Source organism: Polaromonas sp., from assembly GCF_018780625.1.
GTDB lineage: Bacteria > Pseudomonadota > Gammaproteobacteria > Burkholderiales > Burkholderiaceae_C > Polaromonas.
Genome location: NZ_JADMJK010000048.1, coordinates 1 through 46,523, shown reverse-complemented (window position 1 = coordinate 46,523; position 46,523 = coordinate 1). Strand labels below are relative to the sequence as shown.

General features: G+C 61.7%; 54 protein-coding genes and 1 pseudogene. 15 read left to right on the top strand and 40 right to left on the bottom strand.

Translation table 11 applies throughout. The features are described from left to right. Positions 1–245: 245 nt before the first annotated feature. Genes IV091_RS04175 through IV091_RS04165 form a run of 3 tightly spaced genes read left to right on the top strand, consistent with a single transcriptional unit; the run spans position 246 to position 2,317 of the window. The gene (locus IV091_RS04175) at positions 246–845 is read left to right on the top strand and encodes a LemA family protein (RefSeq protein WP_293465524.1); all 600 of its coding nucleotides are present in this window, start codon (positions 246–248) and stop codon (positions 843–845) included. A 40-nt stretch (positions 846–885) separates the two neighbouring features. After that, the gene (locus IV091_RS04170; RefSeq protein WP_293465521.1) at positions 886–1,773 is read left to right on the top strand and encodes a TPM domain-containing protein; all 888 of its coding nucleotides are present in this window, start codon (positions 886–888) and stop codon (positions 1,771–1,773) included. Between the two features lie 4 nt (positions 1,774–1,777). After that, positions 1,778–2,317 (top strand): TPM domain-containing protein, encoded by a 540-nt coding sequence (locus IV091_RS04165; protein ID WP_293465517.1) that lies wholly within the window; start codon positions 1,778–1,780, stop codon positions 2,315–2,317. 215 nt (positions 2,318–2,532) lie between these two features. On the opposite strand, the gene IV091_RS04160 is transcribed toward IV091_RS04165, so the two are convergent. From IV091_RS04160 to IV091_RS04120, 9 genes are all read right to left on the bottom strand, one after another. Further along, positions 2,533–2,949 (bottom strand): F0F1 ATP synthase subunit epsilon, encoded by a 417-nt coding sequence (locus IV091_RS04160; protein WP_293465514.1) that lies wholly within the window; start codon positions 2,947–2,949, stop codon positions 2,533–2,535. 79 nt (positions 2,950–3,028) lie between these two features. Beyond that, positions 3,029–4,432, bottom strand: coding sequence for a F0F1 ATP synthase subunit beta (gene atpD / locus IV091_RS04155; protein WP_293465511.1), 1,404 nt, complete (start codon positions 4,430–4,432; stop codon positions 3,029–3,031). Positions 4,433–4,474: 42 nt separating this feature from the next. Beyond that, positions 4,475–5,341 (bottom strand): F0F1 ATP synthase subunit gamma, encoded by an 867-nt coding sequence (atpG, locus tag IV091_RS04150; protein WP_293465508.1) that lies wholly within the window; start codon positions 5,339–5,341, stop codon positions 4,475–4,477. Between the two features lie 56 nt (positions 5,342–5,397). After that, positions 5,398–6,951: a F0F1 ATP synthase subunit alpha gene (gene atpA / locus IV091_RS04145; protein WP_293465505.1), complete on the bottom strand. Its 1,554-nt coding sequence runs from the start codon at positions 6,949–6,951 to the stop codon at positions 5,398–5,400. A 61-nt stretch (positions 6,952–7,012) separates the two neighbouring features. Continuing rightward, entirely contained in the window at positions 7,013–7,543 is a 531-nt protein-coding gene (locus IV091_RS04140; protein ID WP_293465502.1) for a F0F1 ATP synthase subunit delta, read from the bottom strand. Between the two features lie 19 nt (positions 7,544–7,562). Further along, positions 7,563–8,033, bottom strand: a complete 471-nt coding sequence (locus IV091_RS04135) for a F0F1 ATP synthase subunit B (protein WP_293465499.1) — start codon at positions 8,031–8,033, stop codon at positions 7,563–7,565. A gap of 39 nt (positions 8,034–8,072) precedes the next feature. Beyond that, positions 8,073–8,318, bottom strand: a complete 246-nt coding sequence (gene atpE, locus IV091_RS04130) for a F0F1 ATP synthase subunit C (protein WP_059759036.1) — start codon at positions 8,316–8,318, stop codon at positions 8,073–8,075. Between the two features lie 45 nt (positions 8,319–8,363). Further along, on the bottom strand, positions 8,364–9,257 hold the full coding sequence (gene atpB, locus IV091_RS04125) for a F0F1 ATP synthase subunit A (RefSeq protein ID WP_293465493.1): 894 nt from the start codon (positions 9,255–9,257) through the stop codon (positions 8,364–8,366). 22 nt (positions 9,258–9,279) lie between these two features. After that, entirely contained in the window at positions 9,280–9,705 is a 426-nt protein-coding gene (locus IV091_RS04120) for an ATP synthase subunit I (RefSeq protein ID WP_293465491.1), read from the bottom strand. Positions 9,706–10,077: 372 nt separating this feature from the next. Between IV091_RS04120 and IV091_RS04115 the strand changes: the two genes are divergently transcribed. The 6 genes from IV091_RS04115 (at position 10,078) to IV091_RS04090 (ending at position 16,773) form a co-directional block, all read left to right on the top strand. Continuing rightward, positions 10,078–10,524, top strand: coding sequence for a DUF4149 domain-containing protein (locus IV091_RS04115; protein WP_293465490.1), 447 nt, complete (start codon positions 10,078–10,080; stop codon positions 10,522–10,524). 64 nt (positions 10,525–10,588) lie between these two features. Continuing rightward, positions 10,589–11,119, top strand: coding sequence for a DUF2062 domain-containing protein (locus IV091_RS04110; RefSeq protein ID WP_293465488.1), 531 nt, complete (start codon positions 10,589–10,591; stop codon positions 11,117–11,119). A gap of 52 nt (positions 11,120–11,171) precedes the next feature. After that, positions 11,172–11,480 carry a DUF493 family protein gene (locus IV091_RS04105; protein ID WP_293465486.1) on the top strand — a complete coding sequence of 103 codons (309 nt, stop codon included), beginning with the start codon at positions 11,172–11,174 and terminating at the stop codon, positions 11,478–11,480. A 22-nt stretch (positions 11,481–11,502) separates the two neighbouring features. Beyond that, on the top strand, positions 11,503–12,177 hold the full coding sequence (gene lipB / locus IV091_RS04100; RefSeq protein ID WP_293465484.1) for a lipoyl(octanoyl) transferase LipB: 675 nt from the start codon (positions 11,503–11,505) through the stop codon (positions 12,175–12,177). Positions 12,178–12,218: 41 nt separating this feature from the next. After that, entirely contained in the window at positions 12,219–13,235 is a 1,017-nt protein-coding gene (gene lipA, locus IV091_RS04095; protein WP_293465482.1) for a lipoyl synthase, read from the top strand. A 61-nt stretch (positions 13,236–13,296) separates the two neighbouring features. Further along, positions 13,297–16,773: a DEAD/DEAH box helicase gene (locus IV091_RS04090; RefSeq protein ID WP_293465480.1), complete on the top strand. Its 3,477-nt coding sequence runs from the start codon at positions 13,297–13,299 to the stop codon at positions 16,771–16,773. A gap of 16 nt (positions 16,774–16,789) precedes the next feature. On the opposite strand, the gene IV091_RS04085 is transcribed toward IV091_RS04090, so the two are convergent. The 11 genes from IV091_RS04085 to IV091_RS04035 form a co-directional block, all read right to left on the bottom strand. Next, positions 16,790–17,698, bottom strand: coding sequence for a LysR family transcriptional regulator (locus IV091_RS04085; protein WP_293465478.1), 909 nt, complete (start codon positions 17,696–17,698; stop codon positions 16,790–16,792). Between the two features lie 206 nt (positions 17,699–17,904). Next, positions 17,905–18,915, bottom strand: a complete 1,011-nt coding sequence (locus tag IV091_RS04080; RefSeq protein WP_293465476.1) for a TRAP transporter substrate-binding protein — start codon at positions 18,913–18,915, stop codon at positions 17,905–17,907. A gap of 44 nt (positions 18,916–18,959) precedes the next feature. Beyond that, positions 18,960–20,258 carry a TRAP transporter large permease subunit gene (locus IV091_RS04075; protein ID WP_293465473.1) on the bottom strand — a complete coding sequence of 433 codons (1,299 nt, stop codon included), beginning with the start codon at positions 20,256–20,258 and terminating at the stop codon, positions 18,960–18,962. Then, the gene (locus tag IV091_RS04070; protein WP_293465470.1) at positions 20,255–20,812 is read right to left on the bottom strand and encodes a TRAP transporter small permease; all 558 of its coding nucleotides are present in this window, start codon (positions 20,810–20,812) and stop codon (positions 20,255–20,257) included. Before IV091_RS04070 ends, IV091_RS04075 begins: the two co-directional genes overlap by 4 nt. A gap of 54 nt (positions 20,813–20,866) precedes the next feature. Further along, the gene (locus IV091_RS04065; protein ID WP_293465467.1) at positions 20,867–21,838 is read right to left on the bottom strand and encodes an ornithine cyclodeaminase family protein; all 972 of its coding nucleotides are present in this window, start codon (positions 21,836–21,838) and stop codon (positions 20,867–20,869) included. Between the two features lie 39 nt (positions 21,839–21,877). Then, on the bottom strand, positions 21,878–23,017 hold the full coding sequence (locus tag IV091_RS04060; RefSeq protein ID WP_293465464.1) for a DSD1 family PLP-dependent enzyme: 1,140 nt from the start codon (positions 23,015–23,017) through the stop codon (positions 21,878–21,880). A 1-nt stretch (position 23,018) separates the two neighbouring features. Continuing rightward, positions 23,019–24,485, bottom strand: coding sequence for a D-aminoacylase (locus tag IV091_RS04055; protein WP_293465461.1), 1,467 nt, complete (start codon positions 24,483–24,485; stop codon positions 23,019–23,021). A 26-nt stretch (positions 24,486–24,511) separates the two neighbouring features. Next, positions 24,512–25,417, bottom strand: coding sequence for an NAD(P)-dependent oxidoreductase (locus IV091_RS04050; protein ID WP_293465458.1), 906 nt, complete (start codon positions 25,415–25,417; stop codon positions 24,512–24,514). Positions 25,418–25,446: 29 nt separating this feature from the next. Beyond that, positions 25,447–26,178 (bottom strand): aldolase, encoded by a 732-nt coding sequence (locus IV091_RS04045; RefSeq protein WP_293465455.1) that lies wholly within the window; start codon positions 26,176–26,178, stop codon positions 25,447–25,449. Between the two features lie 54 nt (positions 26,179–26,232). Next, positions 26,233–27,348, bottom strand: coding sequence for a DSD1 family PLP-dependent enzyme (locus tag IV091_RS04040; protein WP_293465452.1), 1,116 nt, complete (start codon positions 27,346–27,348; stop codon positions 26,233–26,235). Between the two features lie 37 nt (positions 27,349–27,385). Next, entirely contained in the window at positions 27,386–28,354 is a 969-nt protein-coding gene (locus IV091_RS04035) for a tripartite tricarboxylate transporter substrate binding protein (RefSeq protein ID WP_293465450.1), read from the bottom strand. 273 nt (positions 28,355–28,627) lie between these two features. Here IV091_RS04035 and IV091_RS04030 point away from each other — a divergent pair, with 273 nt between their 5' ends. Beyond that, complete coding sequence (locus IV091_RS04030) at positions 28,628–29,476, top strand: DMT family transporter (protein ID WP_293465448.1); 849 nt, start codon at positions 28,628–28,630, stop codon at positions 29,474–29,476. A gap of 24 nt (positions 29,477–29,500) precedes the next feature. On the opposite strand, the gene ptsP is transcribed toward IV091_RS04030, so the two are convergent. The 5 genes from ptsP to IV091_RS04005 all read right to left on the bottom strand — a co-directional run bounded on the left by ptsP (position 29,501) and on the right by IV091_RS04005 (position 33,956). Then, a complete protein-coding gene (ptsP, locus tag IV091_RS04025; protein WP_293465445.1) occupies positions 29,501–31,261 on the bottom strand; it encodes a phosphoenolpyruvate--protein phosphotransferase in 1,761 nt (586 codons plus the stop codon). A gap of 200 nt (positions 31,262–31,461) precedes the next feature. After that, the gene (locus IV091_RS04020; protein ID WP_293465442.1) at positions 31,462–31,731 is read right to left on the bottom strand and encodes an HPr family phosphocarrier protein; all 270 of its coding nucleotides are present in this window, start codon (positions 31,729–31,731) and stop codon (positions 31,462–31,464) included. Then, positions 31,700–32,143 (bottom strand): PTS fructose transporter subunit IIA, encoded by a 444-nt coding sequence (locus tag IV091_RS04015; protein WP_293465439.1) that lies wholly within the window; start codon positions 32,141–32,143, stop codon positions 31,700–31,702. The genes IV091_RS04020 and IV091_RS04015 overlap by 32 nt, the downstream gene beginning before the upstream one ends. Beyond that, positions 32,140–33,396, bottom strand: a complete 1,257-nt coding sequence (locus IV091_RS04010; protein ID WP_293465630.1) for an MFS transporter — start codon at positions 33,394–33,396, stop codon at positions 32,140–32,142. The genes IV091_RS04015 and IV091_RS04010 overlap by 4 nt, the downstream gene beginning before the upstream one ends. A gap of 11 nt (positions 33,397–33,407) precedes the next feature. Continuing rightward, on the bottom strand, positions 33,408–33,956 hold the full coding sequence (locus tag IV091_RS04005) for a hypothetical protein (RefSeq protein WP_293465436.1): 549 nt from the start codon (positions 33,954–33,956) through the stop codon (positions 33,408–33,410). A 117-nt stretch (positions 33,957–34,073) separates the two neighbouring features. Between IV091_RS04005 and IV091_RS04000 the strand changes: the two genes are divergently transcribed. Both IV091_RS04000 and IV091_RS03995 read left to right on the top strand, forming a co-directional pair. Beyond that, positions 34,074–35,321, top strand: coding sequence for a CaiB/BaiF CoA-transferase family protein (locus IV091_RS04000; protein ID WP_293465433.1), 1,248 nt, complete (start codon positions 34,074–34,076; stop codon positions 35,319–35,321). Then, complete coding sequence (locus tag IV091_RS03995) at positions 35,321–36,052, top strand: alpha/beta hydrolase family protein (protein ID WP_293465430.1); 732 nt, start codon at positions 35,321–35,323, stop codon at positions 36,050–36,052. Before IV091_RS04000 ends, IV091_RS03995 begins: the two co-directional genes overlap by 1 nt. 57 nt (positions 36,053–36,109) lie before the next feature. On the opposite strand, the gene IV091_RS03990 is transcribed toward IV091_RS03995, so the two are convergent. Together IV091_RS03990 and IV091_RS03985 are read right to left on the bottom strand one after the other, a co-directional pair. Beyond that, positions 36,110–36,709, bottom strand: a complete 600-nt coding sequence (locus IV091_RS03990) for an OmpW family outer membrane protein (RefSeq protein ID WP_293465427.1) — start codon at positions 36,707–36,709, stop codon at positions 36,110–36,112. A 241-nt stretch (positions 36,710–36,950) separates the two neighbouring features. Continuing rightward, positions 36,951–37,471, bottom strand: a pseudogene (locus IV091_RS03985) (PLP-dependent transferase); the annotation flags it as partial. A 195-nt stretch (positions 37,472–37,666) separates the two neighbouring features. Here IV091_RS03985 and IV091_RS03980 point away from each other — a divergent pair. Beyond that, positions 37,667–38,182 (top strand): TlpA disulfide reductase family protein, encoded by a 516-nt coding sequence (locus IV091_RS03980; RefSeq protein ID WP_293465424.1) that lies wholly within the window; start codon positions 37,667–37,669, stop codon positions 38,180–38,182. Positions 38,183–38,451: 269 nt separating this feature from the next. Here IV091_RS03980 and IV091_RS03975 read toward each other — a convergent pair whose 3' ends face one another. Beyond that, on the bottom strand, positions 38,452–38,907 hold the full coding sequence (locus IV091_RS03975) for a cytochrome c (RefSeq protein WP_293465422.1): 456 nt from the start codon (positions 38,905–38,907) through the stop codon (positions 38,452–38,454). Positions 38,908–39,093: 186 nt separating this feature from the next. On the opposite strand from IV091_RS03975, the gene IV091_RS03970 reads away from it, so the two are divergent. Together IV091_RS03970 and IV091_RS03965 are read left to right on the top strand one after the other, a co-directional pair. Beyond that, positions 39,094–39,780: a cytochrome b/b6 domain-containing protein gene (locus IV091_RS03970; protein WP_293465420.1), complete on the top strand. Its 687-nt coding sequence runs from the start codon at positions 39,094–39,096 to the stop codon at positions 39,778–39,780. A 47-nt stretch (positions 39,781–39,827) separates the two neighbouring features. After that, positions 39,828–40,355, top strand: coding sequence for a GNAT family N-acetyltransferase (locus IV091_RS03965; protein ID WP_293465417.1), 528 nt, complete (start codon positions 39,828–39,830; stop codon positions 40,353–40,355). A gap of 145 nt (positions 40,356–40,500) precedes the next feature. Here IV091_RS03965 and IV091_RS03960 read toward each other — a convergent pair whose 3' ends face one another. The 12 genes from IV091_RS03960 to rpsJ all read right to left on the bottom strand — a co-directional run. Next, entirely contained in the window at positions 40,501–41,007 is a 507-nt protein-coding gene (locus IV091_RS03960) for a peroxiredoxin (protein WP_293465414.1), read from the bottom strand. Between the two features lie 176 nt (positions 41,008–41,183). Next, the gene (rpsQ, locus tag IV091_RS03955; RefSeq protein ID WP_293465411.1) at positions 41,184–41,453 is read right to left on the bottom strand and encodes a 30S ribosomal protein S17; all 270 of its coding nucleotides are present in this window, start codon (positions 41,451–41,453) and stop codon (positions 41,184–41,186) included. Continuing rightward, positions 41,453–41,656: a 50S ribosomal protein L29 gene (rpmC, locus tag IV091_RS03950; protein WP_011799644.1), complete on the bottom strand. Its 204-nt coding sequence runs from the start codon at positions 41,654–41,656 to the stop codon at positions 41,453–41,455. The genes rpsQ and rpmC overlap by 1 nt, the downstream gene beginning before the upstream one ends. 16 nt (positions 41,657–41,672) lie before the next feature. Then, positions 41,673–42,089: a 50S ribosomal protein L16 gene (gene rplP / locus IV091_RS03945; RefSeq protein ID WP_293465404.1), complete on the bottom strand. Its 417-nt coding sequence runs from the start codon at positions 42,087–42,089 to the stop codon at positions 41,673–41,675. A 24-nt stretch (positions 42,090–42,113) separates the two neighbouring features. Beyond that, complete coding sequence (gene rpsC / locus IV091_RS03940; RefSeq protein ID WP_293465401.1) at positions 42,114–43,019, bottom strand: 30S ribosomal protein S3; 906 nt, start codon at positions 43,017–43,019, stop codon at positions 42,114–42,116. 12 nt (positions 43,020–43,031) lie between these two features. Beyond that, the gene (rplV, locus tag IV091_RS03935) at positions 43,032–43,361 is read right to left on the bottom strand and encodes a 50S ribosomal protein L22 (protein ID WP_131422421.1); all 330 of its coding nucleotides are present in this window, start codon (positions 43,359–43,361) and stop codon (positions 43,032–43,034) included. A gap of 9 nt (positions 43,362–43,370) precedes the next feature. After that, complete coding sequence (gene rpsS, locus IV091_RS03930) at positions 43,371–43,649, bottom strand: 30S ribosomal protein S19 (protein WP_007866503.1); 279 nt, start codon at positions 43,647–43,649, stop codon at positions 43,371–43,373. Positions 43,650–43,658: 9 nt separating this feature from the next. After that, positions 43,659–44,483, bottom strand: a complete 825-nt coding sequence (gene rplB / locus IV091_RS03925; protein ID WP_293465394.1) for a 50S ribosomal protein L2 — start codon at positions 44,481–44,483, stop codon at positions 43,659–43,661. A gap of 2 nt (positions 44,484–44,485) precedes the next feature. After that, the gene (gene rplW / locus IV091_RS03920) at positions 44,486–44,812 is read right to left on the bottom strand and encodes a 50S ribosomal protein L23 (RefSeq protein WP_293465392.1); all 327 of its coding nucleotides are present in this window, start codon (positions 44,810–44,812) and stop codon (positions 44,486–44,488) included. Beyond that, entirely contained in the window at positions 44,809–45,432 is a 624-nt protein-coding gene (gene rplD / locus IV091_RS03915; protein WP_293465390.1) for a 50S ribosomal protein L4, read from the bottom strand. The genes rplW and rplD overlap by 4 nt, the downstream gene beginning before the upstream one ends. Then, positions 45,432–46,115 carry a 50S ribosomal protein L3 gene (rplC, locus tag IV091_RS03910; protein ID WP_293465388.1) on the bottom strand — a complete coding sequence of 228 codons (684 nt, stop codon included), beginning with the start codon at positions 46,113–46,115 and terminating at the stop codon, positions 45,432–45,434. The genes rplD and rplC overlap by 1 nt, the downstream gene beginning before the upstream one ends. 235 nt (positions 46,116–46,350) lie before the next feature. Next, positions 46,351–46,523: 30S ribosomal protein S10 (gene rpsJ / locus IV091_RS03905; protein ID WP_293465627.1), on the bottom strand; the 173-nt coding region annotated here is incomplete at its 5' end.

Sequence of the window (46,523 nt, the reverse complement as noted above, 5' to 3'; positions counted from 1 at the left end):
AGGCCATCAGCTTGTCGATGTCACCACTTTGCAGCGCGTCGTAAAAAGCCGCTTCGATGTCGTCAGCGCTGCCGTTGCCGGCCGGCGGGAGTTTGGGTTTGGCCATAGGTCTATCAGTTTGAGTCAAAAACAGGCGGATTGATCGTGGGGCCCGCTGAAACGCCGCTTCGTGGTCTGCATCAAAAGGGCTGGGCTGCCAGATTTAACTATGTTAGTGTTAAGGCTTGCATTTTGGAGGCATTGCCATGAATTCCCGTTTTTTTAGTTTGGTCTTGGCTGCAGTATTAAGTTTGACGCTGACAGGCTGCGGCTACAACGATTTCCAGCGACTGGACGAGCAAACCAAGTCCGCTTGGTCCGAAGTTCTGAACCAGTATCAACGCCGTGCGGACCTGGTGCCCAATATAGTGGCAACAGTCAAGGGCGAAGCGGCCTTTGAGCAAGATACCCTGACCAAGGTCATTGAAGCGCGCGCCAAGGCAACGTCAATTCAAGTGACGCCCGAAACGCTCAATGATCCTGCCGCTTTCAACAAGTTTCAGGCGGCCCAGGGCGAGCTGGGCAGTGCGCTGAGCCGGCTCATGGTGGTGAGCGAGCGATACCCTGACCTCAAGGCCAACAAGGGTTTCAGCGATTTGCGGGTTCAACTCGAAGGCACCGAAAACCGCATCACGGTCGCACGCAACCGATACATCCAGTCGGTCCAGGAATACAACGTGCTGACGCGCAGTTTTCCCAGCAACCTGACAGCCATGGTGTTCAGCTACCAGGTCAAGCCGAACTTCACAGTACAAAACGAGACGCAGATTTCCGCGCCGCCGGTGGTCGACTTCAACAAGAAATAGGCGGACCATCGCGTTGACCTCAGGCTACCGCTCCCGCCTCATGGCATTGGGCTGGGCCACACTGTTGCTTGCGCTCTGCTTGCCCTTGGCCGCTTTGGCGCAAAGTGTGCAGCCGGTCCCGCCTCTGACAGCCCATGTCATGGACCAGACGGGCACCCTGAATGCCGCCCAGCTGCAGGCGCTTGAGGCCAAGCTGACGGCTTTCGAGCAAGCACGCGGCGCGCAGGTCGTGATGCTGATGCTGCCCACCACGGCACCCGAAGACATTGCGGCCTATGCGCAGCGGGTGGGCGACAGCTGGAAGATCGGGCGCAAGGCCATCGGGGACGGCTTGCTGCTGGTCGTGGCCAAAAACGACCGACAGGTTCGCATTGAAACGACCAAGGCGCTGGAAGGCGCCATCCCCGACCTGGCGGCGCGCCAGATCATAGACAGCGCCCTCACGCCGCGCTTCAAGCAAGGCGACTTCGCCGGGGGGCTGGATGCCGCTGCCGACCAGATCATCGCGCTGATCAGCGGTGAAAACCTGCCTGCGCCAGCCCCGCGCTCAGCCGGTGCCCAAAACATCAAGGGCTTTAACTGGATGGACCTGGCCGTGTTCCTGTTTTTTGCAGTGCCGGTTGGAGCCCGCGTGATTTCAAGTGTGGCCGGGCGCAAGGCGGGCTCGGTGATTACCGGCGGCGCCGTCGGTTTGCTGGCCTGGATTTTCACAAGCAGCCTGCTGATTGCAGGCATTGCCGCTTTGGCGGGTGTGGTGTTTGCGCTGCTTTCAAGCTTGGGCGCGCTCGGCAGTGGCGGCAGGTCTTCAGGCTGGGGCGGCATTGGCGGTGGCCACGGTCGCGGCGGCCCCTGGGGTGGTGGTGGTGGCGGATTTAGCAGCGGTGGTGGCGGAAATTTCGGGGGCGGCGGCGCTTCCGGTCGCTGGTAAATCGATGATGAACAAGTTGAAGCTTTTTGCCAGGCATTTGTGGCTGGATGCCTCCGATACCCGGCGTGCCGTTCCACCCGATCTGCTGGAACGACTGGCCCAGCGCGTGGCAGCCAGCGAGCGGCGCCACAGCGGCGAGATACGCATTTGCGTGGAATCGTCGCTGCCCCTCAGCTATCTGTGGCGGCTCAGCGCGCAGACCACGATCGCCGACCTCACACGGCAGCGGGCTGTGGCGATGTTCAGCAAGCTCGGGGTCTGGGACACCGAGCAGAACAACGGCGTGCTGATTTATCTCCTGCTGGCCGAGCATGCGATCGAAATCGTGGCAGACCGTGGCCTGGCGCGGCATGCTGACCCGGCGCAATGGCGGGAGATCGTGGCCCATATGAGCCAGGCGTTTCGCGATAAACGCTATGAGGACGGGCTGACGCAGGCATTGGAGGAAACCTCTGCAGTACTGGTGGCGCATTTTCCGCTGGGTTCACAAACAACGCAGCCGCCGCCTCCCAACGAACTGCCGGATATGCCTTTGCTGCAGTAGCCAGCCGGCGATACAAGAAATTGCATTCACATCAGGGCCAACACAGCCACAAAAACACGCCGCGCCGGCCACTTTGTCCGCTCCGGCTGAGAGCGGCCAAACAGCCTGGTTTTCGGGCCCATGAAAAAAGCCCCTGCGTTCAGACAGAGGCTTTTTGATGTGAAGTCCGGGGTTTTACGGTCCGCAAGGACTGGTCAACACCGCAAACCTGAAGGCTATTTTTTCTGACGATACTTGCGCAGCGCGGCAATTTGGGCCGCCATTACCAGCAGTTCCGATTGCGCCAGGGCGATGTCAATATCGGTCTTGGCATTTTTCAGCGCTTCTTCAGCAGCCGCTTTGGCAGCCGTGGCTTTGGCTTCGTCCAGGTCCTTGCCGCGAATGGCGGTATCGCTCAATACTGTCACGCAATGGGGCTGCACTTCGAGCAGGCCACCGGCGACAAACACAAACTCTTCGGTGCCATCCGCCTTTTCAATGCGCACGGCACCCGGCCGAATGCGGGTGATCAGCGGCGTGTGGCGCGGGTAGATACCCAACTCGCCCGCTTCACCTGGCAACGCCACAAACCGGGCTTCACCGGAGAAGATGGACTCTTCTGCGCTGACAACATCGACGTGGATGGTATTCATACGTACTCCAATTTAAAAGATGAGAAGAAAGTTGGTGCTTGAAAAACCATCAGGCGGCTTGTTCAAGCACCGGCTTTACTTACATCTTTTTGGCTTTTTCGAAGGCTTCGTCGATGGTACCAACCATGTAGAAGGCCTGCTCTGGCAGGTGGTCGCACTCGCCAGCCACAATCATCTTGAAGCCGCGAATGGTTTCGGCCAAGCTGACGTACTTGCCGGGCGAACCGGTGAACACTTCAGCCACATGGAAAGGCTGTGACAGGAAGCGCTGGATTTTACGCGCGCGGGCCACGGCCAGCTTGTCTTCAGGCGCCAGTTCGTCCATGCCCAGAATCGCGATAATGTCGCGCAATTCCTTGTAGCGCTGCAGCGTACCCTGCACTGCGCGGGCAGTCGCGTAGTGGTCTTCACCCACGACGTTGGGGTCCAGCTGGCGGCTGGTCGAATCCAGCGGATCGACAGCGGGATAGATACCCAGCGAAGCGATGTCACGCGACAGCACCACGGTGGAATCCAGGTGGGCGAAGGTCGTGGCAGGCGATGGGTCGGTCAAGTCATCGGCAGGCACGTAAACGGCCTGGATGGACGTGATCGAGCCGACTTTGGTCGACGTAATACGCTCTTGCAAGCGGCCCATTTCTTCGGCCAGCGTAGGCTGGTAGCCCACGGCGGAAGGCATACGACCCAGCAGCGCGGACACTTCGGTACCGGCCAGCGTGTAGCGGTAGATGTTGTCCACAAAGAACAGCACGTCGCGGCCTTCGTCACGGAAAGACTCGGCAATCGTCAGGCCGGTCAGCGCCACGCGCAAACGGTTGCCTGGAGGCTCGTTCATCTGACCGTAGACCATGGCTACTTTGGATTCACCGAGGTTCTCGAGGTTCACCACGCCGGAATCGGCCATCTCGTGGTAGAAGTCGTTGCCTTCCCGGGTACGCTCGCCCACACCGGCAAACACGGACAGACCCGAGTGCGCCTTGGCGATGTTGTTGATCAACTCCATCATGTTCACGGTCTTGCCCACACCGGCACCGCCGAACAGACCCACTTTGCCGCCCTTGGCGAACGGGCAAATCAGGTCAATCACCTTGATGCCGGTTTCCAGCAATTCCTGGGAAGGGCTCAGTTCGTCATAGGCTGGCGCCTTGCGGTGAATGGAAGCGGTGAGTTCCTGGCTGACCGGGCCGCGCTCGTCAATCGGCGCGCCGAGCACGTCCATGATGCGGCCCAGCGTGGCTTTTCCCACGGGAACCGTAATGGGCGCACCGGTGTTGTACACCATGTTGCCGCGGCGCATGCCGTCTGACGTGCCCAGTGCAATGGTACGGACAATGCCGTCACCGAGCTGCTGCTGGACTTCCAGCGTCAACGATGAGCCTTCCATCTTGAGCGCGTCATAAATCTTTGGCATCTGGTTGCGCGCAAACTCCACGTCAACCACCGCACCGATACACTGAACAATCTTGCCTTGAACCTGAGCCATGATTGGATCCTTTTCTGTTCTTTAAATCTTGGAAATCGCGGTTTAAACCGCTGCGGCACCGGCAACGATTTCCGAAAGTTCTTTCGTGATCGCCGCTTGACGCGTTTTGTTGTAAATCAATTTGAGTTCACCAATCACGCTGCCAGCGTTGTCGGTTGCAGACTTCATGGCCACCATACGGGCCGATTGCTCGGACGCCATGTTTTCAGCCACGGCCTGCAGCACCAGCGCTTCCACGTAGCGCACCAACAGATCGTCAATCACGGACTGCGGGTCCGGCTCATAAAGGTAGTCCCAGCCGTGCTGTTCCTTGTCGGCCTGCAGGCGGTCCGCCGTCAACGGCAGCAGCTGCTCGATCACCGATTCCTGCTTCATCGTGTTGATGAACTTGGTGTAGCAGAGGTAAACCGCCTTGACCTTGCCTTCGCTGTACGCGTCGAGCAGCACCTTGACGGGACCGATCAATTTTTCGAGATGCGGCTTGTCACCGAGTTGCGTGACGTGGGAGACCACCTTGACGCCAACGCGATTCATGAAGCTCAGGCCCTTGTTGCCAATGGCAACGGCCTGCGCGTCAAGCCCTGCCGCCTGCAGATCCTTGAGCCTGGCGGTCACGGCACGAAGAACGTTGGTGTTCAAACCGCCGCACAGACCCTTGTCAGTCGTCACCACGATAAACCCGGTCGTCTTGGCGTCGTTGGACTCCATGAACACATGGCTGTACTCGGGATTGGCCTGACTCAGGTTGGCCGTGATGTTGCGAATCTTGTCGCTGTAAGGACGGGCAGCGCGCATCCGTTCCTGCGCCTTGCGCATTTTGGAGGCCGCCACCATTTCCATGGCTTTGGTGATCTTGCGGGTGTTTTCCACCGATTTGATCTTGCCGCGTATTTCCTTGCCTGCTGCCATGTGGATTCCTAATGGTTTCTAGAAAGCTTGCCTTGACTTTGTGAAGTCAGGCGAGCTCAGGCAAACGACTTCTTGAACGCCGCCACTGCCGTGGTCAGTTCCGCTTCAGCGTCCTTGTCCATGGCTTTGTTGGCTTCAAGTTTGGCCATCAAGGGCGCATGCTTGTCCTTGAGCCAGGCGTGCAGCCCGTGCTCAAAAGCCAGCACTTTCTTGACTTCCACATCGTCCATGAAGCCTTTGTTCACTGCGAACAGCGTGGCGCCCATGGTCGAGATGGACAGGGGCGAGTACTGCGCCTGCTTGAGCAACTCGGTCACGCGGGCACCGCGGTCCAGCTGCTTGCGGGTGGCTTCGTCCAGGTCGGAAGCAAACTGCGCAAAAGCAGCCAGTTCACGGTACTGGGCCAAGTCGGTACGGATACCGCCAGACAGGTTCTTGATCAGCTTGGTCTGAGCCGCACCACCCACACGCGACACCGAAATACCGGCGTTGATCGCAGGACGGATGCCGGCATTGAACAGGCTGGTTTCCAGGAAAATCTGGCCATCGGTGATCGAAATCACGTTGGTTGGCACGAAAGCGGACACGTCGCCGGCTTGCGTTTCAATGATAGGCAGAGCGGTCAGTGAACCGGTCTTGCCTTTCACGGCACCTTTGGTGAAGTCTTCAACATACTTCTCGTTCACGCGCGCTGCACGCTCAAGCAAACGGCTGTGCAGATAGAACACGTCGCCAGGGTAGGCTTCGCGGCCTGGTGGACGGCGCAGCAACAGCGATACCTGACGGTAGGCCACGGCCTGCTTGGACAGATCGTCATACACGATCAGCGCGTCTTGGCCGCGATCGCGGAAGTACTCGCCCATGGTGCAACCGGAGTAGGCGCTCACGTATTGCATGGCTGCCGACTCGGAAGCGGAAGCGGCCACCACAATGGTGTATTCCATGGCGCCAGCTTGCTCCAGCGAGCGCACCACGTTCTTGATCGAAGACGCTTTTTGGCCAATCGCGACATAGACGCATGAAACGCCCGTGCCTTTTTGGTTGATGATGGCGTCGATGGCCACAGCGGTCTTGCCGGTCTGGCGGTCGCCAATGATCAGTTCGCGCTGGCCACGGCCAACAGGCACCATGGAGTCGATGGACTTCAGGCCGGTTTGCAGGGGCTGGTCGACCGATTTACGGGCGATCACGCCAGGCGCGACTTTTTCAATCACGTCGGTCAACTTGGCGTTGATGGGACCTTTGCCGTCAATCGGCTGGCCCAGGGCATTGACCACGCGACCCAGCAGCTCGGGGCCGACCGGGACTTCCAGAATGCGGCCCGTGCACTTGACGGTGTCGCCTTCAGCGATGTGTTCGTACTCGCCCAGAATCACGGAGCCGACGGAGTCGCGCTCAAGATTCAGCGCCAGGCCATAGGTTGGCGTGCCGTCAGCGGTTGCCGGGAATTCGAGCATTTCGCCCTGCATCACATCGGACAAGCCGTGGATGCGGACGATACCGTCGGCCACGGACACCACGGTGCCCTGGTTACGGATGTCGGCACTGACGGTCAAGCCTTCGATACGGCTCTTGATCAATTCAGAAATTTCTGCGGGATTGAGTTGCATGACTCTTTCCTTCTTTCTATGTTGTTGGCTAAAAACCTGGGGACTGCGCCGGAGCGCCAGCTCAAGAAATCAGCGCCACTTTCATTTGCTCTAAACGGGCTTTCACCGAGGTGTCCAGCACCTCGTCACCCACGACCGCGCGAATCCCGCCTATCAGCGAAGGATCAATCTCGACCTTGACGCTGAGCTTGCGCCCAAAACGCTTTTCCAGCGTAGCGGCGACATCGGCAAGCGCCTGCGCATCCAGCGCAAAAGCGCTGTAAACAACTGCATCGCTGGAGCCGCTTGCCGCGTTCTTGAGGGAACGAAACTGGTTGGCGATCTCGGGCAGTGCAGGCAGGCGCGCGTTTTCGATCAGGAGCCGCAAGAAATTCTTGGCGGCATCCGGCAAAGTGGCTTTCACCACGCCGGTCATCACGTCGAATACCTGCGCCGTCTCGACCTTTGGATTCTCGGCGAGTTGGAGCAGTTGCGGATCTTCTGCGACAGCTGCCAGCTCATCGAGCCAGACAGCGGTAGCAGCGAGATCGGAGCCCTGCGCCTTGAACAGCGCTTCCGCGTAAGGGCGGGCAATGGTTGCAAGTTCGGCCATAGTTTTCTCTAGCGTGCGCTTACAGCTCGGTTTTCAGACGGGCCAGCAGGTCTGCATGAACACCGGCATTGACTTCCTTGCGGAGAATCTGCTCGGCGCCCTTGACAGCCAGCAAAGCGACCTGCTCACGCAGTGCCTCGCGGGCCTTGACCGTTTGTTGACCTGCTTCGACCTGCGCTGCAGCAATGATCTTGCCTGCTTCTTCCGTGGCTTTGGCCTTGGCCTCTTCCACGATGGCCTGACCACGACGCTCGGCGTCGGCCAGGCGTACGGCGGTCTCGTTGCGCGACGAAGACAGTTCGGCCTCGACACGCTTGTTGGCAGTGGCGAGTTCGCTCTTGGCTTTGTCGGCAGCGGCAAGGCCGTCGGCGATTTTCTGTGCCCGTTCGTCCAGCGCTTTTGTGATCGGGGGCCACACGAACTTCATCGTGAACCACACCAGGATCGCAAAAACGACAGCCTGCAGGAACAGGGTTGCGTTAATGTTCACGGCTTATTCCTTATCCAACGTGACAGGGGTGCCGGGGAATTACAGAACGAAAGGGTTGGCAAAAGCGAACAGCAGGGCAATCGCCACACCGATCAGGAAAGCAGCGTCAATCAGACCGGCCAAAATGAACATTTTGGTTTGCAGTTCATTCATCAGCTCAGGCTGGCGAGCCGAAGCTTCGAGGAATTTGCCGCCCATCAGGGCGATACCGATAGAGGCACCAATAGCGCCGAGACCGACGATCAGACCACAAGCCAGCGCGACGAAGCCGAGAACGTTTTCCATGATTTATCCTTAAAAGTGAGAAGAGAAGCGAAGAAAAAAGAAAGATTAGTGTGAATCGTGGGCCTGCCCCACGTAGATCAACGTCAACATCATGAAGATGAAGGCTTGCAGCGTGATCACCAGGATGTGGAAAATACTCCACACGGTTCCGGCGACAACATGCCCGAATCCTAGCCAGAAACCACCCGTGAGGGGGTTGAACTGCCAGGCCCATACGCCGCCCATCAGGGCGATCAGCATGAAAACCAATTCACCGGCAAACATGTTGCCGAACAACCGCATGCCGTGCGAAACGGTCTTGGCGGTAAATTCAATCATCTGCATCAAAAAATTGATCGGATACAGAAACCATTTGTCGCCGAAGGGTGCTGCCACGAGTTCGTGCGCCCAGCCGCCAATGCCCTTGATCTTGATGTTGTACACCAGGCAAACAATCAGCACGCTGAAGGAAAGACCCAATGTGGTGGACAAGTCAGCCGTTGGCACAACGCGCATGTAATCCTTGTAGCCCAGCGCAGGACCGGCACCATGCCACAGCGCGGGAATCGCATCCACAGGAAGCATATCCATGGCGTTCATCAGAAAAATCCAGACAAACACGGACAGCGCCAGAGGCGACACCAGTTTACGGCTCTTGGCATTGTGCACAACGCCCTTGGCCTGGTTTTCAACCATCTCAGCCAAAATTTCGACAGCGGCCTGAAAGCGGCCCGGCACACCGGAAGTTGCCTTGCGCGCAGCACGCCACAAAAAGAAGGACCCAATCACACCCAACAAGATGGAATAAAACACCGAGTCCAGATTGAACAGACTGAAGTCAACAATGCCCACCTGCTCGACGTTCTGGAAAGAAAAGTCTTTTTGCAGATGATGCAAGTGATGACGGATGTACTCCCCGGCCGTCGGGGCGTTTGTTCCAGCGTTTTCAGCAGCAGCCATAGGTCAGCAGTCCATCAATTCATTAAATATTCTTGAGTGACTTTGCTGGCGCCAAGCGCAGCCACATGGCCACCCAGTACACCTTCATCGTCACCACAAACCCAGCCAGCAACGCCAGCCAACTCAAATCCGCAATCAGCCTTGGCGCGGCAAACAACATTGCCACCGTCAAGGCGATCTTGACCAACTCCCACACAAAAAATCCCAGCAACGCAGAATTGCCATGCGCCATCGACTTCTGTCGCGACAACCCCCGGGCAAACAGTGCGGCGGGAATCACCACCGCCAAAGCCCCATAAGCGGCCGACCAGCCCATCCGGGACTGCCCCGTCAGCAACCAGGCCAGCAAAGCCACCAACAAACCCACGACGGCCTGCCCCGCCAATACCATCCAGACAGAGACAGCAGGATTCAGCGCGCGAATCTTTTGCGCCTCTTCGTGCGTCAAGGGCTTGAACCCTTCCTCTACAGCCTCATCTACAACTTCTGTCCAGTGGACAGCAGCATCCTGAGCGTCAGGTGTGATGAGCGAATTTGTTATTTTGACAGTCACAAATTACACCAAGGTTACGAGGCGCTTATTAGCAAAGCCTTTGATTATACGTAGAAACCCCCGTGCTTGGATAGTCCCTGCGCGCGCCATTTTTATTTCTGGTGATTGAAGTCCCCGTGCGGGTGCGCCCGGCGAGTAAGCCACAATCGTGCCGTGCGAAGTATGCCGCACCGAAAAAATGCCTTTCCGCACGCCGCGACACCCGTCACACCGCCTCGTGCTGATGCGGCCACCTCGCCATAACCCCCTTCGACGAAAGACCCGCTCATGTACGCTCTGATGAATTTCCTGCACCTGCTCGCTGCAATTGTCTGGCTGGGCGGTGTCAGTTTTGTGTTGGTTGCCTTGCGCCCTGCCGTGGCAGCGCTATTGCCGCCGCCGCAGCGCCTGCCGCTGATGGCGCAAGTGCTGAGCCGGTTTTTCGCGCTGGTGTGGCTGAGCATCGGGCTGCTGCTGCTGACCGGCTTGCCCATGCTGCTGAGCGTTGGAATGAAGGGCGCGCCTATTGGCTGGCACCTGATGCTGGGCATTGGCCTGTTGATGTTTGCGCTGTTCGGCCATCTTTATTTTGGTCCATTCCGCCGCCTCAAGCAGGCGGTGAGCGCGTCAAACTGGCCGGAAGGCGGCCGCCGCGCCGGGCAAATCGTATTTTTGGCGCTTCTCAACCTGGTACTGGGCGCACTGGCTATTGGCGCGGTCATTTTTCTGGCCTGACGCGTGACCCGTTCACTGCGATGACCCATGGCACCGCCCATTTCCTATCAGCGAGACGCCGGTCATGAGCACCTCTAAAAAGGCAGCACGAAAGAGTTCGCATTGGGAAGATCGCCTGAGAGCGTCGCTGCCCACGCGCGAAGTGCTTGCGGCCCATCCCTGGCTCAAGCCGGTCGCCCACCGGCTGCTGGACCCGCAGTTGTGGCGCCTGCAGCATGAAGCGGTGGCGCGCGGCGTGGCGATCGGCATTTTCTGGGCTTTCGCGCTGCCAGTGGCGCAGATTCTGGCAGCGGTCGTTTTTTGTGTCTGGTGGCGCGGCAACATCGCCGTGGCCGCAGGCCTGACATTGATCACCAACCCGTTCACGATCGGTTTCTGGCTTTGGCTGGCCTACCGGGTCGGCAGTCTGGTGATGGTGGCGCCGCCGCCAGCACCCCTGGCCGAAGGCGCTGGCGTTCTCGCCTGGCTGGGGTCGGTGGGGGCCCCTACTATTTTGGGCATGGGCATTTTCGCGGTGGGCGGCGCGGCCGCCGGCTACGTCATCGCCAAACTCGCCTGGCGCGTGCGCATCTGGCTCAAACGCCGCAACCGCTAGGCCCCACACGCCCGCCAACGCCCTCCCCGCATCTCAACCAGGAACTCTCACCATGACGTCCTCCTCTGAAAACACCCCCAAAACGAAGCCCGCCCCAGCACAGCCAGAGTCGCTGATTGAGTACCCGTCGCAGTTCCCCATCAAGGTCATGGGCCTCAAGGCCGAAGGCTATGTCCACGCGATCACCGTCATCGCCCATCAGTTTGACCCGGCCTTTGACGCCGCCACCATCGAACTGCGCGAAAGCAAGGGCGGCAAGTACCTGGGCGTGACCATCACCGTCACCGCCACCAGTCGCGAGCAGCTCGACGAACTCTACCGCACGCTGTCCACGCACCCGATGGTCAAAGTGGTGCTGTGAGACGCTGAGCCAGATGCTGTTCATGCAGACCCATGTGCACCAACTCGGCCAGGTCGACTACCTGCCGACCTACCAGGCGATGCAGGACTTCACCGCTGCGCGCGACGAAACCACGCCCGATTCGCTATGGATTTGCGAGCACCATGCGGTCTACACCCAAGGGCTGGCCGGGAAAATCGACCACATCCTGAACCCGGACGACATTCCGGTGGTGCAAACCAACCGGGGCGGCCAGGTGACGTTTCATGGCCCCGGCCAGGTGGTGGCCTACCCGCTGATCGACCTCAAGCGGGCTGGCTATTTCATCAAGGAATATGTCTACCGTATCGAGGAATCCGTGATCCGCACGCTGGCGCATTTTGGCGTGACGGGCCACCGCGTGGCGGGCGCGCCCGGCATTTACGTGCGGCTGGACGATCCGTTTTCACACGCTGCGTTGACCGGCCCCGTGGCGCCGTCCGACCCGTTTCGCGGCCTGGGCAAAATCGCCGCGCTGGGCATCAAGGTCAGCCGCCACTGCACCTACCATGGCGTCGCGCTCAACGTGGCGATGGACCTGGAACCCTTCTCGCGCATCAACCCCTGCGGCTATGCCGGACTGCAAACCACAGACCTTTCTACAATCGGGGTTTCGGCCAGCTGGCAGGAGGCGGCGGGCGTACTGAGCCAAAAGCTCGTGACCCACCTGGCCCCCTGAACGCCTACCCCCGACAAGACACCAAGCACACCCCACACACCATGACCACTCCAGAAGCCACCCCTACCGCCAATCCTGTTGTCCGTGAAGTTCAAAGTGTGGAGGACTACAACCCGCTGGCCAAGCAGAAGGCCGCCGCCAAGCTGTCGCGCATTCCGGTCAAGGTCGAACGCGGCGAAGTGCTCAAAAAGCCGGACTGGATTCGCGTCAAGGCGGGCAGCCCGAGCACGCGCTTTTACGAGATCAAGGACATCCTGCGCCAGAACAAGCTGGTCACGGTCTGCGAGGAAGCCAGCTGCCCCAACATTGGCGAATGCTTCGGCAAAGGAACGGCGACCTTCATGATCATGGGCGACAAATGCACGCGGCGCTGCCCGTTTTGCGACGTGGGCCATGGCCGCCCTGACCCGCTGGACGTACACGAGCCCGAGAACCTGGCCAGGACCATTGCCGCGCTCAGGCTCAAGTACGTGGTGATCACCAGCGTCGACCGCGACGACCTGCGTGACGGTGGTGCCCAGCATTTTGTCGACTGCATCGCCCGCATCCGCGAACTCTCGCCCACCACGCAAATCGAGGTGCTGGTGCCCGACTTCCGCGGCCGCGACGACCGCGCGCTGGAGATTTTGAAAGCCGCGCCGCCCGACGTGATGAACCACAACCTGGAAACCGCGCCGCGCCTGTACAAGGAAGCGCGCCCCGGCAGCGACTACCAGTTCTCGCTGAACCTGCTGAAAAAATTCAAGGCGCTGCACCCCAACGTGCCGACCAAGAGCGGCATCATGGTCGGCCTGGGCGAGACCGACGAGGAAATTTTGCAGGTCATGCAGGACATGCGCGACCACGGCATCAACATGCTGACGATTGGCCAGTACCTGGCGCCGTCCACCAGCCACCTGCCGGTGCGCCGCTATGTGCACCCGGACACCTTCAAGATGTTTGAAGCCAGGGCCTACGAGATGGGCTTCAGCCACGCTGCCGTGGGCGCCATGGTGCGCTCCAGCTACCATGCCGACCAGCAGGCCGGGCATGTGCTGGCAGCAGGCTCGGGCGCCTGAGCCTTCACTACACTTTCAATAGCTACTCAGGCCCATCAAGCATGGGCTTGAACCCTATTACATGCAAAACTCTCCGCTGAACCCCGGCCCGTGGTTCAACCCCCATTCGATCGAACCCCTGGCCGACGCAGGCGCCTGGGCGCGCGGCCTGATGCTTTACCGCGGCCAGAAAGTGCTGGATCTGCAGATAGACCCCCAAGGCGAAGGCTGGCTGCTGCAGGGCGAAGTGCAGGGCAGCCAGCGCCAGCCCTACCTGCTTACCATCGACATGGCGCTGATGCCCGACGGCGCGGTCGACTACTGGGACAGCCGTTGCAGCTGCCCGGTGGGACGCCAGTGCAAACACGGTGTGGCATTGATGATCAAGGCCGCCTACCACGGCCTGCTGGTGATGGGCCGCGATGGGCATTTCGCTGCAGCGCGCACACCGCCCACCCCCGAACAACGCGAGGCCGCCCGTCAAGCCACCCAGGCCCGCGCCGAGGACATTGCCCGGCTTGAAGCCGAAGCCCAGCTGATGCGCTGGTGCGAGGCGCTGGACCAGGCCAGCGCCTCGCCTGCGCCCGGCGGCACGCCCAGGACGGGTCGCGCCCCACAGTATGTGTACCTGCTTGGCGTGACCGGCAGCACTGGCCCGAAGCCGCAACTGAAGCTGGAAGCCGTGGTGTCTTCGGCCAAAGCCAGCGGCGGCTGGACCAAAGGCAAGGCCATTCGCACGCCACCACGCCCTGGCCTGGCGGTCTACGACCAGGCCAGTGACGCTGATCGCTACGTGCTGCAGCTGCTGCGTTCCATGCCCGACAGCGGTGGCCACTACTGGAACTATGGCTTCACCGCCAATGTCTTGCTCGACGGCCATGCGAGCCCCGTGGCGCTTGAACAAGCCGCCAGCACCGGCCGCCTGTTTCTGGAAGACGGAAAGTCAAGCGCCGGCGCCGCCCTGCAGTGGGGACCGCCGCAGGCGCTGGACTGGCACTGGCAGGAAGTGCCCAGTCCCTACGCGGCCGAGCCCGGCTGGGCATTGCGTGCCAGGCTGGCGCCGGCGGTGCCAGGCACGCGCCTCGGCCCCGGCGCCATCCTGTGCCTGAACAGCCCGCCGCTCTACCTGGACGCCGACAACGGCCTGTGCGGCCCGGTACAAACCCAGGGACTGACGGATGCCCAGCTGGCGGTGCTGCTCAGTGCCCCGCCGCTCAAACCATCGGCCCTGCAAAAGCACCAGGTCCCGCTGATGCAGCGACTCGGGCCTTTGCCGCTGCCGCCCATGCTGCAACGTATTGCCAAGCTGCAGGGCATCACGCCACTGGCCTGCGTGCACCTGTCACCCAACACTCCCCTGGATGCGCCCTACCGGGGACTGATTCAGGCGCAATTGCGCTTTGACTACCAGGGGCATCGCGGCTGGTGGGCCGGCCAGGGCCTGTCCGTGCTGGTTGACGGGCCGACAGGCCGCGTGCTGCTGCAACGCGACGGCGAAGCCGAACTGGACGCCATCACCCGCCTGATGGACCTGGGGTTGATGGCCACCGACGGCGGCATCTTCGGCATTCCGGGCGACACCTCGCAGCAGGACTGGCTGCACTGGGCCGACAACGACTTTTCAGTGCTGCGCAATGCCGGCTTCGAGCTCACGCTGGATGCGGCCTTGACCGACTGGATCACGCATGCCGACAAGCTCGACGTGCAGCTGCAGCCGCAGGGTGACGACGAGGCCAGTTCCCCGTGGTTCGACCTGTCGCTGGGCATGGAAATCAACGGCCAGCGCCACAACATCCTGCCCTGGCTGCCCGAGCTGATTGCCGCCGCGGCCGGCAGCGCGCCCGACCCGGCCACCGGCCAGCCCCAGCTGCCGCCCTTTGTGTATTTGCCCGCGCCGGGCGGCGGCTTTATCCGCCTGCCCACCGACGCGCTCAAGCCCTGGATGGCCGCGCTGCTGGAGCTGGTGGGCGACCGCGCCCATGATTTTTCGGGCGACAGCCTCACGCTGTCGCGGCTGGACGCGCTGCGCACCGGCGCCGCCCTGGGCGAAGGCGCGGTGTGGGACGGCGCCCAGCGCTTGAGGGATCTGGTGCAGCAGCTCACCGGCCACGCCGAGCTGCCCGAAGTACCCGTGCCGGCCGGCCTGGCCGCCAGCCTGCGACCCTACCAGCAGCAGGGCCTGAACTGGCTGCAGTTTTTGCGCCAGCACGGCCTGAGCGGCATCCTGGCCGACGACATGGGTCTGGGCAAAACGCTGCAAACGCTGGCCCATGTGCTGGTCGAAAAACAGGCCGGGCGCCTGACCCGACCGGCGCTGATCGTGGCCCCCGTGAGCCTGATGGGCAACTGGCGGCGCGAGGCCGAGCGTTTCACGCCCGGGCTGCGCACGCTGGTGCTGCACGGCAAGGAGCGCCACGAATCGGCCGACCAGATGGCCACGCACGACCTGGTGATCGTGCCCTATTCACTGCTGCAGCGCGACCGCGAGCGCTGGCTGAAGCAGCGCTGGCACCTGGTGGTGCTGGACGAAGCGCAGAACATCAAAAACGCGAGCACGCATGCCGCGCAGGTAGTGAGCGAACTGCAAACCCGGCATCGCCTGTGCCTGTCCGGCACGCCCATGGAAAACCACCTGGGCGAGTTGTGGAGCCTGTTCCACTTCCTGATGCCCGGCTTTCTGGGCAGCCAGGCCCGCTTCAAGGACTTGTTTCGCAACCCCATCGAAAAGCAGGGCGACACCGAACGGCTGGCCCAGTTGCGCCGCCGCATCACGCCCTTCATGCTGCGCCGCACCAAGCGCGAGGTGGCCACCGAGTTGCCCGACAAGATTGAAAGCGTCTCCAGCATCGAGCTGTCGGGCAAGCAGGCCGACCTCTACGAAACCATACGCCTGAGCACGGAAAAAGCGGTGCGCGACGCGCTCGCCAGCAAGGGCCTGGCCAAGTCGCAGATCCAGATTCTGGACGCGCTGCTCAAGCTGCGCCAGGTCTGCTGCGACCCGCGCCTGCTGCCGCTGGCGTCGGCCAAAAAAGTCAAGCAGTCGGCCAAGCTGGAGCACCTGATGGAGTTGCTGCCCGAGATGCTGGCCGAGGGCCGGCGGGTGCTGCTGTTTTCAAGCTTCACCAGCATGCTGTCGCTGATCGAGGACGAACTCAAGGCGCGCGGCCTACCGTGGGTCAAGCTCACCGGCCAGTCGCAAAAGCGCGACGAGATCATCGGGCGCTTTACCTCGGGCGCGGTGCCGCTGTTCCTGATCAGCCTGAAAGCCGGCGGCGTGGGCCTGAACCTGCCACAGGCCGACACCGTGATTCACTACGACCCCTGGTGGAACCCGGCCGCCGAAAACCAGGCCACCGACCGTGCCCACCGGATCGGACAAAAAAACCAGGTTTTCGTCTACAAGCTGGTGGCGCAAGGCACGATTGAAGAACGCATCCTGGCGCTGCAAGAGCGCAAGGCCGCGCTGGCCGAAAGCATGTACAGCGGCTCGGTGGCGCGCAAGCAGCCGATGTTTACCGAAAGTGATCTGGCCGCACTGTTCATGCCGCTGGGCGCCTGAACGGCGCCATTCGCCGTCAACGCCGCCACGGCGGCACGGGCTTGAAGCGCGCCTGCACAAAGGAAAGAAACAGCTTGACCCGCGCCGACATGCCGTGGCGCCCATCCACCAGCGCCACGATGCCGGCCTCTGGCAGGTGCCAGTCTTCCAGCACGCGCACCAGTCGACCCGCAGCCAGACTTTCGGCCACGTCCCATTCGGAACGCATGATCAGCCCCTTGCCCCTGAGGGCCCACTGCCGCACCACATCGCCGTCGTTGCTGCTCAGAATCGATGGCACCCGGACCGACACCTCCCCGCCATTCTTGCGAAAGCGCCAGAGGGTCACGTCTTCCTGATTTTCACGCAGCGCAATGCAGTCGTGCGTCACCAGCTCCTGCGGCTTGCGCGGCGCCGGGTGCCGGGCCAGATAGTCAGGCGCGCCGCACACGAAACGCGCATTGGGCGCGATGGGATAGGCGACCATGCTCGAATCGGCAAGATTGCCGATGTGCACGATCATGTCGAAGCGGCTCGCATCGGCTGCAGAAATCACGTCGCTGAGGGTCAGAGACACCATCAGCTTGGGATGCAGGGCATGAAAATCGGCAATGGCGGCCGCCAGGTGGTGCCGGCCAAAACCCAGGGGACCGCAAACATGCAGCGTCCCGGCCACCTCGCCCGATCGCGAGCGGACGCTGTCGATCAGGTCATCAAGTTGCGCGAGCAGGCCAACGGCTCCCGCATAGAACAATTCGCCCTCGTCGGTGAGGCTGAAGCGCCGGGTGCTGCGGTGGACCAGGTGCAGGCCCAGGCGGGTCTCCAGTTGCCGCAGGCGCTGCGACACCGCCGATGCCGTCACGTCCATGCGCCGGGCAGCCTCGGCCAGGGACCCCCCTTCGGCGACCGCCATGAAGAAACGAAGGTCAGTGATGTCGTTGGACATTGTTTAGTTTATTTAACGGTATAGGTGGCGTGCCACAAGTTTATTCTACGCAATCAATCACCACGCGAACGGGTCATGAAGCCCTTCAAAAAAGGGAAAGCGTCATGATCGCGCACTGCGATTGGCTGGTTCGCCAATTCAGACGCAAAAAAAGCCGCGCGGGTTGCCCCTTGCGGCCCTGCATCAAACCATGCAGCGATTCTGGATCAACCGCCGCGCGCTTTTTTGAGTCCGTCCAGCAACACATTGACCGCCTCCGCGCCGATATTGGGCACATGCTTGTCGTAGACGGGCTTGATCCTGGCGATCACGCGGGCCTTCTCTGCTTCGGAAAACTCGTTGACCAGCATGCCCTTGGCCTTGAGGATGGCGAGTGATTTTTCATCCTGCGCGCGGCTGGCATCACGCTGGACCGTCTGCCCTGCCAGTGCTGCTTCACGCAGCACCGCCTGCTCCTGCGGATTGAGCTGATCCCACAGCTTCTTGCTGTACAGCACAAAGAAGGGAGAGTAGGCATGACGCGTCACCGACAGATACTTCTGCACCTCGTTGAGCTTGGATGTCTCGATCGTGGCAAAGGGATTTTCCTGGCCGTCAATGGTCTTGGTTTCGAGCGCGGTGAACACTTCACCAAAGGCCATCGGCAGGGGGTTGGCGCCCAGCGTCTTGAAGGTGTCCAAGAAAATGTTGTTCTGCATCACGCGCACCTTGACGCCTTCAAAGTCTTCGACCCTGGCGACCGGGCGCTTGCTGTTGGTCAGGTTGCGAAAGCCGTTTTCCCAGTAGGCCAGGTTCACCAGTCCGGCGTCTTCGAGCTTTTTGTTGAAGTACTTGCCCGCCGGGCCATCCATCACGGCATAGGCTTCTTTTTCGCTGGCGAACAGGAAGGGCAGGTCAAACGCGCCCAATTCCTTGACAATGCCGACCAATGCCGAGCCGGATGTGCAAACGATCTCCTGCGTACCCGCCCGCGTGGCTTGGGCCGCTGCCAGGTCACCGCCGGCCGAGCCGCCCCAGAAGGCGTTGATCTTCATCTTGCCGCCGGTCTTGGCGGCCAGCACTTCCTGCATCTTCTTGACGCCAATGCCGACCGAGTGGTCTTCGTTCACGCCATTGGTGAACTTGATGGTGCGTTCGGCAAACTGGGCAAATGCTGCGGTACTGACCAGCAAGGCTGCACCTACGAGGGCTGATACGAGGGTTCTGCGTTTGAACATGGTTGTCTCCTGTAATTAAACGACTGGGGTTGGGGGAAAAGGGGTCACCGCATCCACCACTGCAGTGGCACGGTGACGATAGCGGGGAAAAGAACCAGCAAAAACAGCACGGCAAGCTGCGCCATCAGGAAGGGCAGCACGCCCTTGAAGGCGTCGTCCATGCTGATCTTGGCGACGCCGCACACGACGTTGAGCACAGTGCCCACCGGCGGCGTGATCAGGCCGATGGCGTTGTTCATGATGAACATGATGCCGAAGTAGACCGGATCAATGCCGGCCTTGAGCACCAGGGGCATCAGCACCGGCGTCAGAATCAGCACGGTGGGCGTGAAGTCCAGCGCGGTGCCAACGGCCACGATCAGCACCATCATCATGAACATCAACAGCAGCTTGTTGTCCATGAAGGGCGCCATCATGTTGGCGACTTCCGTCGGAATATTCGCCACCGTGATTAGCCAGGCGCTGACCATGGCGGCGGCCACCAGGAACATCACGACCGCGGTCGTCTTGCCGGCAGCCAGGATCACGCCGTACAGTTGCGACCATTTGAGTTCGCGGTAGATGAACATGCCCACAACAAAGCTATAAACCGCCGCCACGACGGCGGCTTCGGTCGGCGTAAATACGCCAAACTTCATGCCGCCAATGATGACAATGGGCAGTGCCAGCGCGAAGCCGCCCTCGGCCGTGATACGCAAGCGCTCGGGCAGCGTCGGTTGGGGCGCAGGAAGAACGTTTTCCCGCTTTGCCAACCACCACCAGGTCAGGCCGATCGCCAGACCCATCAGCAGGCCGGGCACAATGCCGGCAAGAAACAGTTTGGTGATGGACACATTGCCCGCGACACCAAAAATAATCATGCCGATCGACGGCGGGATCACCGGCGCAATGATGCCGCCCGAAGCGATCAGCCCCGAGGCCCGGCCCACGTTGTAGCCGGCGGCCCGCATCATCGGAATCAGCAGCGCGGCCAGCGCGGCCGTGTCGGCGACGGCCGAGCCCGACAGCGAGGCCATGATCACCGCGGCAATCACCGTGACGTAGCCCAGGCCTCCGCGAAAGTGCCCGACCCAGGCCATGGCCAAATTGATGATGCGCCGGCTCAGGCCGCCGGCATTCATGAACTCCCCCGCGAGCAAAAAGAAGGGCACCGCCAGCAGCGGGAAGTTGTCGGCGCCTTCCACAAAACGCTGGGCCAAAATCTGGCTGTCAAACGTCACCAGGCCACTGGTCGCACCCAGGAACGCCATCAGAGCGACGCCGCAGACCAGCAGCGCATAGGCGATCGGCATGCCGATGGCCATGGCGGCCAGCAGGCTGAGAACAAAGACGCTGACGGTCATACCCTGGCCTCGTGCATCGGCTTGTCAACCTGGGCCATGCCTTCGGTCTCGACCACCTGCACCAGCTCGTCTTCACTGATCTGCCCGCGCATCAGGCGGTACAGCATATTGAGATTGATGATGCCCATCACCACGCTGACGACGTAGCCTATGCCATAAATCCAGATCATGGAAATGCCGGCCACCGGCGACACATTGCTCACCTGCAGCTCATGCATCTTCCAGGTTCCCAGAAAAAACAGCCCGTTGCAAAGCAGCATCAGGCTTTCACTGAGGAACAGGCACACCTTCTTGCCCAGCACCGGCAGGTGCTTGATCAGCGTGTCCACGCCGAGATGGCCGCCTTCGTGCATGGCCACCATGGCGCCGATGTAGGTCAGCCAGATGAAGCAATAGCGCGACATTTCATCCGAGATCAGGAGGCTGGAGTTAAAACCATAGCGCAGCACCACGTTGCCGAACACCATGACCACCATGGCCACCATGCAAACCACCACCAGCAGCTCCAGCAGCTTGAAGAACCAGTGAACCGAATCATTGATTATTTTTTGCAAGGTCATCCTCCATTTGTTGTTGATGTTGTTGATGTTGTTTTGACAACCCGTCGCTCAATACGCGACCCGCGAACCCAGGCCGCGCTGGTCGGCCAGGCGCACGGCCAGGTCGGCCACCACCAGGTCCTGCAGGGCCACCCCCGTGCCATCGAAAAGGGTGATTTCCTCTGCGCTGCGGCGCCCGTCGCAAAGCCCCGCGATCACTGCGCCAAGGCTGCCGCGCAGGCTTTGCAGCGTGATCAGCCCGGCGCTATAGGCGTGCTGGCACTCGCCGATGGTGATGGCCTGCGCCGCCTCATCCACGAACAGGGCCGCATCGGCCACCAGGGCAGGATCGAGTTCCTGCTTGCCCACGGTGTCGGCCCCCATGGCACTGATATGGGTGCCGGGACGGACCCAGGATTTTTCAATCAGGGCCCGCTGCGACGGCGTCACGGTGATCAGAATGTCGGCGTTGGCCGCTACCGCCTGGCAGTCGGCTTGCGGCGCGTATTCAAGCCCCAATTCGGCCACCAGACGGCCGAAGGTCACAAGATTTTCGGCAGACGGGTCCCACGCGTAGACCTTTCGGACAGGCCGCACAGCCAGCGTCGCGCGCAACTGGTAGGCTGACTGGACGCCGGTGCCGATGATGCCGAGCACGGTACTGTCCTGGCGCGACAGGTACTTGGTGGCGATGGCACTGGCGGCGCCGGTGCGCACGCCGGTCAGGTAGTTGGCGCTGACCAGGGCCGAAGCGCGACCGGTTTGCGGATCGAACAACAAAGTCGAAGACTGGTGATTGGTCAGGCCCAGGGCCAGGTTGTGCGGCCAGTAACCGCCCGCCTTGAGGCCAAGAATGGGCACACTGGTGTCACAGCCGGTCTTGACGCCATAAACCGCATCCCGATAGCCCACCACCTCGCGCACGACCGGGTAATTGCGGGCCTGGCCGCGCGCCATGGCGACGAAGGATTTTTCGACGGCCGCGATGACGTCCTCAACGCCCACCAGGTCGCGCGCGTCCTGCTCAGAAATGATCAACATGTTGTTATCCTTTTGCCTGCCACACCAGTCACACCAGTCTTACCAGCCACTGAAACGTTGCCAGGCCGCAGTGATCTCGTGGTCCGTCCCCAGCACGCTGTAATGACCGTACTGCGCTGCGGTGGAGCACGCATGGTTGGGCAGAATCCGGACCTGGGTACCGACGGGCAGGTGCAGCGCGCCGTCCACCTTGCCGGACCGGTGCGCCATGATGCCGTGCTCCTGGTTGGCACCCACCAGCATGAGGTCGTCCAGCGGTTGGCCGTCCAGGTCGCAGACCAGGCCGTAGCCCTGGTCCACGGGCTGCTTGGCCGTGCCGCGGTCGCGCGACATGGCCATCCACCCGGCATCCAGAATGGTCCAGCCTTTTTCGCGCTGGTGCCCGATCACCGTGGCCAGGACCGACAGGGCAATGTCATCGGTTTGGCAGACGTTCAGGCCGGCCATCACCAGATCAAAGAAGACGAACACACCGGCGCGCACCTCGGTCACGCCATCCAGATGCTCGGCGAACAACGCGGTCGGCGTCGAGCCCACGCTGACGACCGGGCACGCGATGCCCGCCGCCCGCAGGCGCTCGGCCGCGTGAACAACGGCGGCGCGCTCCTGCTCGGCCATGGCGCGTATCGCGTCCACGGTAAAGGCGTCATAGGAACTGCCGGCATGGGTCAGCACCCCCTTCACCGGGAGGCCCGCACTTTCGAGGAACTGACCGATCTCGATGAGCTCGGCCGCGTCGGGCTTCACGCCCGAACGGTGACCGTCCGAATCGATCTCTATCAGGAGGTCGAACTGGCGCTGCGTCGCCCTGGCGCGATCGGCCAGCAAACGGGCGGTTTCCATGCTGTCCAGGATGAGCGACAGCCGCACGCCCTGGTCCTGCAGGGCCATCACATGGTCAATCTTGTTGGGCGCGATGCAGACGGCGTACAGGATGTCCGTGACCCCGTGCGCCGCGAAGTACTCGGCCTCGCGCAGGGTGGAGACTGTGATCGGGCCTTGCGGTGTCTCCATGAGGCGGCGCGCCACGTCGATGCACTTGTTGGTCTTGACGTGCGGTCGAAACACGACCCCGAGGCGCTGCACCTGGCTGCGCATGCGCGCGATGTTGCGGTCCATCCGGGCCTCATCAAGAATCAGCGCCGGTGTTTCCAGTTGTTCCATCACTTGGTTGGCCATCTCAGTTTCCTTCGCCTTGCGTTTCACGTGCCAGTACGCGTCCGGGTCGCGCGCCGGTCGATCGGCCTTCGCGCCAGACCATGGTGCCATTGACAATCACGGTGTCGATGCCGCGCGACGGCGCAATCGGTTTTTCATAGGTGGCGGCCTCGTCGACCGTGTCGGCATCGAACAGGGTCAGGTCGGCGTACGCGCCTTCCTTGAGCACGCCCCGGTCCTTCAGGCCAAAGTTCTTCGCCGTCAGGCCGGTCATCTTGTGCACGGCGGTCTCCAGCGGGAACAGCCCGAGCAGGCGGCCATAGTGGCCCAGCACGCGCGAAAAACTGCCCCACAGGCGCGGGTGCGGCGCCGCGTCGTGCGGCAGCCCATCGGAGCCGATCATGGTCTGGTCGAACTTCAGGATGCGCTGCACGTCGGCCTCGTCCATCCTGAAGTAGATCGCGCCGGCAGGCAGCAGGCGCTGCACCGCATCCTCCTGGGAGACACCCATTTTTTTCGCGATATCGGCCAGGTCCTGGCCGGCGTACTCCGGCAGCGTTTTCGACCAGCTGACAATGACGCGGGTGGAACTGGCCGCCCGGTCAGCCGACAGGATGGTGGAGCCGGCCGTGTAGGGATAGCAGTCCAGGCAGATCGGCTGCCTGGCCATGTTTTTCTCGATGAAGTCCAGCGTTTCCTCGGACCTGCCGTAGTTCGCCTGCCCCACCAGCTTGTGGTGCGAGATCACCACCGGCACCCCGACCTCGCGGCCGATGCGAAAGCTTTCCTCCAGCGAGTCGATCACCCGGTCCGCCTCGTTGCGCATGTGGGTGCAATACAGGCCGTTGAATTCCTTGAGCGGGCGGCAGATCTCGATCACCTCCTCGGTCGGCGCCGCAATCGACGGCTCGTAGAACAGGCCGGTGGACACGCCGATGGCGCCAGCGCGCATGGCCTCGTCGACCAGGGCGCGCATGGCCTCGATTTCAGCCGCAGTCGCGGGCTGCATCAGGTCATCCATGGTGGCCACGCGCAAGGTGGTGTGGCCCACCAGCATGGCGCAGTTGGTGGCCGCCGGCTGGGCCCGCAGCGCATCCAGGTAAGCGGCGAAACTGGGGAACCGGAACCACCCGCCCTCGTCGTCGAGCAGGTTCAGCGGCGGCGTGACAGGGTTGGGGATGGGGCGCGGCATGGGCGCCAGCGACACACCGCAATTGCCGCCGATCACCGTCGTCACGCCCTGGCTGACCTTGGGTGCCATATCGCCGCCGGACAGCATGATGCGGTCATCGTGGGTGTGGGCATCAATAAAACCTGGCGCCGCGATGCGACCCGCCAGGTCGATCTCCACGTCGCCATGCAGCGCCGCAAGGTCGCCGATGCGCGCAATGCGGTCGCCGCAAATGCCGATGTCGCCCGTGAAACGGGGCGCGCCAGTGCCATCGACGATGCTGGCGTTGCGAATCAATAGATCAAAGTTTTTTTGCATCAGAGGCCTTGGGGGTTGATGTTTTTTTATTGGCCGCACAAGGGCGCGCCATGCATCTGACAGAGGATGTTGAGCAGTTCGGGAATCATTTTTTCGCCCCCGCCCACGTTTGCAGCCGTGACAAAGGTCTGATGAACCGCCTCGCCCACAAAGGCGCCGACCTGCAGCTCTTCTGCCATGTGGGTGAAGTAGCGCAAATCCTTGCCCGCGTTGATCAGGGAGAACAGCATGCTGCCCGGCGCCCCACTTTCAAGAAACGGCATCAGGCGCTTGAGGACCACGCTGTCGCCGCCGCCGGTGGCCAGCACCTGGGTCAGCACGTTGCGGTCGACCCCGGCCTTGCCGGCGCAGGTGTAGGCCTCCGCGAGCAGGGCCAGGGTGCCCAGGGAAATGTAGTTGTGCAGCAACTTCATGCGATGGCCGGAACCGACCTCGCCGCCGATGTAGATGTTTTCGCTATAGGCTTCAACCAGCGGACGGATCTCCGCCAGCGTGGCGGCATCGCCACCGAGCATGGTGTTGACACAGCCGTCTTCGGCATGCTGCGAGGTCCGGGTCATGGGCGCATCGACATAACGCCCGCCGCGCGCCTGCACCGCCGCCGCCACCTTGACGGTCGACACCGGATCGGCGGTCGTGCCGTCGACCACAATGCTCCCGGCCCGCAAGCCTTCCAGCAACCCGTGCGGACCATAGACACAGGCTTCCACCTGGGGCGATCCGGTGACACACATGAACACCACATCGGCCGCGGCCGCCACCTCTTTGGCCGTCGCCACCGTTTGCGCGCCCATTTGGATCAGGTCATCAATCGGCTGGTTACCGGGATGGTCCAGCAGCGTCATGGCGTGCCCCTGCTTGAGCAGGTTTTTCGCCAGGCCATGGCCCATCAGGCCGACGCCGATAAAGCCGAGTTTTCTGTTCGCAGACATGTTTATTCCTTTCAGTGCCTCGTGTTCGATCAGCGCGCGTAGTCAGGTTGTTCGCCGTCGAGCTTGCGGCGCAGCGCATCAAGATGCAGCCGTGCCCAGTGCTCGCGCTCGCGCCCGAACTGCTGCACGGTTTTTTCCGCGATGTCGTGCGGAACCCGCCGCAGCGGCCGGTTGCAGCTCATGGCCTTGACCTGCAGTTCTGCCGCGCGCTCCAGGTAATACAGCCGGTCGAAGGCCTGGGCCACCGAAGCGCCGACCACGATCACGCCATGGTGCGCCAGGAACAGCACATGTTTGTCGCCCATCTGGCGGGCGATGCGCTCGCCTTCGCGCGGGTCATGCGCCAGGCCGTGGTAGCTGTCGTCGTACGCGACATCGTCATAGAACCGCAAGGCCTCCTGCGACGCGGGCTCCAGCCGGCCGTTGTCCAGCATAGTGATGGCGGTGGCGTACGGCATATGCGTGTGAAGTACGCAGCGCGCCGCGGGATGAATGGCGTGAATCTGCCCATGGATGTTGAAGGCGGCAAAACCGCCATCACGCGCCCCGAGCTGGTCCACGCCGTGCGCGTCGATCAGCATCAACTCGCTCGCCCGCGCTTCGGAAAAGTACATGCCCCACGGGTTGAGCAAAAACCGCAAGGGTTCGTCTCGCACCCTCAGGCTGAAATGGCTGCATACACCGGCCTGCCCGCTGAACATGGCAGCGCCGCGGAATGCGGCCGCGAGATCCTTGCGGTCCTCTATGAAATTACTTTCCACCTCATGGCCTCCAGGCAATCAAGTCAAGCGATAAAAAAACGAACGCCTTCAAACTCACAGCAGCGCGCCGCGCGCGGCAATGGGCCAGAGGGCCTCTACCCGCTCGCCGCGCACGCAGATCAGTTCGTCGTACAGATTGACGGTGGGGTCGCAGTGGCCGGGCACCAGCATCAGCTGGTCGCCCAGTGAAAGCGCGTCTGCATTGGCCGTGACCAGCACCCCATGTTCATCAGCGGCCTTCGTATAGCGCAGATCACCCCGCTGCCACACGGTGGGCATACCCGAGTCCACGCTGGACGCCTTCAAGCCGGCGTCGACCACGGCGTGCGTGGCGGTGGCCCGGCTCATGACGGTGGTGCGTACAAACAGGGCATGCTCGAACGCGACGTCACCTTCACCGCGCTGGTTGTCGCCGTAGTCGCGGTCCATGAAGACATAAGACCCGGCCTGGATTTCGTCGAAAACCCCCGAGTCGCGCTCATGCACGAAGCTGCCAGTGCCCCCGCCGGTCACCCGTTCCACGGCAATGCCGCAGGCCTCGATGGCTTGGCGGGTCATGCGCGCGGCCTGGGCGGCGCTGCCAATGGCCGCAGCGCGGTCCTGCGGCGCACGCAGATGCTGGGCCGGACCGTGGTAGCACTGCAGACCTGCAAAACGCAGCGGCGGACTGGCCGCAATCTGCAATGCCAAGCGCACCGCCTCATCTCCAGGTGCAACGCCACAGCGGTTCGCCCCGACATTGACCTCAACATAGACATCAAGCGTCACCGCATGCGCCTGCGCCGCCATGGCCAGCGCCTGCACCTGCTGCGGGTGGTCGACCAGCACACCCATGCGTGCGCGGCTCGCCAGTGCCACCAGATGACGCAGCTTGACGTCGCCCATCACCTCGTTGGTGATCAGTACATCCTGGATGCCGGCATCGACGAATACCGCCGCCTCGCTGACTTTCTGGCAGCAGATGCCCACGGCACCCAGTGCGACCTGGCGCAGCGCGATCTCCGGGCACTTGTGGCTCTTGGAGTGGGCACGCAGCCGCACGTTGTGCCCGCGCAGCGCGTCCGCCATGCGCTGCAAATTGCGCTCGAACGCGTCAAGGTCAAGAATGAGCGAGGGCGTATCGATGGCGCGGAGATGATCGCCAGGCTGGGCGGCGTGCCAGGGGCTCATGGGTGAACCACGCGCGATGCGGAAATACGGTTGGCTTTCAATCGACCCTCGCGCCCGAGGACTTGACGACCTTGGCCCACTTGACGGTTTCGCGGCGTGAGAGTTCGCGAAACTCCTCTGGCGTGCTGGGGTCGGTCTCGGCACCCAGCGCCTTGAAGCGCTCGCGCACCACAGGACTGGCCAGCGCGGTCCTAATTTCGGCGTTGAGGCGGGTCACGATGTCCTTGGGCATGTTGGCCGGCCCGATAATGCCGCCCCAGGCCACGACCTCATAGCCCGGCACACCCGATTCGGCAATGGTGGGAATATCCGGGTAGGTCGGCGAGCGCTGGCTGGACGAAATGCCCAGCGCCCGCACCCGGCCCGACTGGGCCAGCGGACCGGACACCGGGGTATTGATGATCATGAGCTGGATGCCCCCGCCGACCAGGTCGGTGATGGCCGCCGTCGCGCCCCGGTAGGGAACATGCAGCATGAAGGTGCCGGTCATGGACTTGAAGAGCTCCACCCCCAGATGGGCCGTGGTACCGTTGCCGTCCGAGGCGAAGGCCAGCTTGCCCGGATTCTTCTTCGCGTAGGCGATCAACTCGGGCACGTTTTTGACAGGCAGGCTGTTGTTCACGATCATCATGTTGGCCAGGCGCAGCGTGTTCGAGATCAGCGTCAGGTCCTTGTCCACGTCGTAGGGCACGCTGGCCAGGAGCGAGCGGTTGGTTGCCAAGGAAACGACGTTGCCGTAGGCCAGCGTGTAGCCGTCAGCCGGAGACCGGACCAGGTCCATGGTTCCGATGGTGTACGAACCACCGGGCTTGTTGTCGATCACGAAAGGCACGCCCATCTGCTGCGACAGCTGCTGGGCCAATGTGCGCATCAGCACGTCGGGTGCGCCACCCGGGGCCGACGGGACGATCAGGCGAATAGGTTTCTCGGGATAGGCCGCCAGGGCCGGCATCGACAAACCCGCCAGCGCGGCAAGGACAAGAGTAAGCAGAAAACGTGGACGCATCGCATGGACCTCCGGGAATGTTGGATTAACGGGCCAGGAAACACGGCTCGCAAAATTATTTTATGTCTGTATTAGAAAGAAAAAACTTATTAAAACTACATCTATAGTTCAGTTTTACTTACGACTGCAGGCCGACCTTCCCTGCAAGATCCACAGGGGGAATGTGCGCTGTGCGGCGCATCGGTCGGCCAGCCCAGGGAAGGCGATCGATGCATGGCAATAAAGCACGGCGGCAAGACAAAACGACGCTCAAAGGTCTTTATGCTTGCGGCCATGCAAGCCAATTTATACGCGCTGGGCGCGATTGCCCTCTGGGTCAGCCTGGCCTCGCTGGGCGTCCTGCTAAAACACATTCCGCCTTTTCTGCTGACCGGCGTGGCGCTGCTCATGGGCAGCCTGCTGGCGCTGCCGTTTGTCATCAAGGACAGGCTGCAGTGGCAGGTTCCGGCCAGCACCCTGGCGCTGGGCATTTACGGCCTGTTTGGCTACCACTTCCTGCTGTTCATCGCCCTGCGCCACGCGCCGCCGGTCGAGGCCAACCTGGTCAACTACCTGTGGCCGCTGTTCATGGTGGTGCTGGCGCCGCTGTTTCTGGCGGGCGTGCAGTTGCGCGCCGTGCATGTGGTGGCGGCGCTGCTGGGGTTTGGCGGCGCGGCAGTGGCCATCCTGGGCGCGGGCAACGGCGCGGCGGGCGGCTGGTCGTGGGGCTTTGTGCCGGCGCTGGCGTCAGCGTTTATCTGGGCCAGCTATTCGCTGCTGACCCAGCGCGTCAAGCCCTTTCCGACCGCCGCGATCGGCCTGTTTGGCGGGGTGTCGGGCCTGCTGTCGCTGCTGTGCCACTGGGCGCTGGAGCCCGCCGTGGCGATCTCGGGGCGCGACTGGCTGCTGCTGGCCGTGATGGGGCTGGGGCCCCTGGGTGGCGCGTTCTTTCTGTGGGACAAGGCACTCAAGTCGGGGGACGCCCGGCAGATCGGCATCCTGAGCTACCTCACGCCGCTGGGTTCAACGGCACTCCTGATGCTGGTCAGCGGCCGGCCCTTGAGCTGGAGCATTGGCCTCGCGGCCATGATGATCATGGGTGCGGCGGTGCTGGGCACGCGGTCCCGGTCCCGGTCCCGGTAGCAGCAGCGCCTGCAGCCAAAAACCCTACAGCATCGCGCCGGGATCTTCGCTTTCCAGCACCTGCTGCGCCCACAACGCAAGCTTGGCCGCGTCGGCGCGCAGCACCTGCTGCTTGACCGCCAGGATCTGCGACGGGTGCATGGAAAAGCTGCGCAGCCCCAGCCCCAGCAGCAGGCGCGTCATGCTCACATCGCCCGCCATCTCGCCACAAACACTCACCGCCTTGCCCTGGCGCTGGCATTCGGCAATCGTGTCGGCAATCAGGCGCAGCACGGCCGGGTGGCAGGGATCGTACAAATGCGCCACCAGTTCGTCGGCGCGGTCAATCGCCAGCGTGTACTGGATCAGGTCGTTGGTGCCTATCGACAAAAAGTCAAAGTACTTGAGAAAGAGCTTGACCGACAGGGCCGCCGCCGGAATCTCGATCATGGCGCCCAAGCGCACCGGGCCATAGGACAGGCCCTTGTGGTCCAGCTGCGCCCGCGCCTGGTCAATCAGCGCCAGCGTCTGGCGTATCTCGCTGCCGTGCGCCAGCATGGGCACCAGCAGGTTGACATGGCCGTGGGCAGCGGCCCGCAAGATGGCGCGCAGCTGCGTTAAAAACATCGGCGGGTCCGCCAGGCTCCAGCGTATGGCGCGAAGACCCAGCGCCGGGTTGAGGTGGCGGTCTTGCGCCTTGCCGGGGAGCTTGTCCAGCGGTTTGTCGGACCCGATGTCCACCGTGCGAATCGTGACAGGCAGGCCCTCCATGCCTTCCACAGCCTTGCGGTAGGCCAGGTACTGCTCGTTCTCGTCGGGCAGCTTTCCGCTGCGGCCCATGAACAGGAATTCGCTCCGAAACAGCCCCACACCCACGGCGCCAACCTTGACCGCACCCAGCGTGTCGTCGGGCATCTCGATGTTGGCCAGCAACTCGATGCGCTGGCCGTCAATCGTCAGCGCAGGCGTGTGCTTGAGCCGGTTCAGGCGCTCGCGCTCAAGCTCGCCCTGGCGCTGCTTGAAGCCATACTCCGCCAGGATGATGGGCGACGGATCGACGATCAGCACGCCCGCGTCACCGTCGATGATGACCCAGTCGTCCTGCTTGATCAGCTGGCTGGCACTGCGCGCACCGACCACCGCCGGAATGTCCATGCTGCGCGCCACGATGGCCGTGTGCGAGGTCTTGCCCCCCACATCGGTGGCAAAACCGGCAAACAGGCTTTGCTTGAACTGCAGCATGTCAGCCGGGGAAATGTCATGCGCCACCAGCACCAGCGGCACGTCCATGGTGTCGTCCAGCAGCAAGTCCTGCGACTGGTTGCGGCTGCTGCCCGCCCGCACGGCCGCCTGCACCGGCGAGGCCACGCCTTTCATGTGGCGCAGGATGCGTTCGACCACCTGCTCCAGGTCGGCTTTGCGCTCGCGCAGGTACTCGTCTTCCATTTCGTCAAACTGGCGCGCAATGGTGTCGTACTGGGTGGTCAGCGCCCACTCCGCGTTGTAGTGGCGCTCGGCGATCCAGTGCTTGACGCCGCTGATCAGTTGCTCGTCCTGCAGCAGCATCAGGTGCACGTCCAGCAGGGCCGCGATTTCGTGCGGCGCATCCTTGGGCAGGTCGTGCTGCAGTCGCGTGATTTCTTCCATCACGGCGTTGCGGGACACCCGGACCCGCGTGATCTCTTGCAGCACTTTCGAGGCGTCGATAAAGTAGTGCACCACATCGACCCGGCTGGAAGCCACCAGCACGGCGCGGCCAATCGCAATGCCGCGCGACACCGCCAAGCCGTGAACCGAGAAGGTCATGGAGCCCCCACGCTTGTCACTTCGTGTACTGCGCTGCCCCCCGAGGGGGCCGCCCCGCCTGCGGCCCGGCAAAGCCGGTTCCGCGGCTCGGACTGGACTGAAGACCCTTTTGGGCGCGAAGCGAAGGGCCAGCCCGGTCCGGCGACAGCTCTCCCAAGGGGCAGAGAGCTACATGCAACAAGCGACCGTGGGGACTGCATTTATTCCCCTTCCCCGAACTTGTCGGCGATCAGTGCCAGCAAAACCTCCATCGCCGCCTGCTCGTCCACGCCATTGGTTTCGAGTTCGACCGTGCTGCCCATTCCGGCCGCCAGCATCATCACGCCCATGATGCTTTTGGCATTGACGCGGCGCTCGCCCTTGCTCATCCAGACCTCGCAGGCAAAACTGCCCGCGAGTTTGGTTAGTTTGGCCGAAGCGCGGGCGTGCAGGCCCAGCTTATTGCTGATGGTCGTGCTGGTCTTGATCATGTTTCTTGCGTACCTGGTTTTGCGGTGCGGTGATGGCTACCGGCATCACGCCTTGCGCGCCCCCCGCCAGCGCGCGCGCCACCAGGGCGTCCAGCGACTCCTTGCGGTAAGACACGGTACGCAGCAGCATGGGCAAATTGACGCCGGCGATCAGCTTGGTGTTCACGCCGTCGACCAGCCTGGCGGCCACATTGCAGGGCGTGGCACCAAACAAATCCGCCAGCACCAGTGCGCGCGGCGTATCGAGCTGCTTGAGCATGACGCGCGCCTGGGCCAGCGTTTCTTCGGGCGGCATGTCGGGCTGAACGTCCAGCGCCACCACGCCCGCCGCATTGTCCGGAAACACATGCAGGACGCACTGGCGCAGCGCGGAGGCCAAGGGGGCGTGAGCGATGATGAAAATGCCGTTCATTGCGGTGAATTATCAGCGTTCACACTGAGGAAATAGCCGTATGAGGCGATACAGCAACATAAAAACACGCCCATGGCCGCCTGAAAACTCGCCACGGTGCCCAAGCCCAGGGCTTCAAACGCATCCACCAGCAGCCCTATCCCCCACTGCGCCACGAACACCCCGGAAAAAATCACCAGGTTGTAGGCTGACAAGGCACGCCCGGCCAACGTGGCCTGAAATGCCATGCCCACGGCCGGCTGGGCCAGGCCCATCACGCTCGAAGCCACACAAAACAGCGTCCAGCCGAGCCAGCCCGTTTGCGCGCCGGACAGCATATTGAAGGCCAGCGCCAGCAGGCTCAGGGGGACGCCCCAGGTGATCAGGCGGGCTGCATTCCAGCCACGCGGCGCCAGCCAGGGCGTGACCAGACCCCAGGCTAAAAAGGTCAGCAGCATGGCGGCATTGAGGTAGAAAAGACCGGTGGCCGACTCGATCGGGCTGTAGCCCGCCACCCTGACCATCCAGGGCCCCGCCCACAGGGTTTGTATCGCCACCATGCCGCCATAGTTGAAAAAAGCCAGCGGTGCCATTTTGCGGAAATAGCGGCTTTTCCACACCGGCGCGTAGCTGACTGGCGCGCGCGGCAGAGTTGAAACGCCAGGCGTTGGGGTCGCCTTCCAGGCGGGTGCAACATACGCAATCCCCGCCATGGACAGCAGCAGCAGCGCCGCCAGAATCCAGAACAACGGGCGCCAGCCGGTCAAGGGCATCAGCCACTGCACCGGCAGCGTAGAGGCCAGCATGCCGAGCGAGCCCACCATCAGCATCCACGAATTGGCCCGCAGCAGCGTTGCCGCGTCAAACCAGCGCCGGTAGCCGGTCAGCGGCGCCATCAGGCAGGCGCTGACGCCCATGCCCACCAGCACCCGCGACGCCAGCAGCCCGGCAAAACTGCTGGCCACCGAAAACGCCAGACAACCAAGCACCGCCAGACCCAGAAACCACAAAATCACGCGTTTGGGGCCATGGCGGTCCAGCCAGGCGCCCAGCGGCAACTGCGTGGCGGCAAAGCCGAAAAAATAGCCACCCGCCAGCAAGCCGAGGTCGCGGGCCTGCAGCGAAAACTCCTGGGTCAGCACGGGCGACAGCGTGGCGGTGATGGACCGCACCAGCGCCGAGCAGAAATAGGCGGCCGCAAAGGCCAGAAAAACAAGGGCGCCGGTTTTGCGGTCCAGCCGGTCGGGATGAGCCTTGTCCGCCAGTCCACGCATCAGCGGGTCGGTCACTGGAATTTAAAGCTGGAAAAAAAGGTCTCGGCGGCTTCCGGCGAGATCTCTTTCGCATAGATCACCGCCTGAAACACCTGCGCGCCCTGGGCAAAGTAGGCGGCCTGCCCCTGCACGGGCGAACCGTCCGCGCGCCGCCCCTGCGCCACCACGCGCACCGGCGCCGGCAGGCCCGCAGCGCCGGGCAGCTTGAGCGGCAGCCGCTGGCTTGTGCCGGCGCCGGCACCCACCGGCCCGGCTTTCATGTGGGCCAGCGTCAGGTTTTGCCATTGGGCCAGCACGGGGGCGGCCCGCGCCGGGTTGCCCAGATCGGCCACCGCCACGGCAAAGGTCGCGCCTGCGGCATCGCAGCCCCACATGCGCAGCGTCACAGGCTGGCCGCCCAGCGGCACGATTTTCTCGGCCTTGTCGGGCTTGCAGGGCAACAGCAGGCTGAGCTGGGTGTTGTCGGGGCGTACCTCGCGCCAGTTCAGGGCCGGGCTGCAGGCGGCCAGCACCAGCAAGGTCGCCAGCCCGGCGGGCAATAAAGTCAGGAGTCGGGACATGGGATGCGCAAAAGCCTTTTGAATCAGTCTGCCGCCAGCCGGCAAGCCTTGGACTTTACAGGCATCGGCTGACCGCTGTCAGTCCGGACCCGCCCCCTTCGATGCAAAATAGGACGCATGAACTCTCTTCAAGGCATACGCATTCTCGATTTGTCCCGCGTGCTCGCGGGCCCGTGGTGTACCCAGACGCTGGCCGACCTGGGGGCCGACGTGATCAAGATCGAGCGCCCCGGCACCGGCGACGACACCCGAACCTGGGGCCCGCCCTTCCTGAAGGACGACCAGGGCGCTGAAACCCACGAAGCCGCCTACTACCTGGGCGCCAACCGCAACAAGCGCTCGGTGACCTGCGACATCGCCCAGCCGGCCGGCCAGGCGCTGATCCGCGAACTGGCCCTGCACTGCGACGTGTTCGTCGAGAACTTCAAGGTCGGCGACATGGCGCGCTACGGCCTCGACTACGCGTCGCTTAAAAGCCTGAACCCGCGCCTGGTCTACTGCTCGGTCACCGGCTTTGGCCAGAACGGCCCGTATGCCGAGCGCGCCGGCTACGACTACGCGATCCAGGGCATGGGCGGCCTGATGAGCGTGACCGGCGAACGCGACGACCTGGGCGGCGGCCCGCAAAAAGTCGGCGTGGCCGTGGCCGATTTGATGACGGGCATGTATGCGACGGTGGGCATCCTGGCGGCGCTGCGCCATGCCGAGAGAACCGGCGAAGGCCAGCAGGTCGATATGGCGCTGCTCGACACCCAGGTGGCGATGCTGGCCAACCTGGGCAGCAACTACCTGGTCAGCGGCAAGGTGCCGCAGCGCGTGGGCAATGCGCACCAGAACATCGTGCCCTACCAGGTGTTCGAGGTCGCACCAGCGACCGACGGCAGCAAGGACCACCTGATCCTGGCGGTCGGTAACGATTCGCAGTATGTGAAGTTCTGCAGGGTCGCGAATATTCCCGAACTCGGCGTGAACCCGCTGTTTGCCAAAAACCGCGACCGCGTGCTCAACCGCGCGCAGCTGGTGCCGATTCTGGAGGCCGTCATGAAAACCCGCACCAAGGCCGACTGGCTGGCCGCGCTGGAAGCGGCCAAGGTGCCGTGCGGCGCCATCAACAACCTGGCCGAGGTGTTTGCCGACCCGCAGATCGAGGCGCGCCAGATGGTCACAGAATGGCAGCACCCGGTCAAAGCCGACTTGCGGCTGGTGGCCAGCCCCATTAAGCTCAGTGCCACGCCCGTGCGCGGCCCGGGCAGCGGTGGCTTGCCGCCGCCGCTGCTGGGCCAGCACACGGACGAGGTGTTGCGCAGCGTGCTGAACTACTCAGATGCGCAACTGGCTGAGCTAAAACAACAGGGAGCAATTTGATGGCAAATTTTGTACTGGTTCATGGGGCGTGGCACGGCGGCTGGTGCTGGCAACGGGTGACCACAGCGCTGCAAAAAGACGGCCACCGCGTGCATGCCGTGACGCTGACGGGGCTGGGCGAGCGCGCCCACTTGCTGTCGCCGGCGATCACGCTGGACACCCACATCGACGATGTGATCAGCGCCATTGAAGTGGAAGAGCTGCACGATGTGGTGCTGGCGGTGCATTCCTATGCCGGCATGGTTGGCACCGCCGTGGCCGACCGGCTGGGCAAGCACCTCAAGCATCTGGTCTATGTCGATGCCGTGCTGCCCGCGCCGGGCGAAAGCTGGAGCAGCACCCAGTCAGCAGCCACCCAGCAGCAGCGCCTGGCCGCCGCAGCCGCCACCACGCGCTTCAGCTTTCCGCCGCCTGACCCCGAGCTGTTTGGCCTGACCGGCGCCGACCACGCATGGGTCAAGCGCCGGCAGACGCCGCACCCGGGCAACACCTACCAGGCGCCGCTGGCCTTCGACGTGCAGCGCGTGGCTGCCGTGCCGCGTACTTACGTCAGCTGCACCGAGCCCGCGCTGGCCACCATCGCGCCCAGCCGCCTGCGCGCCCAGGACCCGGCCTTCTGGGGCGGCGCCTGGCTGCCCCGATCAAAATTTGTCGAGATCAGGACCGGCCACGACCCCATGGTCAGCGCGCCTGCGGCCCTGACGGAAATCTTGCGCGCCTGCACCGCATGAAAAAAGCCCTGCTGCACGGCTTGTGCAGCAGGGCTCTGAATTCAGGAAACCCTGAATTTAGAAGCGCCAGCCCAGACCGACACCGAACAGCACCGGATCAATCTTGAAAGTGCCCAGATTCGCGCCAGCCGCCGACACGTCGGTACGGATGTAGACCTTCTTCACGTCCAGGTTGAGGGACAGGTTGCCGGACAGCGGAATGTCCACGCCGGCTTGCAGCGCCGGGCCCCAGCTGCTGCGCTCGATGTCCACACCAGCCGGCAAATTCACCGAGCTGAAACGCGTGTAGTTCACGCCCGCGCCAACGTAGGGCTTGAAGCCGCTCATGGGGAAGTGGTACTGCACCATCAATGTCGGAGGAATTTGCTTGAGAGTGCCGATCTCGCCGCCCAGCACGGATGAGCGCACCGTGTGCTTTTGCGGCACGGTCAGCACCAGCTCAAGCGCCACGTTCTTGTCAAGGAAGTAGCTGATATCGACTTCGGGCATCCACTTGTTGTTGACCGACAGACCCAGGCCGGTGCCATCGCTGTTGACGCTGTCCAGATGCACAGCGCGGGCACGCACCATCCAGGGACCCTCGGCGGCCTGCTGGGCAATGGCGGCGCCCGACAAAAGGGTGGACAAGACGGCGACGGCGATGATTTGTTTTTTCATGATGGCAGCGAATAAAGAGCCGGGAACATTCCCAGTACTGATTGGACGCCGCCGTCCCTTAAAACGCGCTTGACATGGCGCAAATCCTCTCAAAACGACCTTGCGGCGCGCGCTACGCTTGAGGCAGATCAAACCCGGCTGACTTCATTTGCGCGGAATTGTGGCGTAGTGGCAACGCTTTCCAGGCGCGTCCTTACACCGTTGCCAGCGCCTGTTCCAGATCGGCCAGCAAATCGTCGATGTGCTCGATGCCGATGGACAGGCGCACCATGTCGGTACTGACGCCGGCCTTGGCCAGCGGGTTGCCGACCGATTCGCAAAAACTGCCTTGGTGCGGGCGTCCATGAGCGGCGCACACGAGGCCGGGTCGCGCGGGTCAGCAAAGCGCTCTTCAATGCCCATTTGCGGAAAGGTGTGGGCAAACAGGTTGTAGGTGCCGCCATACAGCGTCGAGCTGGAAACGATGTTGTCGCCGGTTTCGGCGATCGTCTGGATCGCGTAGGCAATGGCCGACATGCCCGAAGCGACAGCCAACGCGCCGATGCCGCCGTCCATGGCCGCCAGCCGGGCTTCCAGCACGGCATTGGTCGGGTTCATGATGCGGCTGTAGATGTTGCCCGCCACCTTCAAATCAAACAGGTCGGCGCCGTGCTGCGTGTCGTCAAACGCAAAGGCCACGGCTTGGTAAATGGGCACGGCCGCCGCCTTGGTGCTGGGGTCTGGCGTGTAACCGCCGTGAACGGCCAGGGTTTCAATTTTCATGAGGGGCACCGGTTAAAAGGAAATCAGCGTAACAAGCCCTCTGCCGGTCTGTTCACCGCTCAACGATCCGCAAGGAAATGCGAACTTTCGCACGGCCGGGGAATCCATCTGTTTTACTGCAGGTTCCCCAGTCCCCGCCGTGTCGGGATGCGGGTCTGGTTAAACTCTTGGCGCAACATGACGAGGTCTTTACCGATGAAAAACAATTTCGCCTTGGCTGCATGCCGTGTGGCGCTGGCTGGCGCCCTGGTGCTGGGCGGGCTGCTGAGCCTGTCGGGCTGCGGTGGCGCGCAGGCGGCGCCGGAGTCGAGCTTTGTGCTGCTTGATGGCAGCAAGAGAATCACCGCGGACCTGAAGGGCAAAGTCACGCTGGTCAACTTCTGGGCCACCAGCTGCGTCACCTGCGTGGCAGAGATGCCCAAGCTCATTGCCACGCACAACAAGTACAAAAGCCAGGGTTACGACACGCTGGCCGTCGCCATGAGCTATGACCCGCCAAATTACGTCGTCAACTTTGCGCAGACACGCCAGTTGCCGTTCAATGTCGCGATTGACAACACGGGCACCGTGGCCAAGGCCTGGGGCGACGTGCAGCTCACGCCCACCACCTTCCTGGTGAACAAGCGCGGCCAGATCGTCAAGCAGTTCGTCGGCGAGCCCGATTTTGACGCGCTGCACAAATTGATTGAAAAGCTGCTGGCCGAAACGTAGCCCCCACGCTTGTCGCTTCGCGTACTGCGCTGCCCCCCGAGGGGGCCGCCCGCCTGCAGTCCGGCAAAGCCGGTCCTGCGGCTCGAGCTTGAATGGGAAATAAAAAAGGCCGGTTGCTTTCAGCAACCGGCCTTTTTCGTAGCGCTCACTGGAATTCCCCGAATACTTCTTGCCAAGCAGGGGCCGCGGAAGCGGCTTAGCCGGGCCGCAGGCGCAGCCGCCCCCTCGGGGGGGCAGGGAGCTACACGCAGTGAGCGAACGCGGGGGCTCTATTTAGTCCGGAAAGCGTCGTGGCAAACCTTGCAGGTGTCTGCCGTGGCGGCGAAAGCGGTTTTCAGGCTGGCGAGGTTGCCGGTCTTGGTGGCAGCCGCAAGCTTGGTGGATTCCTCCACCAGTTTGTCGCTGTGCTGCTTGAACTTGGCCTGCTCGGTCCAGATGACAGGCTTGGCCTTGGTGTTGCCGTCCATGTCGGTGCCGGGACCAAAAGCGGCCCAGGGCAGTTTGGCCATCGTTGCCACCAGCTCAGCGTTGTCTGCCGCCACTTTGGCATCAAAAGGTACTTTTCCGTTGGCCATGGCACCCAGGCGGCCGAAATGCTGGCCCATGACAAACAGTGCATTCTGGCGGTATTTGACGGCATCTTCCGCCTTGGCGAACTGCGCGGAGGCCGGCGCGGCAATGGCGAACAAGGTGGCCGCCACAGCGATAAAGGCAAATGCTTTCATGAAATTCCTTTTGAAATGATTAGGATCAGGATGAATGGCAACGCTTCAGGGCCTGTCACCAGCCTGGTGGAGTTTAGCGGGGGCGCACAAGTTCCGCAGGAACTCTGTACGGTGCGCATGCACCAACCCTGCAGAAGCACGGTCTGAGGTCGCAATACTGGCAAACAACATCAACGAGGAATGCACATGTACGAGCATGAACGCCTGAACAGCGTCCGGATCTGGGACCTACCCACCCGAATTTTTCACTGGGTGCTACTGCTCTGCGTCACCGGCCTGGCGATCACCGGCAGCGTAGGTGGCAGTGCCATGGTGTGGCATTTCCGTTTTGGCTACGCCGTGCTGGCGCTGCTGCTTTTCCGGATCATCTGGGGCCTGCTGGGTGGGCGCTGGTCCCGTTTTGCGTCCTTCCTTTACGCGCCAAAAAGCCTGCTCCTCTACATCAAGGGACAAGGCAGGCCAGAGCATGGCGTCGGCCATAGCCCCCTTGGCGCGCTGTCGGTTTTTTCCTTGCTGGGCATCCTCGTCGCCCAGGTGGGGACTGGCCTGTTGAGCGACGACGAGATTTCCTTCGCGGGGCCGCTGACCGGCTTTGTCTCCAACGCCAGTGTGAGCCTGGCCACCAACTACCACACGGAGATTGGCAAGTGGCTGCTGCTGGGCCTGGTGCTGCTGCACATCGCGGCCATCCTTTTTTACCTGTACCGCAAGCACAATCTGGTGGCGCCCATGCTGCATGGCGACAAGAACCTGGCGGTGGCCGTGCCGCCGTCCCGCGATGATGCGTTGTCCCGGCTGGCTGCCCTGCTTGTCTTGCTGGCTTGCGCCGCAGTGGCTTTTTGGATTTCAAGCCTTGGAGCGCCTGCGTTCTGAAGCCATGCCGCGCCTGCAGAGCCGGGCGCCACGGACTGCGCCCGTCAATGCCAGTTAAACTGGCGCAAGATTTCTACGTCAACACCGTGCAAAGCCGCTCCTTCCAGTTCATCACCCCGGATACGCCCGAGCGGCTGGCCGCCACGCGCCAGATATTCCTGGAGTACGCGGAAGAGTTGGGCATCGACTTGTGCTTCCAGAACTTCGAGGCAGAACTGGCCGGACTACCGGGCGAATACCAGGCGCCTGCAGGCACGCTGCTGCTCGCCATGGTCGGCGGTGAAATCGCAGGGTGCTGCGCGCTTCGACGGCTCGACGCGGTGGACTACCCCAACGCCAGCGAGATGAAACGGCTGTTTGTGCGCAAGGCTTTTCGCCGGCTTGGCCTGGGCCGCCATCTGGCAGAAACCGTGCTGGATGCCGCGCGCATGGCGGGTTACCACAGCGTGCTGCTGGACACCCTGGACGACATGGAATCGGCGCGCGCCCTCTACGTGGAGCTTGGTTTTGAAAGCATTCCTCCCTACTACCACAACCCGATTCCGGGCGCCCATTACCTTAAGGTTGACTTGTAAACCAAATACGGCTCGAGCCTAATACTGCCGGTCATCAATAGCTATCAAATAAATAGCTATTTTCATGCAGTCGCCGGGCCTGTGCGCTGCAACAAAAAAGCCACTGTTCCTGCGAACGGTGGCCTTCTGGCAAAAGCGGCGAACGTCAGGCTTTAGCCTGCGCCAGCAGCGTCGCGGCATCGCTGACTTCAAACTTGCCGGGACCTTCAACGTTGAGGCTCACGACTTTGCCGTCCTTGACCAGCATGGAATAACGGTTGCTGCGCAGGCCCATGCCGCGCGCCGTCAAGTCGAGCGTCAAGCCGGTGGCCTTGGCGAAGTCGGCACTGCCATCTGCCAGCATGCGCACTTTGCCAGCGGTCTTTTGATCGCGCGCCCAGGCGCCCATTACAAAAGCATCGTTCACGCTGACGCACCAGACCTCATCAACGCCCGCGGCATTGAGTTCGGCCAGGTGATCGACGTAACCGGGCACATGCCTGGCCGAGCAGGTCGGGGTAAAGGCGCCTGGCAGCGCAAACAAGGCAATGGTTTTGCCCGCACATTCCTTGGCCACGTCGACCGGATTGGGGCCAATGCTGCAGCCATTGCCTTCAACTTCTGCATATTCCATCAGCGTGACGGCCGGAAGCGTGTCGCCTACTTTGATCATGAGTTTTCCTGGTTATAAATCAACGAAATCTGTCGATTTCATCCATTTTGGCGCACACAGAAAATCTCTGGGTCCTCTACGGTCTTTGGCAGCGGCCTGCTGCAGACGGAAGCGGCCACAAAAAAGGCCCACAAAGTGAGCCTTTTTTGATGACCTGAAGTCAAAGTCCTGAAGACTTAGACAATCAGTGCCTTCTCGACCAAACGGGTCACAACCCAGTTCTTGGTCTTGGAGATTGGACGGGTTTCGGTGATCTCGATCACGTCGCCCATCTTGTAGTCGCCCTTTTCGTCATGCGCGTGGTACTTGCTGGACAAGGTCACGATCTTGCCGTACAGCTCATGCTTGACGCGGCGTTCAACCAGCACGGTGACGGTCTTGGCGCGCTTGTCGCTGACCACCTTGCCAATCAAGGTGCGCTTGAGGGATTTTTTAGCTTCCGTCATTATTTGGCTCCTTGCTTGACGATGGTTTCGGCCAAAATAGTTTTGGCACGAGCGATGGCACGGCGCGTCGAACGCAACGTGGAAGTGTTGGTCAGTTGCTGCGTGGCTTTTTGCATGCGCAGGCCAAAGTGGGCTTTTTGCAGCTCTTTGACTTCGGCTTTCAGGCCGTCAACGTCTTTTTGGCGCAGTTCAGTAGTGTTCATTGCTTCATTCTCCTGATTACTGGCCGATCATGCGGCTGACGAACGTGGTGCGCAGCGGCAGCTTGGCAGAAGCCAGGCGGAACGCTTCGCGTGCAAGTTCTTCGGACACACCGACGATTTCAAAAACGATCTTGCCGGGCTGGATTTCAGCCACGTAGTACTCTGGATTACCTTTACCGTTACCCATACGCACTTCAGCAGGCTTTTGGGAAATCGGCTTGTCCGGAAAGACACGGATCCAGATACGGCCGCCACGTTTGACGTGACGGGAAATCGCACGACGTGCGGCTTCAAGTTGACGAGCAGTGAGGCGACCACGGTCGGTACACTTCAGACCGAAGTCACCGAACGCAACCGAGTTGCCTCGTGTGGCGATGCCGGTGTTGCGGCCTTTTTGCTCTTTGCGGTATTTTCTGCGAGCGGGTTGCAGCATTTGTATTCTCCGTTATTAGACCGATTACTCGGTCTTGGCACCGTCAGCTGCTGCAGCTGGCGCGGCTTTGCGGACGCGCTTAACGGTGTTGTTCGGGGCTTCGGCGCCAGACGCCTCAGCCGGCTTGTCGCTACCGTCAGCCGGTGCGGTGTTGCCACCGACAGCACTGCGGGGAGCGCGAGGCGCGCCGCGAGGCGCACCACGGTCAGGACGATCGCCAGGACGGGCATCACGACGTGGGCCGCGCGGCTTGCGCTCCTCGTCAGCGACTTCGATCATCTTGGCGCCGGTGCCGTCGTTGCGGCCCAGCGTGTCGCCTTTGTAGACCCAGACCTTGACACCGATGATGCCGTAGGTGGTTTGGGCTTCAGAGGTGCCGTAATCAATGTCGGCGCGCAGGGTGTGAAGGGGCACGCGACCTTCGCGGTACCACTCGCAACGAGCGATCTCAATGCCGTTCAGGCGGCCAGACGACATGATCTTGATGCCGAGGGCACCCAGACGCATGGCGTTTTGCATGGCGCGCTTCATCGCACGGCGGAACATGATGCGTTTTTCAAGCTGTTGTGTGATGCTGTCTGCGATCAGCTTGGCATCAATTTCAGGCTTGCGAACTTCTTCGATGTTCACGGCGACCGGCACGCCCAGCTGGCGGCTCAGTTCTTTCTTGAGGGCTTCGATATCCTCGCCTTTTTTACCGATCACGACGCCCGGACGTGCCGAGAAAATCGTGATGCGCGCATTTTTGGCAGGGCGCTCGATCAGAACGCGCGAAACCGCAGCGTTCTTCAGCTTTTTCTTCAGGTACTCGCGAACCTTGATGTCTTCGGCAAGCATGCCGGCGAAATCACGGTTGCTGGCGTACCAGCGGCTGGCCCAGTTACGGCTGATTGACAGGCGAAACCCGGTTGGGTTGATTTTTTGTCCCATATCCTGCCGCCCTTAATTGCCAACCACCACGTACACATGGCACGTGGGTTTGCTGATGCTGTTGCCGCGGCCTTTTGCGCGCGCAGAAAAACGCTTGAGCGTGGCGCCTTGTTCGACGTAGATGGTTTTCACCTTCAGATCGTCGATGTCGGCGCCATCGTTATGTTCAGCGTTGGCGATAGCGGACTCAACGACCTTCTTGATGATTCCAGCAGCTTTTTTCTGCGTGAAATTCAGGATGTTGAGCGCTTGATCCACTTTCTTGCCGCGGATCAAGTCAGCGACCAGACGGCCTTTGTCGACCGACAGACGAACGCCCCGGAGGGTTGCACGTGTTTCCATGGTCTTTCCTTACTTTCTCACAACTTTTTTGTCAGCCGGATGACCTTTGAAAGTACGGGTGAGTGCGAACTCGCCCAACTTGTGGCCAACCATTTGATCGGTGATGTAGACAGGGACGTGCTGCTTGCCGTTGTGCACGGCGATGGTCAGGCCGATGAACTCGGGCAGGATCATGGAGCGGCGCGACCAGGTCTTGATCGGCTTTTTGTCTTTATTGGTAACGGCCTTGTCAGCCTTTGCTACCAAATGATGGTCGACAAATGGACCTTTTTTGAGTGAACGGGTCATTTCCTGGCCTTACTTCTTGCGACGCGAAACAATCATCACTTGCGTGCGCTTGTTGTTGCGGGTGCGGTAGCCTTTGGTCAGGTTACCCCATGGATCGACTGGATGGCGACCTTCACCGGTCTTGCCTTCACCACCGCCGTGTGGGTGGTCAACCGGGTTCATCACCACACCGCGAACGGTTGGGCGAATACCCATCCAGCGCTTCACACCGGCCTTGCCGAGACGGCGCAGGCTGTGTTCTTCGTTGGCGACTTCACCGAGCGTGGCGCGGCATTCGATGTGGATCTTGCGAACTTCACCGGAGCGCATACGCACCTGGGCATAGGTACCTTCACGGGCCAGCAGCGTCGCGGATGTACCGGCGGAACGCGCAATTTGCGCACCCTTGCCGATTTGCATCTCGATGCAGTGGATCGTGGAGCCCACGGGAATGTTGCGGATAGGCAGCGCATTACCGACGCGAATCGGGGCTTCCGAGCCGCTCAGGATCGTGGCGCCGACTTCAAGGCCGCGGGGGGCAATGATGTAAGCGCGCTCGCCGTCTGCGTAGCAAATCAGGGCAATATGGGCCGTGCGGTTAGGGTCGTACTCGATACGTTCGACCTTGGCCGGAATGGCGTCCTTGTTGCGCTTGAAGTCCACCACGCGGTAATGGTGCTTGTGACCGCCACCTTTGTGACGCGTCGTGATGTGCCCGTTGTTGTTACGGCCAGCTTTCTGGAATTGTGGTTCCAGCAACGGCGCGTAAGGCTCACCCTTGTGCAGGTGATCCCGGGAAATTCTCACCATGCCACGCATGCCTGGTGAGGTTGGTTTCATTTTAATGACGGCCATGATTATGCAGTCTCCCCACCGAGGTTCAGCTCTTGACCTGGCTTCAGCGTCACGTAGGCTTTGCGGAGATTATCCCGACGGCCCACAGACTTGCCAAAGCGCTTGGTCTTGCCTTTGATGTTCAATACGGCAACCGCCTTGACGTCCACCTTGAACATCAATTCCACAGCGGCCTTGATTTCATATTTGGTAGCGTCCTGCAGGACCTTGAAGGTGACCGAATTGGATTTTTCCGCAATCATCGTGGCTTTTTCAGACACGATGGGTGCGACCAAAACCTGCATCAGGCGGCCTTCGTCATATTTGGTTTGGGCGTTCACGGCGCTCATGCGAACATCTCCTTGAGTTGGTCCATGGCGGCCTTGGTCACGAGCACCTTTTTGTAGTGCACCAGTGACAGCGGGTCGGCATAGCGGGGCTCAACAACCAGGATGTTGACCAGGTTGCGGGATGCCAGGTACAGGTTTTCGTCAACCTGATCAGCAATCACCAGCACCGATGAGTTGAGATTCATGGCCTTGAACTTGTCAGCCAGGACCTTCGTCTTGGGCGAATCCACGGTCAGGGAATCAAGCACAGCCAGGCGGCCTTCGCGCGCCAACTGGGAAAAGATCGAAGCCATGCCGGCGCGATACATTTTCTTGTTGATTTTGTGCGTGAAGTTTTCATCAGGCATGTTCGGGAAAATACGACCGCCTCCGCGCCACAGCGGGGAAGACGTCATACCTGCACGTGCACGACCAGTACCTTTTTGTTTAAAAGGCTTCTTGGTCGAGTGACGGACCTGCTCACGGTCTTTCTGGGCGCGGGTGCCTTGACGGGCATTCGCCTGGAAAGCCACGACCACCTGATGAATCAGGCTTTCGTTGTATTCGCGACCAAAAACGGTATCAGGCACGTCCACTTTGGACATGGCCAGACCTTGGTCATTCAGGAGTTCGACCTGCATCAGTTCGCTCCTTTAGCAGCGGTGGAAGGCTTGGCCTTGATCGCGGCACGCACCGTGACAAAACCGCCTTTGGAACCAGGCACAGAGCCACGAATCATCAGCAGTTGACGAGCTTCGTCAATGCGCACGATGTCGAGGTTTTGCGTGGTGATGGTGCAGTCACCCATGTGACCCGTCATGCGTTTACCAGGAAACACGCGACCAGGATCTTGCGCCATACCGATGGAGCCGGGAACGTTGTGCGAACGGCTGTTACCGTGCGACGCGCGCTGCGACTTCATGTTGTGACGCTTGATGGTGCCGGCAAAGCCTTTACCAATGGAGGTGCCCTGCACATCCACCAGCTGGCCGACAGCAAAAATATCGGCAGCAGGTACAACAGTACCCGCAGCGTATTTGCCAGCGACGTCAGCCGTCACGCGGAATTCTTTCAGGATTTCACCAGCTTCAACGCCTGCTTTCGCAAGGTGGCCGGCGGCCGGCTTGGTAACGCGCGATGCTTTACGCGCGCCAAATGCCACTTGAAGGGCACTGTAGCCGTCATTTGCTTCGGTTTTAACCTGGGTGACGCGATTGTTGGACACATCGACCACTGTGACAGGAACGGTATCCCCATCATCAGTGAACAGACGCATCATGCCAACCTTGCGACCCAGCAACCCGAGGGAGTTGCTCAGACTCATGATTTTCTTTCGTAACTTCCACCGCTGCGACTTCAATTGGCCACAGACGTTTTTGTGTGAAAGACTGTTAATAAAACTACCCCAAGCATGCTTGATCTCTCATGCAAATTCAGGACAGCCTAAAAGTATAGCGCAGACTGCCGAAAATGGCAAATCCGCGCTAAACAGGAGAAATAGAAGCAGCCCTGGTGTTGGGTTTTCACCCAGCCACTGCCGGACCCGCTTCGTACTTCAATTACTGCAGCTTGATTTCGACGTCCACGCCAGCGGGCAGATCGAGCTTCATCAACGCGTCCACGGTTTTATCCGTAGGGTCGACGATGTCCATCAGACGCTGGTGCGTGCGGATTTCGAGCTGGTCGCGGCTCGTCTTGTTGACGTGGGGCGAACGCAGGATGTCAAAACGCT

Bases quoted from the DNA above. Each gene is read 5' to 3' on its own strand.
- IV091_RS04175 (WP_293465524.1), top strand. From the start codon at position 246: ATGAATTCCCGTTTTTTTAGTTTGGTCTTGGCTGCAGTATTAAGTTTG.
- IV091_RS04170 (WP_293465521.1), top strand. From the start codon at position 886: ATGGCATTGGGCTGGGCCACACTGTTGCTTGCGCTCTGCTTGCCCTTG.
- IV091_RS04165 (WP_293465517.1), top strand. From the start codon at position 1,778: ATGATGAACAAGTTGAAGCTTTTTGCCAGGCATTTGTGGCTGGATGCC.
- IV091_RS04160 (WP_293465514.1), bottom strand. From the start codon at position 2,949: ATGAATACCATCCACGTCGATGTTGTCAGCGCAGAAGAGTCCATCTTC.
- atpD (WP_293465511.1), bottom strand. From the start codon at position 4,432: ATGGCTCAGGTTCAAGGCAAGATTGTTCAGTGTATCGGTGCGGTGGTT.
- atpG (WP_293465508.1), bottom strand. From the start codon at position 5,341: ATGGCAGCAGGCAAGGAAATACGCGGCAAGATCAAATCGGTGGAAAAC.
- atpA (WP_293465505.1), bottom strand. From the start codon at position 6,951: ATGCAACTCAATCCCGCAGAAATTTCTGAATTGATCAAGAGCCGTATC.
- IV091_RS04140 (WP_293465502.1), bottom strand. From the start codon at position 7,543: ATGGCCGAACTTGCAACCATTGCCCGCCCTTACGCGGAAGCGCTGTTC.
- atpE (WP_059759036.1), bottom strand. From the start codon at position 8,318: ATGGAAAACGTTCTCGGCTTCGTCGCGCTGGCTTGTGGTCTGATCGTC.
- atpB (WP_293465493.1), bottom strand. From the start codon at position 9,257: ATGGCTGCTGCTGAAAACGCTGGAACAAACGCCCCGACGGCCGGGGAG.
- IV091_RS04115 (WP_293465490.1), top strand. From the start codon at position 10,078: ATGTACGCTCTGATGAATTTCCTGCACCTGCTCGCTGCAATTGTCTGG.
- IV091_RS04110 (WP_293465488.1), top strand. From the start codon at position 10,589: ATGAGCACCTCTAAAAAGGCAGCACGAAAGAGTTCGCATTGGGAAGAT.
- IV091_RS04105 (WP_293465486.1), top strand. From the start codon at position 11,172: ATGACGTCCTCCTCTGAAAACACCCCCAAAACGAAGCCCGCCCCAGCA.
- lipB (WP_293465484.1), top strand. From the start codon at position 11,503: ATGCAGACCCATGTGCACCAACTCGGCCAGGTCGACTACCTGCCGACC.
- lipA (WP_293465482.1), top strand. From the start codon at position 12,219: ATGACCACTCCAGAAGCCACCCCTACCGCCAATCCTGTTGTCCGTGAA.
- IV091_RS04090 (WP_293465480.1), top strand. From the start codon at position 13,297: ATGCAAAACTCTCCGCTGAACCCCGGCCCGTGGTTCAACCCCCATTCG.
- IV091_RS04085 (WP_293465478.1), bottom strand. From the start codon at position 17,698: ATGTCCAACGACATCACTGACCTTCGTTTCTTCATGGCGGTCGCCGAA.
- IV091_RS04080 (WP_293465476.1), bottom strand. From the start codon at position 18,915: ATGTTCAAACGCAGAACCCTCGTATCAGCCCTCGTAGGTGCAGCCTTG.
- IV091_RS04075 (WP_293465473.1), bottom strand. From the start codon at position 20,258: ATGACCGTCAGCGTCTTTGTTCTCAGCCTGCTGGCCGCCATGGCCATC.
- IV091_RS04065 (WP_293465467.1), bottom strand. From the start codon at position 21,838: ATGTTGATCATTTCTGAGCAGGACGCGCGCGACCTGGTGGGCGTTGAG.
- IV091_RS04060 (WP_293465464.1), bottom strand. From the start codon at position 23,017: ATGGCCAACCAAGTGATGGAACAACTGGAAACACCGGCGCTGATTCTT.
- IV091_RS04055 (WP_293465461.1), bottom strand. From the start codon at position 24,485: ATGCAAAAAAACTTTGATCTATTGATTCGCAACGCCAGCATCGTCGAT.
- IV091_RS04050 (WP_293465458.1), bottom strand. From the start codon at position 25,417: ATGTCTGCGAACAGAAAACTCGGCTTTATCGGCGTCGGCCTGATGGGC.
- IV091_RS04040 (WP_293465452.1), bottom strand. From the start codon at position 27,348: ATGAGCCCCTGGCACGCCGCCCAGCCTGGCGATCATCTCCGCGCCATC.
- IV091_RS04035 (WP_293465450.1), bottom strand. From the start codon at position 28,354: ATGCGTCCACGTTTTCTGCTTACTCTTGTCCTTGCCGCGCTGGCGGGT.
- IV091_RS04030 (WP_293465448.1), top strand. From the start codon at position 28,628: ATGCAAGCCAATTTATACGCGCTGGGCGCGATTGCCCTCTGGGTCAGC.
- ptsP (WP_293465445.1), bottom strand. From the start codon at position 31,261: ATGACCTTCTCGGTTCACGGCTTGGCGGTGTCGCGCGGCATTGCGATT.
- IV091_RS04020 (WP_293465442.1), bottom strand. From the start codon at position 31,731: ATGATCAAGACCAGCACGACCATCAGCAATAAGCTGGGCCTGCACGCC.
- IV091_RS04015 (WP_293465439.1), bottom strand. From the start codon at position 32,143: ATGAACGGCATTTTCATCATCGCTCACGCCCCCTTGGCCTCCGCGCTG.
- IV091_RS04010 (WP_293465630.1), bottom strand. From the start codon at position 33,396: ATGCGTGGACTGGCGGACAAGGCTCATCCCGACCGGCTGGACCGCAAA.
- IV091_RS04005 (WP_293465436.1), bottom strand. From the start codon at position 33,956: ATGTCCCGACTCCTGACTTTATTGCCCGCCGGGCTGGCGACCTTGCTG.
- IV091_RS04000 (WP_293465433.1), top strand. From the start codon at position 34,074: ATGAACTCTCTTCAAGGCATACGCATTCTCGATTTGTCCCGCGTGCTC.
- IV091_RS03995 (WP_293465430.1), top strand. From the start codon at position 35,321: ATGGCAAATTTTGTACTGGTTCATGGGGCGTGGCACGGCGGCTGGTGC.
- IV091_RS03990 (WP_293465427.1), bottom strand. From the start codon at position 36,709: ATGAAAAAACAAATCATCGCCGTCGCCGTCTTGTCCACCCTTTTGTCG.
- IV091_RS03980 (WP_293465424.1), top strand. From the start codon at position 37,667: ATGAAAAACAATTTCGCCTTGGCTGCATGCCGTGTGGCGCTGGCTGGC.
- IV091_RS03975 (WP_293465422.1), bottom strand. From the start codon at position 38,907: ATGAAAGCATTTGCCTTTATCGCTGTGGCGGCCACCTTGTTCGCCATT.
- IV091_RS03970 (WP_293465420.1), top strand. From the start codon at position 39,094: ATGTACGAGCATGAACGCCTGAACAGCGTCCGGATCTGGGACCTACCC.
- IV091_RS03965 (WP_293465417.1), top strand. From the start codon at position 39,828: ATGCCAGTTAAACTGGCGCAAGATTTCTACGTCAACACCGTGCAAAGC.
- IV091_RS03960 (WP_293465414.1), bottom strand. From the start codon at position 41,007: ATGATCAAAGTAGGCGACACGCTTCCGGCCGTCACGCTGATGGAATAT.
- rpsQ (WP_293465411.1), bottom strand. From the start codon at position 41,453: ATGACGGAAGCTAAAAAATCCCTCAAGCGCACCTTGATTGGCAAGGTG.
- rpmC (WP_011799644.1), bottom strand. From the start codon at position 41,656: ATGAACACTACTGAACTGCGCCAAAAAGACGTTGACGGCCTGAAAGCC.
- rplP (WP_293465404.1), bottom strand. From the start codon at position 42,089: ATGCTGCAACCCGCTCGCAGAAAATACCGCAAAGAGCAAAAAGGCCGC.
- rpsC (WP_293465401.1), bottom strand. From the start codon at position 43,019: ATGGGACAAAAAATCAACCCAACCGGGTTTCGCCTGTCAATCAGCCGT.
- rplV (WP_131422421.1), bottom strand. From the start codon at position 43,361: ATGGAAACACGTGCAACCCTCCGGGGCGTTCGTCTGTCGGTCGACAAA.
- rpsS (WP_007866503.1), bottom strand. From the start codon at position 43,649: ATGACCCGTTCACTCAAAAAAGGTCCATTTGTCGACCATCATTTGGTA.
- rplB (WP_293465394.1), bottom strand. From the start codon at position 44,483: ATGGCCGTCATTAAAATGAAACCAACCTCACCAGGCATGCGTGGCATG.
- rplW (WP_293465392.1), bottom strand. From the start codon at position 44,812: ATGAGCGCCGTGAACGCCCAAACCAAATATGACGAAGGCCGCCTGATG.
- rplD (WP_293465390.1), bottom strand. From the start codon at position 45,432: ATGCAGGTCGAACTCCTGAATGACCAAGGTCTGGCCATGTCCAAAGTG.
- rplC (WP_293465388.1), bottom strand. From the start codon at position 46,115: ATGAGTCTGAGCAACTCCCTCGGGTTGCTGGGTCGCAAGGTTGGCATG.